This window comes from Streptomyces sp. Ag109_O5-1 (assembly GCF_003814875.1).
Lineage (GTDB): Bacteria > Actinomycetota > Actinomycetes > Streptomycetales > Streptomycetaceae > Streptomyces > Streptomyces sasae.
Window position 1 is genome coordinate 8668934 of sequence record NZ_RKQF01000001.1, and the last position, 57671, is coordinate 8726604.

A 57671-nucleotide genomic window follows, 5' to 3' on the forward strand; every position below is an offset into this window, starting at 1 on the left:
GACATCCTCGACACCGGCGGCGGCAGCGGCAACTTCGCCGTCCCCCTCGCCCGCCTCGGCCACCGCGTCACCGTCGTCGACCCCAGCCCCAACGCGCTGTTCGCACTGGAACGCCGTGCCGCCGAGGCCGGCGTCGCCGACCGGGTCAAGGGCGTCCAGGGCGACGTCCACGGCCTGTTCGACGTGGTCGAGCGCGGCGGCCACGACGTGGTGCTGTGCCACGGCGTCCTGGAGTACGTCGACGACCCGGCCGAGGGCGTGGCCAACGCGGTGGCCGCACTGCGCGCCGAAGGCGTCCTCAGCCTGCTCGCCGCCGGGCTCGGCGGGGCCGTGGTCGCGCGCGCCCTCGCCGGGCACTTCAAGGAGGCCAAGCAGGCCCTCGACGACCCCGACGGCCGCTGGGGCAGCGGCGACCCCGTGCCGCGCCGCTTCACCGCCGAGCAGCTCACCGGCCTGGTCGAGGGCGCGGGCCTCGCCGTCGCCGCCGTCCACGGCGTGCGGGTCTTCGCCGACCTGGTCCCCGGTGTCCTGGTGGACACCGAGCCAGGGGCCCTCGACGCCCTGCTCAAGCTGGAGGCCGCCGCGGCCGAGCTCCCGGCCTTCCGCGCCCTCGCCACCCAGCTCCATGTGCTCGGCGAGACACCGGGGGCGGCCGGAGTCTGAGAGGCTCCTGAGACGAGCCCGCTGATCAGCGGCTCGACAGCGGATGGAGTACGCCACAGGCCCCCCGATCGAGGGGTTTGCGCCGTATGATCGAGGGAGACCACCCGGCATGACGGGTCGGCCACTGGGGAATGGAAGCCTCAGCGAGCCGGCACTGCCATGGCGGGTTCCGGTTGGCCAATTGGCCTAGAGGGGCGGGTTTCACGGGGGCGATTCCCTGCCTATCCTGAAGGGACCCCCCGGGTCGCCCCGGCGACTGCACGATGAGGAGGACGCCGTGCCGCTCTCGGAGCACGAGCAGCGAATGCTTGAGCAGATGGAGCGAGCGCTGTACGCCGAAGACCCCAAGTTCGCGACAGCGCTTGAGGGGAACGGCCTGCGGACGTACACCCGGCGACGGGTCTACCAGGCGGCAGCCGGCTTCCTCGTGGGTATCGCGCTCCTCATCGCCGGAGTGGCCGCGCAGCAGATCTGGGTCAGCGTGGTGGGCTTCCTCGTCATGCTGGGCTGTGCGGTACTCGCCGTCACCGGCTGGCGCAAGGCTCCCAAGCCCGGCGAGCAGCCCGCCGCGGGCTCACAGGCCCGCCGTCAGAGCCGGCCGAAGCGCTCCATGATGGACCGCATCGAAGAGCGCTGGCAGCGCCGCCGCGACGAGCAGGGCCACTGACGGCTCCGCCGAACTGAGCGTGACTGAGGGGTGACCGCCACCGGCGGTCACCCCTCAGTCGTTGTCCGGCAGTCGACGTCCAGCCGGAGCCGTCGCCGAAGGCCGGTCGGTCATCGCGGGACGCCGTCGAGGCCGGCTGCCGCCGGGCCGGCCGGCCCGGCGGCAGCCCTGCCCGTCAGCCTCTCTGTCCCGACGGCCTGCTCAGGGCCGGCCGGGCCGCCGCCGCGCGTTCACGCAGCCGCGCCCACCGGGCCGACGCCGCCCACACCACGCGCACACTCGACCGGGGAGCGAACAGCGCCCTGAGCCGTGCGGGGACGCCGGCCGTGCCGTTCAGCGCGGCCCTCACCCGGCGGACATCGTCCGCGAGCCCCGCCGTCGGCCGCGGCCGCGGCGCGTACAGCACCTGTTCGACCGCGTCCGCCACCCGGTGCACCGAGGCCCCGGTGACCGGGTCGAGACGGCCGAGCCGGACGAGCCGGTCGGCCGTGCCACGCGGGGTCTGCGAGTCGTCCGGCAGGATGCCGAAGTCCCAGGCGGTGTCGATCAGTTCCTGCCAGATCGCCAGCGTGTGCGCCGCCACGCCTTCGGGGCTGCGGTCGTAGGCCCCGAGGCGCCTGGCCCGCGCCTGCTGCCGGTACAGCATCGGCGACAGCGGCACCGCCAGCACGGCGAGTCCGGCGAGCGCCCACAGGGCCAGCTGCCACCACGGCGGCCCGCCGTCGCCCTGCTGCACCGCGCTCGCCGCGGACGGGCTCGCGCAGGCGTCCAGCTTGCGCAGCTGGGCCGTGCAGCTCTGGCTCTCGGAGGCCGAGGCCGACGGCGCCGCCGAGGCGCCCTTGGAGGGCAGCACCTCGTCCGGCACGGACGAGCCCGGGGTGTCCGACACGGTGTACGACGGCGTCGTGCCCCGGGTCGGCGTCGGCTCGAAACGGGTCCAGCCCACGCCCTCGAAGTACAGCTCCGGCCAGGCGTGCGCGTCCTTCAGACCCACCGACACCGTGCCGTCCGCCTGCGGGGTGCCGGGGGCGAAGCCCACCGCGACCCGGGCCGGGATACCCAGCGTGCGGGCCATCGCCGCCATCGCGAAGGAGAAGTGCACACAGAAACCGCGCTTCTGCTTCAGGAAGTTCGCGATCGCGCCCTCGCCCCGGCCGACCTCCACCTGGGTGTCGTACTGGAAGCCGCCGGACACGGCGAAGTAGTCCTGGAGCTTGACCGCCTGCTCGTAGTGGCTGGCCGAGCCCGCGGTGATCGCCCTGGCCGTCTTCGCCACCACCGACGGCAGCGACGAGGGGACCTTGGTGTACTCCTTCTTCAGCGCCGCCGACGGCTCCGGCGCCGAGGCCAGCTGCTCCGGCGTGGGCTGCACGTCCAGGCTGGTGACCTGGTAGGTCTCACCGCGGGTGTTCTGACCGTGGTCGCCGACCAGAGTCATCCCGACCGGTTCGTAGCGCCAGGTGCCGGCGATCTTCACCCCGCTCGGCGGATACGGCATCGGCAGCCAGTCCTGGGCGTACCAGTCGGCGGCCGAGATCGTCGTTCTGATCGTCGTCCGCCTGACGTCACCGCCGAGGCCCGCCGGGGTCGGGAACGTGCCCGGCACATTGGTGATGTGCCGCTGGGCCGGCTTCCAGGTGGTGCCGTCGAAGTCGTCCAGGGAGACGATCCGCAGGTACATGTCGGAGACGTCGTCGGTGCTGGTCCGCAGCGACAGCACCTGGCGGTCCTCGTCCACGTTGAGGCTGTCCCGCAGCGACACCAGCGGATTGACCGCGGAGATCGTGCCGCCGCTCCCGTCGCCCACCCCCACACCGGTCCCGGTGGCGTCCAGCAGGCCACCCTGGATCGACGGCATGGCCAGCGGCACGAACAGGGCGACACCGAGCACGGCGGCACCGATCCGGCGCCCCGTGCGCACCGGGGCCACCGCACCGCTCTCCGGGCCGCCCGGGGTCCGCGAGACCCCGCCGAACACCCGGCCCCACTGCGAGAGCCGGTCCCGCCCCTCGGCGAGCAGCAGCATCAGATAGCCGGCCGCCGCCACCAGGAACCACAGCCAGTCGGCCGCCCCGTCGGACAGGCCCGCCGCCACCGAGTACAGCGCGAGCAGCGGCAGCCCGGCCGGGGCCGCGCTGCGGAAGGTCACCGCGAGGGTGTCCACGATCAGCCCGATGACCAGCACCCCGCCGATCACCATCAGCCGGATGCCGTCCGTCAGAGGCGCGGGTATCGCATACCGGCTGACGTCCTGTGAGCCCTGCTGGAGCAGGTCGGCGAGGTACCGGAAGGTGTCCGGGCCGGGGATCAGCCCGGCGATCGCGTGGCTCCGGGCGAAGACCAGGGTCAGCATCAGCAGCGTGGCCAGGGCCTGCGCGGCCACGGTCAGCGGCCGGGCCAGCGGCACCCGCCGGGTGGCCATCCCCACACCCGTCTGGATCGCCACCAGGAACACCGCCTGGAACAGCCAGGTCATCGGGGAGACCAGGGGCAGCAGGGCGCAGGACGCCATCAGCGTCGCCGCGGCCGCGGTGAGCGCCAGCCGCGCCCGTCCGCTCATCACCGTGCCTCCCCGCCCGCCGCGGCCACCGAGGTGCGCTCCCGGTCGGCCTGTCGCCACAGCTCCGTCATCGAGGCGCCGCGCGGCACGCCGACGGCCGTCCAGCCGGACTCGCGCAGCATCCGCAGCCGCTCCTCGTGCGCGTTGCCGGGCGCGGGCACGTCGGTGGGCTCCCGCACCCAGGTGTCCGGGTCCAGCACGAACGCGACGGCACCGCCGCTGCGCTGGCGCATCTTCGCGGCCACCGCCGCCTGTTCCTCGTCGAGGTCGCCCAGGAAGGCCACCAGCAGCCCCTCGTTGCCGCCGCGCAGCAGGTCGTACGCCCGGGACAGGCCGGTGCCGTCCGAGTGGTCGATCACGGCCAGGGTGTCCATCATCAGCCCGGCCGCGTCCGCCGACTCCTGGCCAGAGCCCGCGAAACCGTCCGAGCCCTCGCCGGGCACCGAGCTGCCGGTGTCCGTCAACAGCCGCACCGAGAAGCCGCGTTCGAGCATATGGACCAGGACCGAGGCGGTGCCGGAGACCGCCCATTCGAACGCCGAGTCCGGGCCCGCGCCCTCGTAGGCGAGGCCCCGGGTGTCAAGCAGCACCGTGCAGCGGGCGCGCTGCGGCTGTTCCTCACGGCGCACCATCAGCTCGCCGTAGCGGGCGGTGGAGCGCCAGTGCACCCGGCGCAGGTCGTCGCCGTAGCGGTAGCCGCGCGGGATCACGTCGTCCTCGCCGGCCAGGGCCAGCGAGCGCTGCCGCCCGTCGCCGTACCCCTTGGCCTCGCCGCTGAGCCGGATCGGCGGCAGCGGCTCCACCTTCGGGATGACGGTCAGGGTGTCGAACGTCGAGAAGGAGCGGGTCAGTTCGCACATCCCGAACGGGTCGGTCAGGCGCAGCTGCAGCGGGCCCAGCGGATAGCGGCCGCGCAGGTCCGAGCGGACCCGGTAGGACACCTCGCGGCGGCCGCCCGGCTCCACCCGGTCCAGGACGAACCGGGGACGCGGACCGAGGACGTACGGCACCCGGTCCTGGAGCATCAGCAGGCCGGTGGGCAGCCGCGAGACGTTGTCCATCCGCAGATGGACCCGGGCCTCGCTGCCGGCCGGCACCCGCGACGGGGAGAGCCGGCGGCTGCCTGCCACCCGGTAGCGGGTGCGGTAGAGGACGGTCGCGCAGATCAGCGGCAGCACGGCGAGCAGCAGCCCGACCCGGCGCAGATCCGCCTGGCCGAGGATGTACGCGCAGATCACCGCCGCGATCCCGGCCGCCAGGAAGGAGCGGCCCCGGGTGGTCAGCCCGGCGAGCGCGGTGCGGACGCCTCCCGACTCCTCGCGGTCGGCCTCCGCCGGGGCGCCCATCACAGACCCCGCGGGGGCTGCTGGGGATAGGACGGCACACCCCGGCCCAGGCCGCCGTAGCCCGCCTGCTGCTGGGGGGCCGCGGGCACCGGGACGCGCTGCAGGATCTCCTGGACGACCTGCTCCGAGGTGCGCCGGTTGAGCTGGGCCTGGGCGGTGGGCAGCAGCCGGTGTGCCAGGACCGCGACGGCGAGTGCCTGCACGTCGTCCGGCAGTGCGTACTCCCGGCCGCTCAGAGCGGCGGACGCCTTCGCCGCGCGCAGCAGATGCAGCGTCGCGCGCGGGGAGGCGCCGAGTCTGAGGTCGGGGTGGGTGCGGGTGGCGGCGACCAGGTCCACCGCGTACCGGCGGACCGGTTCGGCGACATGGACACCCCGCACGGCCTCCACCAGCTTCACGATGTCGTGCGCGTGCGCCACCGGCTGGAGGTCGTCCAGGGGGTTGACCGCGCCGTGGATGTCGAGCATCTGCAACTCGGCCTCCACACTGGGGTAGCCGACCGAGACCCGGGCCATGAAGCGGTCGCGCTGGGCCTCGGGCAGCGGGTAGGTGCCCTCCATCTCGACCGGGTTCTGGGTGGCCACCACCATGAACGGGCTGGGCAGTTCATAGGTCTGCCCGTCGATCGTGACCTGTCGCTCCTCCATCGACTCCAGCAGCGCGGACTGGGTCTTGGGCGAGGCGCGGTTGATCTCGTCGCCGATCACGATCTGGGCGAAGATGGCGCCCGGTTTGAACTCGAAGTCCCGGCGCTGCTGGTCCCAGATGGACACACCCGTGATGTCCGACGGCAGCAGGTCGGGTGTGAACTGGATGCGTCGCACAGTGCAGTCGATAGACTTCGCCAGCGCCTTCGCCAGCATCGTCTTGCCCACGCCAGGGACGTCCTCGATCAGAAGATGTCCCTCGGCGAGCAGTACGGTCAGCGAAAGCCGTACGACCTCGGGCTTGCCCTCGATCACACCCTCCACCGAACTGCGGACCCGCTCCACAGTGGCGGTCAGATCAGTAAGGCTCGCTCGATCGTCATAGGTCGTCACCCGGCCCTCCTCGGCCCGTTATTGCCCGGGCCGGCGCTTCGTCTCGCATAACCGGCCCACCCCGAAACACGGACACCGCGCGTGAATAGTTCCGCGCGACGTCCCACACCGCATTCTTGCTGCCGTTACCGTTTCGTGTCACTCGCCTGTGGACAACTGCCCGCACTATGTCGGTCTTACGGGCTTTCGACCGTCTATTCGACAGCGTCCCGACAGGGCACGGCGGCGGTTTTCGGGGTGAGCGGCTCGCCGGGGAGCGTGCTCAGGCCGGGTCGACCTCGCGCAGCAGACCGCTGCGGACGTCGAAGACGAAGCCCCGTACGTCGTCCGTGTGGAGCAGGAACGGCGAGGTGCGCACCCGCTGCATCGACTGCCGTACGTCCTGGTCGACGTCCCGGAACGACTCCACTGCCCAGGCGGGGCGCTGGCCGACCTCCATCTCCAGCTCGGTGCGGAAGTCCTCGGTGAGGGCCTCCAGGCCGCAGCCGGTGTGGTGGATCAGGACGATGCTGCGGGTGCCGAGCTTGCGCTGGCTGATGGTGAGGGAGCGGATCACGTCGTCGGTGACCACACCGCCGGCGTTGCGGATGGTGTGGCAGTCGCCGAGCTGCAGGCCGAGCGCCTTGTGCAGGTCGAGGCGGGCGTCCATACAGGCGACCACGGCCACGTGCAACACGGGCCGGGCGTCCATGCCGGGGTCGGTGAAGGCGTCGGCGTAGGTCCGGTTGGCGTCGACCAGGCGGTCCGTCACGGTGTCGCCGGTGATTATGGCGCCTTCGGATCCAGTGGGAGCTGCTGCGGAAGTCGTCATACTCACGACGTTACTGGTCACGGGTGTTCATGGCCTCCTGTGAGAGGGGACAAAGAACGTCATCGTGGCTTGTTGTGAGCTAACCCACACGGAGGGCAAACCAGGGCTGTACGGGTGATTCCTTTCCAATTACGTCCCCCGTCGCGATGCCGTACGCGACGCGCAGGCCGGTTGATTGACCGGGCGACACGGTGGACTAAAGTGACGCGAAGCGGGAGGCGAGGCTCTCCCCGCTGGTGAAATCCCCTGGAGACCCCGGCATCGCGCCCGGTCCGTCTTCCCACGTGCGCGGTGCGCGTACCGAGCGGGCGGGGACCCGGCGGTGCGTCCCCGTGCCGGAACTGAGAGGCCCCCTTGAGCCAGAGTCGACACGTCCCGGTGATGCTCCAGCGGTGCCTGGATCTGCTGGCGCCCGCCCTGGAGACGCCGGGGAGCGTGGTCGTCGACTGCACCCTCGGTCTCGGCGGCCACAGCGAGGCGCTGCTGACCCGCTTCCCCGAGGCCCGCCTGGTCGCCCTGGACCGCGACAAGGAGGCCCTGCGCCTGTCCGGCGAACGGCTCGCCCGCTTCGGCGACCGCGCCACCCTGGTGCACGCCGTCTACGACGAACTTCCCGACGTGCTCGAACGCCTCGGCATCGCGCGCGTGCAGGGCGTGTTGTTCGACCTCGGGGTCTCCTCCATGCAGCTCGACGAGGCCGGCCGCGGCTTCGCCTACGCCCAGGACGCGCCCCTGGACATGCGCATGGACCAGACGACCGGCATCAGCGCCGCCGAGGTCCTCAACACCTACCCGGCCGGAGAACTCGTCCGCATCCTGTACGCGTACGGCGAGGAGAAGCAGGCCAAGCGGATCGTCTCGGCGATCGTGCGGGAGCGCGACAAGGAGCCGTTCAGCAACAGCGCCCGGCTCGTCGAGCTGATCCGGGACTCGCTGCCGCAGGCCGCCAAGCGCACCGGCGGCAACCCGGCCAAGCGCACCTTCCAGGCCCTGCGTATCGAGGTCAACGGCGAACTCTCCGTCCTGGAAAGGGCGATCCCGGCCGCCGTGCAGGCCCTCGCCGTCGGCGGACGCATCGCCGTACTGTCGTACCACTCGCTCGAAGACCGTCTGGTCAAGCAGGTGTTCGCGGCCGGTGCCGCCACCACCGCGCCGCCCGGGCTGCCGGTCGTGCCCGAGCAGTACCAGCCCCGGCTCAAGCTGCTCACGCGCGGTGCCGAACTTCCCACCGAGGAAGAGGTCGCCGAGAACCGCCGGGCGGCGCCCGCGCGTCTTCGCGGAGCCCAGCGGATCAGGGAGTCCATTGAATGAGCCGTGTGAGCGAGGGGACGCAGGGGACCCACCGGAGGACACGTGAGTAGGAAACCCGAGCTGAAGGGACGGGCCGCCCGGCTCGCGCGGCTCATCCCGGCCGGCCGTGGCAGCCAGGCCGCCCGTACCCCGTTCGTCCTGCTCGTCGTCCTGCTCCTCGGCGGCGGCCTGATCGGCCTGCTGGTGCTGAACTCCGCGCTCAGCGAGGGCTCGTTCAGACTCGACGACCTGCAGAAGCAGACCAAGAACCTCACCGACGAGGAGCAGGCGCTGCAGCGGGACATCGACGCCTACTCCGCCCCCGACGCCCTCCAGCGCCGGGCCCGCGAGCTCGGCATGGTCCCCGGCGGCGACCCGGCCTTCCTCGGCCCCGACGGCACGGTGAAGGGCGTCCCAGGCCCGGCCGCCCTCCGGCTGACCTCGGCGCCGCTCGCTCCCGAGGTCCTCGGCGCGTCCTCGGCCGCCGTACCGGTGCCGACCCCGACAGCCGCCACCCCTGCGCCGGTGCCGACCCCCGCACCCACCAGCCCCGCGCCGGTGACGACCCCGACCCCGACCCCGGCTCCGCCCCTGGCCTCGACGCCGGCTCCCACGCCCGTGAGGACCCCGACCACGACCCCCGGCAGGTGACGGAAGTGCCAGACGCCTCTGGACAAAGGCAGCCGCCGCGCCGCCGCGTGCCCGGTCCCGCCAGGCCGCCCCGCCCCCGGGACCCCAGGGGCGCCGTCCGGCGCGGTCCCGGCCCCGGTGCACGTCCGGTCCGCCGCCCGAGCACCGTGCGCCCCCCGGCCGGTGCCCCGCTGCGGCTCGGCAGCCCCCGTCCCCGGCTGCGCATGGTCGGTCTCGCCCTGACCGTGGTGATGCTCGTCTTCGTCGGCCGGCTGCTCCAGGTCCAGGCCGTCGACGCCAGCGCGTACGCCGCGAAGGCCGAGCTGAACCGGTACGTCGTGCACACCCTGGCCGCCGAGCGCGGCGGGATCACGGACCGCAACGGCGTGGCGCTGGCCATCAGCGAGGACGCGTACGACATCACCGCCGACCCCACCATGTTCACCAGCAAGCAGCTCAAGGTGGGCGACGGCCCCGAGCAGGCCGCCGCGCTGCTCGCCCCGATCCTCGGCAAGGACCAGGCCACCCTCGTCAAGCTGCTGCGGCCGAAGAACAAGGACCTGCGCTACGTCCGGCTGGCCACCCGGCAGACCCCGCAGGTCTGGAAGCAGATCAAGGACCTGAAGGCCGCGCTGATCAACAAGGCCGCGGCCGACGGCACCACCGTCAATGTGCTCGCCGGTGTCTTCGCCGACCCCAGCAGCCAGCGCGTGTACCCGAACGGCGACCTGGCCGCCGGGATACTGGGCTGGGTGAACGCCGAAGGCAAGGGCGGCGGCGGGATCGAGCAGATGCTCGACAAGCAGCTGACGGGCAAGGACGGCAAGATCCGCTACGCCCAGTCCGGCGGCCGTGAGGTGCCCACCGCGGGCTCCACCGAGACCCCGGCCGTGCCCGGGTCCGACGTCGAGCTCACCATCGACCGCGACATCCAGTGGGCCGCGCAGAACGCCATCACCGAGCAGGTCAAGAAGTCCAAGGCCGACCGCGGTTACGTGGTGGTCCAGGACACCAGGACCGGGCAGATCCTGGCGATGGCCAACTCGCCGGGCTTCGACCCGAACGACCTGTCGACGGCCGACTCCGCCGACATGGGCAACGCGGCCCTCCAGGACGCCTACGAGCCCGGATCCACCGCCAAGGTCATGTCGATGGCGGCCGTGCTGCAGGAGAACGTCGCCACTCCGCTCACACGCGTGGTGGTGCCCAACCGGCTGCACCGCGGCGACCGGTCCTTCAAGGACGACGTCGACCACGACACCTGGTACCTCACGCTCAACGGCGTGCTCGCCAAGTCCAGCAACATCGGCACCATCCTCGCCGCCGGCCAGCTCGGCAAGACCCAGGAACAGACCAACCAGATCCTCTACTCGTATCTGCGCAAGTTCGGCATCGGCAGCTACACCGGGCTCGGCTTCCCCGGCGAGACCCGGGGCATCCTGGCCGCCCCGGGCAAGTGGTCGACGTCGCAGCAGTACACGATCCCTTTCGGCCAGGGCTTCTCCATCAACGCCATGCAGGCGGCCTCCGTCTACTCGACGATCGCCAACGGCGGAGTCCGCGTCGATCCCACCCTGGTACGCGGCACCAAGGGCGCCGACGGCCGTTTCACCCCGGCCGCGCAGCCCAGGAAAACCCGTGTGGTCAGCGAGAAGACGGCCAAGACCCTCGCGGAGATGCTGGAGTCCGTCGTGGACGACGAGCAGGGCACCGGCGCCAAGGCGGCCATCCCCGGCTACAACGTGGCCGGCAAGACGGGTACCGCCAACCGAGTGGATCCGGCCACCGGCAGGTACCGCGGCTACACCTCGTCGTTCGCCGGGTTCGCGCCCGCGGACAACCCCCGCATCACCGTCTACTGCGCCATCCAGAACGCCACCTCCGGAAGCTACTTCGGCGGCCAGATCTGCGGCCCCATCTACAAGCAGGTGATGGAGTTCGCCCTCAAGACCCTCCAGATCCCCCCGACCGGCGCCAAGGCGGCGAACCTGCCCGTCGACTACAAGCCCTGATCGGCGCCGCAGCGCTTCGCACAGACCACCAGGAACGAGCTCGTGACAACGATCACCCCCGATCCCGGGAACCATGGGACGCCGCGCCCCTCGCTTCGCTCCGGAGCGGGTGCGCCCGGTACGCTCACCGCCGTGCCACACGCTGATCAGTCCCAAACCACTCAGAAGGGCGCTTCCGTGACATATCCGGGGCCGCCCAGGCCGGTTCAGATCTCCGCAACACCCCTCGCGGAGCTCGCCGATCAGCTGGGTGCCGCCGAGCCGGATACCGCGCAGAACGCAGCCGAGGTCACGGGCATCACCCATGACTCACGCGCGGTCCGCCCCGGCGACCTGTACGCCGCTCTGCCGGGTGCCCGGCTGCACGGCGCCGACTTCGTCACGCAGGCCGCCGGCCTTGGCGCGGTCGCCGTGCTGACCGACCCGACGGGCGCCGAGCGCGCCGCCGCGACCGGCCTGCCGGTCCTGGTCGTCGACGACCCGCGCGCGCGGATGGGCGAACTCGCGGCCACCATCTACGGCCGCCCGGGCAGCGACCTGCTCCAGATCGGCATCACCGGCACCTCGGGCAAGACCACCACGGCCTACCTGGTCGAGGGCGGTCTGAAGTCGACCCGCAACACCGGACTGATCGGCACCGTGGAGATGCGCATCGGCGACGAGCGCATCAAGTCCGAGCGCACCACCCCCGAGGCCACCGACCTCCAGGCCCTGTTCGCCGTCATGCGCGAGCGCGGCGTCGAGGCGGTCGCCATGGAGGTCTCCAGCCACGCCCTGGTCCTCGGCCGGGTCGACGGCTGTGTCTTCGACATCGCCGTCTTCACCAACCTGAGCCCGGAACACATGGAGTTCCACTCCGACATGGAGGACTACTACCGGGCCAAGGCACAGCTGTTCACCCCGGAACGCAGCAGACGGGGTGTGGTCAACGTCGACGACGAGTACGGCCGCAGGCTCGCCCAGGAGGCCTCCGTCCCGGTCGTCACCTACTCCGCCGAGGGCCACCCGGACGCCGACTGGCGCGCCGCGGACGTCCATATCGGCCCCATGGACTCGACGTTCACCGTCGTCGGGCCCGAGGGCGTCCGGATCGTCGCAAAGTCGCCGCTGCCGGGCCCCTTCAACGTGGCGAACACCCTCGCCGCGATCGTCGCCCTCGCCGCCGCCGGCCTCGACCCGCAGACCGCCGCCGACGGTGTCGCCGCCGTCCCGGGCGTCCCGGGCCGGCTGGAGCGCGTGGACGCCGGGCAGCCCTACCTCGCGGTCGTCGACTACGCCCACAAGACGGACGCCGTCGAGTCGGTCCTCAAGGCCCTGCGCAAGGTCACCAAGGGCCGGCTGCTCATCGTCCTCGGCTGCGGCGGCGACCGCGACCGGACCAAGCGGGCCCCGATGGGCGCCGCCGCGGCCCGGCTCGCCGACACGGCCGTACTCACCTCCGACAACCCCCGCTCCGAGGACCCCCTCGCCATCCTCGCGACCATGCTCGAAGGCGCGGCCTCGGTGCCCGCCCACGAGCGCGGCGAGGTGCTCCTCTTCGAGGACCGGGCCGCCGCGATCGCCGCCGCCGTCGCCCGCGCGCACCCCGGCGACACCGTGCTGGTCGCGGGCAAGGGACACGAACAGGGCCAGGACATCGCCGGCGTGGTCCGTCCCTTCGACGACCGCCAGGTGCTTCGCGAAGCTATCCAGAAGACCCAGGGATGAACTTGTGATCGCCCTCTCTCTCGCCGAGATCGCAGAAGTCGTCGGCGGGCAGACACACGACATACCGGATCCGTCCGTCCAGGTCACCGGCGAAGTCGTCCGGGACTCCCGCGAGGCGGGGCCGGGCAGCCTGTTCGCCGCCTTCGTGGGCGAACGCGTGGACGGCCACGACTACGCCGCCCAGGTCGTCGAGCAGGGCGCGGTCGCCGTACTGGCGTCGCGCCCCGTCGGCGTGCCCGCGATCGTCGTGGACGACGTCCAGCGGGCCCTCGGCGCGCTCGCCCGCCATGTCGTACGACGGCTCGGCGCGACCCTGGTGGCCCTCACCGGCTCGGCCGGCAAGACCAGCACCAAGGACCTCATCGCGCAGGTGCTGCGGACCAAGGCGCCGACCGTGTTCACGCCCGGCTCGCTCAACAACGAGATCGGGCTGCCGCTGACCGCCCTGTCCGCCACCGAGGAGACGAAGTTCCTGGTGCTGGAGATGGGCGCGCGCGGCATCGGCCACATCCGCTACCTCACGGATCTGACGCCCCCGAGGATCGGCCTGGTCCTCAACGTCGGCACCGCCCACATCGGCGAGTTCGGCGGCCGTGAGCAGATCGCCCAGGCGAAGGGCGAGTTGGTGGAGGCGCTGCCCGCCGCCGAGGACGGCGGTACCGCGATCCTCAACGCCGACGACCCGTTGGTCCGGGCCATGGCCACCCGTACCAAGGCGAAGGTGATCCTTTTCGGAGAGTCGGCCGAAGCGGACGTACGGGCCGAGAACGTACGACTCACGGACACGGGACAGCCCGCGTTCAGCCTTCACACACCCTCCGGTGCAAGCGATGTGACCATGCGCCTGTACGGTGAGCACCACGTGTCGAACGCGCTCGCCGCGGCCGCCGTCGCCCATGAGCTGGGCATGTCCGCGGAAGAGATCGCCACCGCGCTCTCCGAGGCGGGCTCCCTCTCCCGCTGGCGTATGGAGGTCACCGAGCGCCCGGACGGCGTGACCATCGTCAACGACGCCTACAACGCCAACCCCGAGTCCATGCGGGCCGCACTGCGCGCGCTCGCGGCCATGGGCACAGCCTCACAGGCAAAGGGGGGACGCACGTGGGCGGTGCTCGGCAAGATGGCCGAGCTCGGGGACGAGGCGCTCGCCGAGCACGACGCGGTCGGACGGCTCGCCGTCCGGCTCAATGTCGGCAAGCTCGTCGCCGTCGGGGGAGTGGAAGCCTCCTGGCTGCAACTGGGCGCATATAACGAGGGTTCGTGGGGTGAGGAGTCGGTGCACGTGTCCGACGCACAGGCGGCGGTCGACCTGTTGCGCAGCGAGTTGCGCCCGGGGGATGTCGTCCTCGTGAAGGCGTCACGTTCGGTGGGGCTGGAGAGCGTTGCGCAGGCGCTCCTGGAGTCCGGCTCCGAGGGTGGTGATGCCCGATGATGAAGCAGATCCTCTTCTCGGGTGTCATCGGTCTCTTCCTGACGCTGATCGGCACCCCGCTGCTGATCAAGCTCCTCGCACGCAAGGGCTACGGCCAGTACATCCGTGACGACGGCCCGCGTGAGCACGCCAGCAAGCGCGGTACGCCGACGATGGGCGGTATCGCCTTCATCCTGTCGACGGTCGCCGCCTACTTCCTCTCCAAGGTGATCACCGGTTACACCCCGACCTACTCGGGTGTGCTGGTGCTCGGCCTGATGTGCGGGATGGGTCTGGTCGGCTTCCTGGACGACTACATCAAGATCGTCAAGCGGCGTTCGCTGGGTCTGCGGGCCAAGGCGAAGATGGCCGGCCAGCTGATCGTCGGTATCGCCTTCGCGGTGCTGTCGCTGATGTTCGCCGACGCCCGCGGCAACACCCCGGCCTCCACCAAGCTGTCCTTCATCACGGACTTCGGCTGGTCGATCGGCCCGGTGCTGTTCGTGGTCTGGGCGCTGTTCATGATTCTCGCGATGTCCAACGGCGTGAACCTGACGGACGGTCTGGACGGCCTCGCCACCGGCGCCTCCGTGCTCGTCTTCGGCGCCTACACGTTCATCGGCGTCTGGCAGTTCCAGGAGTCCTGCGCCAACGCGGTCACCCTGACCAACCCCAACGCCTGCTACGAGGTGCGCGATCCGCTGGACCTCGCGGTCATCGCCTCCGCGCTGATGGGTTCCTGCCTCGGCTTCCTGTGGTGGAACACCTCGCCGGCCAAGATCTTCATGGGTGACACCGGTTCGCTCGCGCTCGGCGGTGTCCTCACGGGCCTGGCGATCCTCTCCCGCACCGAACTGCTCGTCGCCATCATGGGCGGTCTGTTCGTCCTCATCACCATGTCGGTCGTCATCCAGGTCGGCTCCTTCCGGCTCACCGGCAAGCGTGTCTTCCGGATGGCACCGCTCCAGCACCACTTCGAACTCAAGGGCTGGTCCGAGGTACTTGTGGTGGTCCGCTTCTGGATCATCCAGGGCATCTGTGTGATTGTCGGACTTGGGCTCTTCTATGCAGGATGGGCAGCGGACAAGTGACCGACTGGCAGGGCAAGCACGTCACCGTCGCCGGGCTCGGCGTCTCGGGTGTCCCGGCGGCCAAGGTGCTGCACGCGCGGGGCGCGGTCGTCACGGTCGTCAACGACGGCGACGACGCACGCGCGCGTGAGCAGGCCGCCGAGCTGGAGGCGCTGGGCGTCACGGTACGGCTCGGTGACGGTGCGACCCTGCCGGAGGGCACCGAGCTGATCGTCACCGCGCCCGGCTGGAAGCCGGACAAGCCGCTGTTCGCGGCGGCCCGCGCGGCCGGCATCGAGATCTGGGGCGATGTCGAGCTGGCCTGGCGGCTGCGGGGACCCGACGCGGCTCCCTGGCTGGCCGTCACCGGCACCAACGGCAAGACCACCACCGTCCAGATGCTGGCATCGATCCTGAAGGCGGCGGGCCTGCGTACGGCCGCCGTCGGCAACATCGGCGTCTCCCTGCTCGACGCGGTCCTCGGGGACGAGGAGTACGACGTCCTGGCCGTGGAGCTGTCGAGCTACCAGCTGCACTGGGCGCCCTCGCTGCGCGCCCACTCGGCGGCCGTGCTGAACCTCGCCCCGGACCACCTCGACTGGCACGGCTCCATGGAGGCGTACGCCAAGGACAAGGGCCGTATCTACGAGGGCAACCGGGTCGCCTGCGTCTACAACGTCGCCGACAAGCTCACCGAGGACCTGGTCCGTGAGGCCGACGTCGAGGAGGGCTGCCGGGCGATCGGCTTCACCCTGGGCACCCCGGGCCCGTCCCAACTCGGCGTCGTGGACGGCATCCTGGTCGACCGCGCCTTCGTCGAGAACCGGCACAAGAACGCCCAGGAGCTGGCCGAGGTCTCCGACGTCAACCCGCCGGCCCCGCACAACATCGCCAACGCCCTCGCCGCGGCGGCCCTCGCGCGCGCCTTCGGGGTGCCGCCCACGGCCGTACGGGACGGGCTGCGGAACTTCCGCCCGGACGCCCACCGCATCGCGCATGTCGCCGATGTGGACGGCGTGGCCTACGTCGACGACTCCAAGGCCACCAACACCCACGCGGCGGAAGCCTCGTTGGCGTCATATGAGTCGATTGTATGGATTGCGGGCGGTCTGGCTAAGGGGGCGACCTTCGACGAGCTGGTCGCCAGGTCGGCAAGGCGACTTCGGGGTGTGGTGCTGATCGGTGCCGATCGCGCTCTCATCCGGGACGCCCTCGCGCGACACGCGCCGGAAGTACCCGTCGTCGACCTCGACCGGACCGACACTGGGGCGATGCTCGCGGCGGTCCAGGAGGCGCGACGGCTCGCCGTCGCCGGAGACACGGTGCTGTTGGCACCCGCCTGTGCCTCCATGGACATGTTCGCCAACTACAACAAGCGCGGTGACGCGTTCGCCCAGGCTGTTCGCGAACTCGGAGCCTGACCCGGCCGCCTGCCGGGCGACCTTGGGAGGGACGCGTGGGACGGTCGACGTTCAGCGGAGGCGTTGATGCCCGGTAGCCGTACCGGCCGGCCGCCCGTACAGCGGGCGGTCCGCAGGCCCGCCGCTTCCCGCACGCCCCGCGAGAATCCGCTGCGGCGGCTGCACGCCCGTGCCCACCGGGCCTGGGACCGGCCGCTGACCGCGTACTACCTGATCCTCGGCGGCAGTCTGCTGATCATCGTGCTGGGTCTGGTGATGGTCTACTCGGCCTCCCAGGTCACCGCCCTGCAGATGTCGCTGCCCGGCTCGTTCTTCTTCCGCAAACAGTTCCTTGCCGCCTCCATCGGCGGCGTGCTGATGCTCGTCGCGTCCCGTATGCCGGTGAAACTGCACCGGGCGCTCGCCTATCCGATCCTGGCCGGCGCCGTCTTCATGATGGCGTTGGTGCAGGTGCCGGGGATAGGCATGTCGGTCAACGGCAACCAGAACTGGATCTCCCTGGGCGGCTCGTTCCAGATCCAGCCCAGCGAGTTCGGCAAACTCGCCCTGGTGCTGTGGAGCGCCGACCTGCTGGCCCGCAAACAGGAGAAGCGGCTGCTGACCCAGTGGAAGCACATGCTGGTGCCGCTCGTCCCGGTCACCTTCCTGCTGCTCGGCCTGATCATGCTCGGCGGCGACATGGGCACCGCCATCATCCTGACCGCGATCCTCTTCGGCCTGCTCTGGCTGGCCGGGGCGCCCACCCGGCTGTTCGCCGGCGTGCTGTCGATCGCCGGTGTGCTCGGTGTGATCCTCATCAAGACCAGCCCCAACCGGATGGCCCGGCTCGCCTGCATCGGCGCCACGGAGCCCAAGACCGGCGTCGCCGACTGCTGGCAGGCGGTCCACGGCATCTACGCGCTGGCCAGCGGCGGACTCTTCGGTTCAGGACTCGGTGCGAGTGTGGAAAAATGGGGCCAACTGCCAGAAGCCCACACTGACTTCATCTTCGCCGTCACCGGTGAGGAACTGGGCCTGGCGGGGACGCTGTCGGTGCTGGCCCTCTTCGCGGCTCTAGGCTATGCGGGTATCCGCGTGGCCGGACGCACGGAGGACCCCTTCGTGAGGTACGCCGCGGGAGGTGTGATCACCTGGATCGTCGCCCAGGCGGTGATCAACATCGGTGCGGTGCTCGGCCTGCTGCCGATCGCCGGTGTCCCCCTCCCGCTGTTCTCCTACGGGGGCTCCGCCCTGCTGCCGACCATGTTCGCGATCGGGCTGCTGATCGCCTTCGCGCGCGACGATCCCGCTGCACGGGCGGCGCTTGCGATGCGGCAACCTCGCTTTGGTAGAAAGCGGGGAGCCGGGGGTCCTCGGGGACCTCGGAGATGGAACACGATGCGACGGCGCGCCCCGGTGGCGCGCCCGTCCGGAGAGCGGTGAATTTCGGTGCATGTCGTACTCGCTGGTGGGGGGACCGCCGGCCACATCGAGCCCGCGCTCGCCCTCGCGGACGCCCTGCGCAGGCAGGACCCCACCGTGGGGATCACGGCCCTGGGCACGGAACGCGGCCTGGAGACCACGCTCGTCCCGCAGCGGGGCTATGAGCTGGCACTGATCCCGGCGGTGCCGCTGCCCCGCAGGCCCACCCCCGAGCTGATCACCGTCCCCGGCCGGCTGCGCGGCACCATCAAGGCCGCCGAGCAGATCCTGGAGCGCACCAAGGCGGACTGCGTCGCCGGCTTCGGCGGCTATGTCGCCCTGCCCGCCTACCTGGCCGCCAAGCGCCTCGGTGTGCCGATCGTGATCCACGAGGCCAACGCCCGCCCCGGCCTCGCCAACAAGATCGGCTCCCGGTACGCGGCCAGGGTCGCGGTCTCCACGCCCGACAGCAAGCTCCGCGACGCCCGCTACATCGGCATCCCGCTGCGCCGCTCCATCGCCACCCTGGACCGCGCCGCGGCCCGCCCCGAGGCCCGCCACCGCTTCGGCCTCGACCCCAACCTGCCCACGCTGCTCGTCTCCGGCGGCTCCCAGGGCGCCCGCCGCCTCAACGAGGTCATCCAGCAGGTCGCCCCCTGGATGCAGCAGGCCGGTATCCAGATCCTGCACGCGGTCGGCCCGAAGAACGAACTGCCGCAGGTGCACCAGATGCCGGGAATGCCCCCCTATATCCCGGTAAGTTACCTGGACCGGATGGACCTCGCGTACGCCGCGGCCGACATGATGCTCTGCCGCGCGGGTGCGATGACCGTCGCCGAACTCTCCGCCGTCGGACTCCCGGCCGCCTATGTCCCGCTGCCCATCGGCAACGGCGAACAGCGGCTGAACGCCCAGCCGGTGGTCAAGGCCGGCGGCGGCCTCCTGGTCGACGACGCGGAACTCACTCCGGAGTGGCTGCAGCAGAACGTCCTGCCCGTGCTCGCCGACCCCCACCGGCTGTACGAGATGTCCCGCGCGGCGAGCGAGTTCGGCCGTCGGGACGCCGACGACCTGCTCGTCGGCATGGTGTACGAGGCGATCGCCTCGAGCCGTTAGGACCGTATGACGAAAGGCAAGTGAGCAGCGTGGCCGGATCGACCACCGCCGAGCGCGGTGAACGCCAGCAGGAGTCGTCCGGCCCGCCGCTTCTGAGGCGGTGGAGGGACCGCCGCTTTCGCAGGTTCGTCGTTCTGGGCCTGGGGGTTGTCCTCCTGGGTTCCGGTTCCGTGTGGCTGCTGTACGGCTCCTCATGGCTGCGCGTGCGGCAGGTCTCCGTCTCCGGTACGGCCGTTCTGACGCCCGAACAGGTCCGTGAGGCCGCCGACGTACCGGTCGGCGCGCCGATGGTCTCCGTCGACACCGGCGGCATCGAGGCCCGACTGCGCCGGAAATTGCCCCGAATTGACGTGGTTGACGTCGCTCGTTCCTGGCCGCACGGAATCAGGCTGAAAGTGGTCGAGCGCACTCCGGTTCTACTCATCGCAAAGGGTGGAAACTTCACCGAAGTGGACAAGAAAGGCGTCCGGTTCGCCACGGTTTCGCAGGCGCCGAAAGGTGCTCCGCTGCTGGAATTGTCGCTCGCGCGGTCCGGTTCGGCGACGGCGAGCCTGCGCCGTTTCGGCACCGACGGGCTGGTGCGGGAAGCGGTCGACATCGCGGGTGACATTCCGGCCGCCGTCCGCCGGGAGACCCAGAGCCTCAAGGTCCGTTCCTATGACGACATCTCGCTGGTGCTGAGCGGCGGCCGTACCGTCGAGTGGGGCAGTTCCGAGAACGGTGCGGCCAAGGCCCGTACGCTCGGCGCTCTCATGAAAGCCGCTTCCGGCGCCCGGCACTTCGACGTGAGTGTTCCCACCGCCCCTGCGTCATCGGCGAGTTGACGCACATCAGCGCAGGCCAGCACCCTGGTTGGGCACTGCTACGGCTGATCACATAGGGTGAAAAGAAAAACGGGAGGTTCGGCGTGTTCGTTGAACGGGCGCCACTTGTCGACTTAGTGTCCTGTTCAGAAGACTCCAGGGAACAGACACACTGGTAACCCTAAACTTCAGGGTTAGGGTTCGGGTCGGCGCTACGGACCGTCCCATTCGGCATCCGCCGTCCCCGCGCGGGGCACCGCACGTGGACGGCAACGTAATTCGAGGCGAGAGGCCTTCGACGTGGCAGCACCGCAGAACTACCTCGCAGTCATCAAGGTCATCGGTGTCGGCGGCGGTGGTGTCAATGCCATCAACCGGATGATCGAGGTCGGCCTCAAGGGCGTCGAGTTCATCGCCATCAACACCGACGCACAGGCGCTGTTGATGAGCGACGCCGACGTCAAGCTCGACGTCGGCCGTGAACTCACCCGCGGACTCGGCGCCGGCGCCAACCCGGCCGTCGGCCGCAAGGCCGCCGAGGACCACCGCGAGGAGATCGAGGAGGTCCTCAAGGGGGCCGACATGGTCTTCGTGACGGCCGGCGAGGGCGGCGGCACCGGCACCGGCGGCGCGCCCGTCGTCGCCAACATCGCGCGCTCCCTCGGCGCCCTCACCATCGGCGTGGTCACCCGCCCCTTCACCTTCGAGGGCCGGCGCCGCGCCAACCAGGCCGAGGACGGCATCGCCGAACTCCGCGAAGAGGTCGACACCCTCATCGTCATCCCGAACGACCGGCTGCTGTCCATCTCGGACCGCCAGGTCTCGGTGCTCGACGCCTTCAAGTCGGCCGACCAGGTCCTGCTCTCCGGTGTCCAGGGCATCACCGACCTCATCACCACGCCCGGCCTCATCAACCTCGACTTCGCCGACGTCAAGTCGGTCATGTCCGAGGCCGGTTCGGCCCTCATGGGCATCGGCTCGGCCCGCGGCGACGACCGCGCGGTGGCCGCCGCCGAGATGGCGATCTCCTCGCCGCTCCTGGAGGCCTCCATCGACGGCGCCCGGGGCGTGCTGCTCTCCATCTCCGGCGGCTCCGACCTCGGCCTGTTCGAGATCAACGAGGCCGCCCAGCTGGTCAGCGAGGCCGCCCACCCCGAGGCCAACATCATCTTCGGCGCGGTCATCGACGACGCCCTCGGCGACGAGGTCCGCGTCACGGTCATCGCGGCCGGCTTCGACGGGGGCCAGCCCCCGGCCCGCCGGGACAACGTCCTCGGCTCCTCCTCGTCGTCCTCCTCCCGCCGCGACGAGCCCGCTCCGGTGCGGCAGCAGCCCGAGCGTCCCTCCTTCGGCTCGCTCGGCAGCGTGACCCCCAAGGAGGACCCGGAGCCGGCCCCCGAGCCGGTCGCCGACATCCCGGTCGCCCCGCCGGTCCCGCCGTCGCGCACCTACACGGACAGCGCGGCCGAGGAACTGGACGTACCGGACTTCCTCAAGTGATCCTTCAGACGTGATAGGACAGCACGAAACCGTGAGCGGCGCGCACTTCGCCTTCACCGACAGGTGGGGCGGGGTGAGCGCCGCTCCGTACGAGCAGCTCAACCTGGGCGGGGCGGTCGGCGACGACCCCGACGTGGTACGGACCAACCGGGAGATCGCCGCCAAGTCGCTCGGCCTGGACCCCGGCCGGGTGGTCTGGATGAACCAGGTCCACTCCGCCGACGTGGCCGTCGTGGACGAGCCGTGGGGAGACCGGCCGGTTCCCGAGGTCGACGCGGTCGTCACCGCGCGCCGGGGGCTCGCCCTCGCCGTCCTCACCGCCGACTGCACGCCGGTCCTGCTCGCCGACCCGGTCGCCGGGGTCGTGGCCGCCGCCCACGCGGGCCGGCCCGGCATGATCGCCGGGGTCGTTCCCGCCGCCGTACGCGCCATGACGGAACTCGGCGCCGACCCGGCCAGGATCGTCGCCCGTACCGGACCGGCCGTCTGCGGGCGGTGCTACGAGGTGCCGGAGGCGATGCGCACCGAGGTGGCCGCCGTCGAGCCGGCGGCGCACGCCGAGACCAGCTGGGGCACTCCGGCGGTCGACGTCGGCGCCGGAGTGCACGCACAGCTGGCGCGCGCCGGGGTGCACGACCGGGCACAGTCGCCGGTGTGCACGCTGGAGTCGAATGATCACTTCTCATACCGTCGCGACCGCACCACCGGGCGGCTCGCGGGCTATGTGTGGCTGGACTGATAGGGCATGACGGACCGTAGGGCCGAAATCGCTGCAAATCTGGCGAAAGTGGAGGAGCGCATCGCCGCCGCGTGTGCGGCGGCCGGGCGCAAGCGGGAGGAGGTGACCCTGATCGTGGTCACCAAGACCTACCCGGCGAGCGATGTGCGGATCCTTTCGGGGCTCGGTGTGCGCCATGTCGCCGAGAACCGGGACCAGGACGCGGCCCCCAAGGCTGTCGAATGTGCGGATCTGCCCCTCAGTTGGCATTTTGTCGGTCAATTGCAGACCAACAAAGTCCGATCCGTGGTGGGTTATGCGGATCTCGTGCAGTCCGTCGACCGTTCCAAGCTCGTCGAGGCGCTGTCGAAGGAAGCGGTGCGGGCCGGGCGCGAGGTGGGGTGTCTCCTTCAGGTGGCGCTCGACGCGGGTGCGAGCGGAAGAGGGGAGCGCGGCGGTGTGGCACCGGGCGGAATCGAAGAGTTGGCCGACCTCGTCGCCGGATCGCCGGGGCTCCGGCTCGACGGACTGATGACCGTCGCCCCGCTCACCGGGGAGTACGCGGGGCGCCAACGTGCGGCGTTCGGGCGGTTGATGGATTTGTCGACCGGCCTGCGCCGAGCCCATCCGGCTGCGAACATGGTCTCCGCAGGGATGAGTGCGGACCTCGAGGAGGCAGTGGCGGCCGGGGCGACACATGTACGCGTCGGCACTGCGGTACTCGGAGTCCGCCCCAGGCTCGGGTAACGTCGCCAGGAAGTCGGACCACAGCAGAAAATATGGTCAATGCGGCCCAGGGTGGGCGCAACGGCCACGTGGATCGCGGGACTTGGCAGTCGTCACGGATCCACCACAGAGCGGAGGACTCAGAGCATGGCCGGCGCGATGCGCAAGATGGCGGTCTACCTCGGCCTCGTGGAGGACGATGGGTACGACGGCCGCGGATTCGATCCCGACGACGACTTCGAGCCCGAACTGGACCCGGAGCCCGAACGGGACCACCGACGGCATGAGCCGTCACACCAGTCCCACGGTGCACACCAGTCCCAAAGGGACGATTCGGTACGAGTGGTGCAGCCGTCTACACCTCGCGAACCGGTGTCGCATTCCGCGGCGCTACCGGCGGAATCGGGACGCCCGGCGCGCATCGCTCCCGTGGCGTCCATCACACAAGAACGCGCAAGCCTGGAGAAGAACGCACCGGTGATCATGCCCAAGGTCGTGTCGGAACGAGAGCCTTACCGGATCACCACGCTTCACCCCCGGACCTACAACGAGGCCCGTACCATCGGGGAACACTTCCGTGAGGGCACGCCGGTGATCATGAATCTGACTGAGATGGATGACACAGACGCGAAGCGACTTGTCGACTTTGCGGCCGGTTTGGTGTTTGGTCTTCACGGCAGCATCGAGCGGGTGACGCAGAAGGTGTTCCTGTTGTCGCCTGCTAACGTCGATGTCACGGCGGAGGACAAGGCCCGCATCGCAGAGGGCGGGTTCTTCAACCAGAGCTGAGACGCAACACCGGTACCAGGCACGGAACAGGGGAGAGGGAAGCACGGATCATGAGCGTGTTCCTGGATGTGATCTACATCGCGCTGATGTGCTTCCTCATCGTGCTCATCTTCCGGTTGGTCATGGACTACGTGTTCCAGTTCGCCCGCTCATGGCAACCCGGCAAGGCGATGGTGGTCGTACTTGAGGCCACCTACACTGTCACCGATCCACCGCTCAAGCTTCTGCGGCGGTTCATCCCGCCGCTGCGTCTCGGGGGCGTGGCGCTCGACCTGTCCTTCTTCGTACTGATGATCATCGTCTACATCCTGATCGCGATCGTTGGTCGGCTGTGATGAGCGATGTGACCTACCGTCTTGCCGAACGCCGACGACTACGTTGAGGTGAAGAGATGCCGTTGACCCCCGAGGACGTGCGGAACAAGCAGTTCACGACCGTCCGCCTCCGAGAAGGCTATGACGAGGACGAGGTCGATGCCTTCCTCGATGAGGTCGAAGCCGAGCTGACCCGCCTGCTCCGCGAGAACGAGGACCTGCGCGCCAAGCTGGCCGCGGCCACGCGTGCTGCTGCCCAGAACCAGCAGAACATGCGCAAGCCTCCGGAGCCACAGGACCAGCAGGGCGGCATGCCTCAGCAAGGGGGAATGCCGCAGCAGGGTGGTATGCCGCAGCAAGGCGGTATGCCGCAGCAGGGCATGCGAGGTCCCGGCGCTCCGGTGCCCGCCGGAATATCGGGCCCGCCGCAGCAGCAGATGGGTGGCCCCATGGGTGGCCCCCCGCAGCTGCCGAGCGGCGCCCCGCAGCTGCCGGCCGGTCCCAGTGGCCAGGGCGGTCCGCAGGGTCCCGGTCCGATGGGCCAGGGTCCGATGGGTCCCGGTCCGATGGGCCAGGGTCCGATGGGCCAGGGTCCGATGGGTCAGGGCATGGGCCAGGGGCCCGGTCCGATGGGCCAGGGCATGGGTCCGGGCACCATGGGCGGTCAGCCCCCCATGCAGCAGCAGATGGGTGGTCCGATGGGCGGCCCCATGGGTGGTCCGATGGGCGGTCCCATGGGCGGCCCCGGTCAGGGTCCCGGTGGCGACAGCGCCGCGCGTGTCCTCTCGCTGGCCCAGCAGACCGCCGACCAGGCGATCGCCGAGGCCCGCTCCGAGGCCAACAAGATCGTCGGTGAGGCCCGCAGCCGCGCCGAGGGTCTGGAGCGTGACGCCCGTGCCAAGGCCGACGCGCTGGAGCGGGACGCGCAGGAGAAGCACCGCGTCGCCATGGGCTCCCTGGAGTCCGCGCGCGCCACGCTGGAGCGCAAGGTCGAGGACCTGCGCGGCTTCGAGCGCGAGTACCGCACGCGTCTGAAGTCGTACCTCGAGTCCCAGCTGCGTCAGCTGGAGACTCAGTCCGACGACTCCCTGGCGCCGCCGCGCACCCCGGCCGCTGCGTCCCTCCCGCCGTCCCCGGCGCCCTCCATGGCACCGGCCGGCGCGAGCGCCCCGTCCTACGGCGGCAACCCGTCGATGGGTGGTCCGTCCATGGGCGGGCCGTCCCCCGCTGCCCCGTCCTACGGCGGCCAGCAGCAGATGACGCCGGCGATGACCCAGCCGATGGCACCGGTACGCCCGCAGGGCCCCTCTCCGATGGGCCAGGCGCCGTCCCCGATGCGCGGCTTCCTCATCGACGAGGACGACAACTGACGGCCGCGCAGGGTAGTACGCCGTAGTCGTCGGCAGCGTTCAACAGGGCGGGGCCCCGGATTTCGATCCGGGGCCCCGCCCTGTTTATGCGTGTTGACGGCTTTGGCGGTCTTGACGGTGCCGGCGCGGGCCGCTGTAGCGTGCGCGGCATGGGCGGAGCAGGGGGACGCGGGGCGCCGGGTGGCCGACCTGGAGACTGGAGATACAGCTGTTCCGTGACGAGCCGGCCGTCGAGATCCGTACCCAGCTGACGGCGGCCGGACTGCCGGTGCAGGCCGAGTACCTGCCCGTCGAGGTCGGCACGGGTGTCCGCGTGGACGTCGACTACGGGGGACGACCCGGAGGGCGGTGTCTACGTGGGGTGGAATCCCGGGCCGGTGATCCGGATCGGATTCCACCGGGGCGACGTCGACGCCGAGCAGCACACCCGGATCCTGCATCACATGATCGCCGTCCACGAGGCGATGCGGTGAAGGGCCCGCGCAGGCCACTGCTGGAGGCGCTGGGCCTGGACACCGCGCGGGCGGCCTGGACACTGCCGCCGACCGACTGGAGCGACAACGAGGGCCCGGCCCCTCCGGAACGGGGTGACCGGGCCCTCGGACGCCGCGCCTACGCCTTCCGGAGACGGAAGGTGAGGGACAGGCCCTCGTCGGTGAACGGCTCGCCGTAGGAGCCGTCCGCCTCACCCTGTGCGAAGTCGGTCGCCAGCACCTCGTCGGCGATCAGCTCCGTGTGCTCCGCGAGCGCCGCGATCACCGCCGGGTCCGTCGACACCCACCGCAGCGCGATCCGGTCGGCCACGTCCAGCCCGCTGTTCTTGCGCGCCTCCTGGATCAGCCGGATCGCGTCCCGCGCGAGGCCCGCCTGCCGCAGCTCCTCGGTGATCTCCAGGTCGAGCGCGACGGTCGCACCGGAGTCCGACGCCACCGACCAGCCCTCGCGAGGCGTCTCCGTGATGATCACCTCGTCCGGCGCGAGCGTCACGGTCTCGCCGTCGACCTCCACCGTCGCCGTGCCCTCACGCAGCGCCAGCGACAGCGCGGCCGCGTCCGCCGCGGCGACCGCCTTCGCCACGTCCTGCACCCGCTTGCCGAACCGCTTGCCCAGCGTCCGGAAGTTCGCCTTGGCCGTGGTGTCCACCAGCGAACCGCCCACCTCGGACAGCGACGCCAGCGAGGAGACGTTCAGCTCGTCGGTGATCTGCGCGTGCAGCTCCCGGTCGAGCGCGTCGAAGCCGACCGCCGCGACCAGCGCCCGGGACAGCGGCTGCCGCGTCTTGACACCCGACTCCGCGCGCGTGGCACGGCCGAGCTCCACGAGCCGCCGTACCAGCACCATCTGCTTGGACAGCTCCGGGTCGATCGCGGACAGGTCCGCCTCCGGCCAGGACGACAGGTGCACCGACTCCGGCGCGCCCGGGGTCACCGGCACCACCAGGTCCTGCCAAACCCGCTCGGTGATGAACGGGGTCAGCGGGGCCATCAGCCGGGTGACGGTCTCCACGACCTCGTGCAGCGTGCGCAGCGCGGCCTTGTCACCCTGCCAGAAGCGACGGCGCGAACGGCGGACGTACCAGTTGGACAGGTCGTCGACGAACGCGGACAGCAGCTTGCCGGCCCGTTGGGTGTCGTATGCCTCCAGGGACTGCGTCACCTGGTCGGTGAGCGCGTGCAGCTCCGAGAGCAGCCAGCGGTCCAGGACCGGGCGGTCGGCCGGGGCCGGGTCCGCCTCGCTCGGCGCCCAGTCCGAGGTACGGGCGTACAGCGCCTGGAAGGCGACCGTGTTCCAGTACGTCAGCAGCGTCTTGCGGACGACCTCCTGGATCGTGCCGTGGCCCACCCGGCGGGCCGCCCACGGCGAGCCGCCGGCCGCCATGAACCAGCGCACCGCGTCCGCGCCGTGCCGGTCCATCAGCGGGATCGGCTCCAGGGTGTTGCCCAGGTGCTTGGACATCTTGCGGCCGTCCTCGGCGAGGATGTGGCCGAGGCAGACCACGTTCTCGTACGAGGACTTGTCGAAGACCAGCGTGCCGACCGCCATCAGCGTGTAGAACCAGCCGCGGGTCTGGTCGATGGCCTCGGAGATGAACTGCGCCGGGTAACGGCTCTCGAACAGCTCCTTGTTCTTGTGCGGGTAGCCCCACTGCGCGAACGGCATCGAACCCGAGTCGTACCAGGCGTCGATGACCTCCGGCACACGCGTGGCGGTCTTCTCGCACTGGGGGCACGCGAAGGTGACGGCGTCGATGAACGGGCGGTGCGGGTCCAGGCCCGACTGGTCGGCGCCCGTCAGCTCGGTCAGCTCCGCGCGGGAGCCGACCACGGTGAGGTGGTCGTCCTCGCAGCGCCAGATCGGCAGCGGGGTGCCCCAGTAGCGGTTGCGGGACAGCGCCCAGTCGATGTTGTTGTTCAGCCAGTCCCCGTACCGGCCGTGCTTGACCGTGTCCGGGAACCAGTTCGTCTTCTCGTTCTCTTCGAGGAGGCGGTCCTTGATCGCCGTCGTACGGATGTACCAGGACGGCTGCGCGTAGTAGAGCAGCGCGGTGTGGCAGCGCCAGCAGTGCGGGTAGCTGTGCTCGTACGGCAGGTGCTTGAAGAGGAGGCCGCGCTGGTTCAGGTCCTCGGTGAGCCTTTCGTCGGCCTTCTTGAAGAAGACGCCCCCTACAAGCGGGACGTTCTCCTCGAAGGTGCCGTCCGGGCGGACCGGGTTGACCACCGGCAGGCCGTAGGCGCGGCAGACCTTCAGGTCGTCCTCACCGAAGGCGGGGGACTGGTGGACCAGGCCCGTACCGTCCTCGGTCGTGACGTATTCGGCGTTGACGACGTAATGCGCCGGTTCCGGGAACTCAACCAGCTCGAACGGACGTTGATAGGTCCAGCGCTCCATCTCGGCGCCGGTGAAGGTCTGGCCCGTGGTCTCCCAGCCCTCGCCGAGCGCCTTGGCGACCAGCGGCTCGGCGACGACCAGCCGCTCCTCGCCGTTGGTGGCGACGACGTAGGTGACCTCCGGGTGCGCGGCGACCGCCGTGTTGGACACCAGGGTCCAGGGGGTCGTCGTCCACACCAGGAGCGCGGCCTGGCCGGCGAGCGGACCGGAGGTGAGCGGGAAACGGACGTACACGGAGGGGTCGACGACCGTCTCGTAGCCCTGCGCCAGCTCGTGGTCGGACAGGCCGGTGCCGCAGCGCGGACACCAGGGGGCGACGCGGTGGTCCTGGACCAGCAGCCCCTTGTTGAAGATCTCCTTCAGCGACCACCAGACCGACTCGATGTACGCGGGGTCCATGGTCACGTAGGCGTCGTCCAGGTCGACCCAGTAGCCCATGCGGGTCGTCAGCGCGGAGAACGCGTCGGTGTGGCGCAGCACGGACTCGCGGCACTTGGCGTTGAACTCGGCGATGCCGTACGCCTCGATCTCCGGCTTGCCGCTGAAGCCCAGCTCCTTCTCGACCGCGAGCTCCACGGGCAGGCCGTGGCAGTCCCAGCCGGCCTTGCGGCCGACGTGGTAGCCGCGCATGGTGCGGAAGCGCGGGAAGACGTCCTTGAAGACGCGCGCCTCGATGTGGTGGGCGCCGGGCATGCCGTTGGCGGTGGGCGGGCCCTCGTAGAACACCCATTCCGGGCGGCCCTCGGACTGCTCCAGGGTCTTGGCGAAGATCTTCTGCTCGCGCCAGAAGTCGAGCACGGCGTGCTCGAGGGCGGGCAGGTCGACCTGTGCGGGCACCTGGCGGTACGTCGGCGCTGTCATCTGCGAGCTTCCTCCAACGGACTTGCTGCCTTCCGTCGGAGGGACGAGAGCCTTGCCCTGCTTACGCCGTGTGCGGCGCGCTCCCGCGGTACCACCCTCCTTGGCCCCCCGGACGCCGTACGCGCCGGTGAGCCCCCTCATTGGGGTCGCGAAGCCGGCTCTACTCGCCGCCGCCTTTCGGCTGCGGCTTTCTTCCGGCGGCTCCGGGGTGATCTTCACATCGCGCTCGCCCCCGGGCTTCCACCGTCCCCGGGTCGCTCTGGGCTGCGTACGCCGCTACTCGTCCCCATCCACGCTTCTCGCTCCGCCCAGTGTACGGCTCCGCACGGACAGCGGCCGACCCGTTTTCCGGGCGCCGCCGGGGCCGGGCCGTCCACCTGCCGAGATGACCCGAATGGCGCGGTACGCGTGTTCGCATCCTTGGATGTCCGGCTCGGCGGATTACCGCGCGGGGAGCTGGGCACAACGCATGCATACCTGCTGCGTGGGGGGTGCGGGGCAGGCGGATCGGGCGGCGTGCCCCGTTGCCGCGGGACTCAAGTCGATTTATCGTCCCAGCACGATTCGCGTGCAAGATCACAATATGTGAAGGGGCCGCGGCCATGGTGGCGAAGAAGACCGCCGTACAGCAGTCGGCGTCCGGCCGGTCCAGGGGCGCGGCTGCCTCCGGCGGCGACACCAAGGGGGGCGGCGGAAAGAGGAACGCGCACGCGAGAGCGGCGGCCACTGCCGAGAAAACACCAGGTGAGAAGGGTGCCGCCAAGAAGGCGGCGGCAAACAGGACGCCGGTGAAGAAGGCGGCCGAGACGAAGACGGCGCAGCCGAGGGCGAGCGCGGCGTTGGGGGACGCCGTGGAGAAGTCGGGGAAGTCGGGGAAGAACGCGTCCAGGGCCACGGCGACGAAGACCGCGGCGGCGAAGAGCACGGCCAAGAAGAGCACGGCCAAGAAAGCGGGCGCGGCGCGGGCCGCGAAGCAGACGGGAGCCACGACAGTGGTTGCGAAGAAGACTCCTGGCACGGCCACGGCGGCGGAGAGCGCCGTCCCCAAGGCACGGGTCGCCACGGCGGCTCCGGGCGAGCTCGCGGTGCGTCCCGGCGAGGACCCGTGGACGCCCGAGGAGGTCGAGGAGGCGCGCACGGAGCTGATGGCCGAGGCGATGCGGCTGCGCACCGAGATCGAGGCGTCCGAGAACTCGCTCGCCGGCCTGATGCGGGACTCCGGGGACGGGGCGGGCGACGACCAGGCCGACACCGGCACCAAGAACATCACCCGCGAGCACGAACTGGCGCTGGCCGCCAACGCGCGCGAGATGCTCGAACAGACCGAACGCGCCCTGGGGAAGCTGGACGCGGGCACCTACGGCCTCTGCGAGAACTGCGGCAACCCCATCGGCAAGGCCCGGATGCAGGCCTTCCCGAGGGCGACGCTGTGCGTCGAGTGCAAGCAGAAGCAGGAACGCCGCTACTGAGCGCCGGGGTCACGCGAGGCGTGCCGTAGTCTCGTCCTCAGTCAGGCACCTAAGGTTGAGGGACTCACGTGGCAGAGGCGGAGCGCATCATCGGTACGCCGGGCACCCCGGACGACGGCGGCGAGCGGACGGCGACGCCCGGCGCGTCCGGTGCGGATCAGCAGCCGGCCCCGGACCAGCGGCGGCCCGGGCGCGGCCGCCGGATCGCCGTGCTGTTCGCGGTGGCCGCCTTCGCGTACGCCCTCGACCTGGTCAGCAAGATGATCGTGGTCGCGAAACTGGAGCACCACGCGCCGATCCAGGTCATCGGCGACTGGCTGGAGTTCCACGCGATCCGCAACCCGGGTGCGGCCTTCGGCTTCGGCGGCGCCTTCACGATCATCTTCACGCTGATCGCGGCCGCCGTCATCGTCGTGATCTTCCGCCTGGCCCGCAAGCTCTACAGCTTCCCCTGGGCGGTCGCCCTCGGCCTGCTGCTCGGTGGCGCGCTCGGCAACCTCACCGACCGGATCTTCCGCTCGCCGGGGATCTTCGAGGGCCAGGTCGTCGACTTCATCGCGCCCAAGGGCTTCGCGGTGTTCAACCTGGCCGACTCGGCGATCGTCTGCGGCGGCATCCTGATCGTGCTGCTCTCCTTCCGCGGCCTGGACCCGGACGGGACCGTCCACAAGGACTGAGAGAGCCGATGGGGCCGCGGGGCTCTGGGGCTTGCGTACGGGACTGTCGGTGGTGTCCGGCATACTCGACGGGTGAGTACGCTTCCCGAGATCCGAACCCTGCCCGTGCCCGACGGCCTGGAGGGCGAGCGCGTCGACGCCGCCATCTCCCGCATGTTCGGCTTCTCCCGCACCAAGGCGGCCGAGCTGGCCGCGGCGGGAAAGGTGCAGGTCGACGGCTCGGTGGTCGGCAAGTCCGAGCGGGTGCACGGCGGGGCCTGGCTGGAGGTCGAGATGCCGGGGGCGCCCGCGCCCGTGCAGATCGTCGCGGAGCCCGTCGAGGGCATGGAGATCGTGCACGACGACGATGACGTGGTCGTGATCGTCAAGCCGGTCGGCGTGGCCGCGCACCCCAGCCCCGGCTGGACCGGCCCGACCGTGATCGGCGGCCTGGCGGCCGCCGGCTACCGCATCTCCACCTCCGGCGCCGCCGAGCGCCAGGGCATCGTGCACCGCCTCGACGTCGGCACCTCCGGCCTGATGGTGGTCGCCAAGTCGGAGCGGGCCTACACGTCGCTCAAGCGCCAGTTCAAGGAGCGCACGGTCGACAAGCGCTACCACACGCTCGTGCAGGGCCACCCCGACCCGACCAGCGGCACCATCGACGCCCCGATCGGCCGCCACCCGCAGCACGACTACAAGTGGGCGGTCACGGCCGACGGCAAGCCCTCCGTGACCCACTACGACCTCATCGAGGCGTTCCGCGCGGCCTCCCTGCTCGACGTGAAGCTGGAGACCGGCCGCACCCACCAGATCCGCGTCCACATGGCCGCCCACCGCCACCCCTGCGTCGGCGACCTCACCTACGGCGCCGACCCGACGCTCGCCAAGCGGCTGCGCCTGACCCGCCAGTGGCTGCACGCGGTCCGACTCGGCTTCGAGCACCCCGGGGACGGCGAGTGGGTCGAGTTCGCCAGCGACTACCCGGCCGACCTGCAGAAGGCTCTCGACCAGGTCCGCGAGGAGACCTACGGATGAGCACGCGCGCGTACGGCGTACGGGTCGCCGAGGACCCCGCCGACCTGGCGGCGTGCTTCGCGGTCCGCAAGCAGGTCTTCGTCGTCGAACAAGGCGTCCCCGAGGACCTGGAGTACGACGCGTACGACGCCACGGCCCTGCATGTGCTGGCGGTCCGCGAGGACGGCGAACCGCTCGGCACCGGCCGGCTGCTGTACGGCGAGACGGCCGCGGAGAAGACCGGCGGCGACCTCTCCCTCGGCTCCCTGGGCCGGCTCGCGGTCTCCCATCAGGCCCGCGGTCTGGGCGTCGGCGTCGCCCTGGTCCGGGCGATCGAGGACGCCGCACGCGTGCGTGGCCTGACCGCCGTGGACCTGCACGCGCAGACCCACGCCCTGGGCTTCTACGAGCGGCTGGGCTACGAGCCGTACGGCCCGGAGTACGAGGAGGCGGGCATCCCGCACCGGGCGATGCGGCGCGCACTCTGACGGGTGTCGCATGGCAGGCTTGAGACCTGCTGTGTGATCGTCGACTCCCGGAGCGCTGGCCGTGGATCAGTTGGCCCTGTTGTTCGTGCTGCTGCTCGGGGCCCTGGTGAGCGTCCCGATCGGGGACCGGTTCGGACTGCCCGCGCCCGTGCTGATGACACTGTTCGGGATCGCCCTCGCGGTGGCCGACTTCGTACCCGACGTGAACATCCCGCCCGAGCTGATCCTGCCCGGCCTGCTGCCGCCGTTGCTCTACGCCGCCGTACGGCGGACCTCCTGGCGCCAGTTCGCGGCCAACAAACGGCCGATCTTCCTGCTCGCCGTCGCCCTGGTGTTCGTCACCACCGTGTGTGTGGCCGTCGTCGCCAACGCGATCGTGCCCGGGCTGTCGATCGCGGCGGCCGTTGCGCTGGGCGCGCTGGTCGCCCCGCCCGACCCGGTCGCCGCGACCGCCGTCGCCGGCCAGCTCGGGCTGCCCCGCCGGCTGGTGTCCATCCTGGAGGGCGAGGGTCTCTTCAACGACGTCACGGCCATCGTGCTGTACCACGTGGCGATCGCCGCTGTGGTCAGCGGTACGTTCTCGCCGTGGCGGGCCGGGCTGGACTTCCTGCTGTCCGCCGTGGTCGCGGTCGTCGTGGGACTGGTGCTCGGCTGGGGCGCCAACAAGCTGATGGACGTGCTCGGCGACGCGACCCTCCAGATCGGCCTGACCCTGCTCGTCCCGTACGTCTCCTACGTCGTCGCCGAGGAACTGCACGGCTCCGGGGTGCTCGCGGTGCTCACCACCGCGCTGTTCATCGCCGAGTACGCCACCGACGCCGACGACGTGATGACCCGGCTGGCCGGCTACACCTTCTGGGACATCGTCGACACGCTCGTCACCGGCGTCGCGTTCGGGCTGATCGGCCTGGAGCTGCACAACGCGATCCGTACGGCGTCCGGCCGCTGGGGCGAGCTGCTCGGCTGGGCGGCCGCGGTCGTGGGCGTGGTCGTGGTGGTACGGCTGCTCTGGCTGCTGCCGGCGACCTGGCTGACCAAACGCCTGCACGCGATGCGGGACTACGACGAGGAGATCCCGACCAGCTGGCGGGAGACCGTGGTGATGTGGTGGTCGGGGATGCGCGGGGTGGCGTCGGTGGCGCTGGCCCTGGCGATTCCCCTGCGGACCGACGCCGGGTCGGCCTTCCCGGACCGTGACGAGATCATCTTCATCGCCTTCGGCGTGATCATGGCGACGCTGGTGCTCCAGGGGCTGACCCTGCCGTGGCTGGTGAAGCGGCTGGGGGTGCGGGCCGACACCGAGCGGGAGGCGGAGTTCGAGAAGGAGCTGGCGGTGCGGGCGGCGAAGGCGGCACGGCGGCGGCTGAAGGAGATCGAGCAGGTCGAGGATCTGCCGGAGGACCTGACAGAGCAGATGCTGCGACGGGCCTTCGAGATCGGGTTCCGGATCAGTCCCGACGTGGCGGAGGACGAACGGCGGGAGGGACACGAGAAGCGGATGCGGCGGCTGAAGAGGGTGCGGCGGATCCAGTCGGAGATGCTGAGCGCGGCGCGCCACGAGGTGCTGGCGGCACGCAGCGAGCCGGGGGCGGACCCGGAGATCGTGGACCGCGTGCTGCGGCATCTGGACGTACGCAGCCTGCGCTGAGCGCTCCGCTGGAAGTGCCGTGACATGCCGTCGGCCGACCGCGGCACCGTCGTGGCCGGTCGCGCAGTTCCTCCCCCGGCCTTCGGCCGGGGGCACCCCCAGCGCCCCTTCGGGGGTGCTGTACAGCGGCAGTAATACAAGTACATGGCGGCTGTGGACAGTCACAGGCGCCGACGGCTTCTCGATCGTAGTCTCGGATCATGGCTCGGAACATTGTGATCAGTGGTGGAGGAACAGGGATCGGGCTCGCCGCGGCGCGGGTGTTCGCCGCCGACGGGGACCAGGTGGTGCTGCTCGGGCGGCGGAGAGAGGTGCTGGAGAAGGCCGGGGTCCCCGGAGCGGTCGTGCATGCCGCCGATCTGGCGGAGCCGGCCGGTGTGCGGGGTGTGGCCCGGTTCGTGGCCGAGGAGATCGGGACCGTGGATGTGCTGATCCACAGCGCCGGAGGGAACGCGGCCCTCGCGCCCGACGCGGACGCCGGTGACCCGCTCGACGCCGTCGCGCGCACCTGGACCGGGAACTTCCGGCAGAACACGCTGACCGCCGTCCTGCTCACGGAGGCGCTGAAGGATCGGCTCGCCGACCCCGGCGGACGGGTGCTGTTCCTCAGTTCGATCGCGGCGTTCAGAGGTTCCGGGACCGGGTCCTACGCGGCCGCCAAGGCCGCCCTGCATCCGTACGCCCATGACCTGGCCCGGGAGCTGGGGCCGCGCGGGGTCACCGTGAACGTCGTCGCGCCGGGGTATGTCGAGGACACCGAGTTCTTCGGCGGGCCGGTGGCGGAGTCACGGCGGGAGCGGCTCGTCGCCGAGACGTCGACCGGGCGGGCCGGGACACCCGGTGACGTCGCCGCCACCCTGCACTGGCTGGCGTCCCCGGCCGCCGGACACATCACCTCGCAGATCGTCCAGGTCAACGGCGGCGCCGAGCGCGGCCACTGAGGTGAGTCGTCAGATCCGGCCGGGGCGGGGCGGCTCGTGCAGACGTCGGGTGGCCGTCCCGTCGGCGGGGGCGGGGACGATGACGTCCGGCGGGAGGACCGCGTCGGCCGTGTTGACCCGGGGCAGGGCGTAGGGGTGCTCCGAGGACAGCCAGGTGATCATCTGCTCGCGGACCGTCACCCGGACCTTCCAGACGTCGTCCGAGTCCTTCGCGGTCATCAGTGCCCGGACCTGGATGGTGTTCGGCGTGGCGTCGGTGACCACCAGGCTGTAGTCCCGCCCGTCCCAGGCGGCGCACTCCCGCAGGATGTCCCGGAGCTTCTCGCGCATCGGCTCGATCGGAGCCGAGTGGTCGAGATGCCAGAAGACGATCCCGGTCATCTGCGGGGTGCCCCGCGACCAGTTCTCGAAAGGTTTGGAGGTGAAGTACGACACCGGCATGGTGATCCGGCGCTCGTCCCAGGTCCGTACCGTCAGAAAGGTCAGGGTGATCTCCTCGACCGTGCCCCACTCACCGTCGACCACGACCGTGTCGCCGAGGCGCACCATGTCGCCGAAGGCGATCTGCAGCCCCGCGAACATGTTGCTGAGCGTGGACTGGGCGGCCACACCGGCGACGATGCCGAGGACACCGGCGGAGGCCAGCAGCGAGGCGCCGGCCGCGCGCATCGCCGGGAAGGTCAGCAGCATCGCCGCCGCGGCGACCACTCCGACGATCGCCGTGACCACCCGCATGATCAGCGACACCTGGGTGCGCACCCGGCGGACCCGGGCGGCGTCGGTGTGGCCGCGGGCGTAGCGGGCGTACGACGACTCGACGATCGCCGCCGCTATCCGCACCACCAGCCAGGCCGCCGACCCGATCAGCACCAGGGTCAGCAGCCGGCCCACGGCGACCCGGTGCTCCAGGATCAGCTCCGCCTGGTCGTAGGAGCCTCTGAGCAGGGCCGCGCACAGCACCAGCTGGTAGGGGATGCGGCCGCGGCGCAGCAGGCCCCACAGGGGTGTCTCGCTGTGCCGTGCGTCGGCCTTGCGCAGCAGTAGATCGGTCGCCCAGCCGATCAGCAGGGTGAGGACGACGGCGCCGCCGAGCACGATCAGCGGGCGGAGTACGTTCTCCATCTCCATGGGTCGGAACGTAACCGGATCTGCGGGGTTCTGAACATGCCGCTCGGTGAGAAGAGCGTCACGGCCGTCGGCGGAGGCGGCCGGCACGACCGGGGTGCGACCGGGGTGCCGGAGCGGGCTGGCACCATGGGCGCATGAACATCATGCTTTTTCACTCGACCTATGGCCTCAGGCCCGCGGTGCGCGAGGCCGCGGACCGGCTGCGTGCCGCGGGGCACGAGGTGTGGACGCCGGACCTCTTCGAAGGGCGCACCTTCGACACGGTCGAGGAGGGCATGGAGTTCAACGAGTCGATCGGCAAGGACGAGCTGCTGAAGCGGGCCGTGCTGGCGGCGGCGCCGTACTCGGACCGCGGGCTGGTGTACGCGGGGTTCTCGCTGGGTGCCTCGATCGCTCAGACGCTGGCCCTGGGCGACGAGCGGGCGCGGGGGCTGCTGCTTCTGCACGGCACGTCGGACATCGCGCCGAACGCCGCGGTGGACGATCTTCCGGTGCAGCTGCACGTGGCCGAGCCGGACGCCTTCGAGACGGACGACTGGCTGAGCGCCTGGTATCTGCAGATGGGCCGGGCCGGCGCCGATGTGGAGATCTACCGGTACACGGGCGCCGGCCACCTCTACACCGACCCCGGGCTGCCGGACTACGACGAGGAGGCGGCCGAGGCCACCTGGCGGGTGGCGCTCGGCTTCCTCGAATCGCTGTAGGCGAGGGCTACGACACGGGGTGGGTGACGGCTACACCGGGTCGTAGGTGCGCTCCACCTTCTGGGTGCCGCTGCGGGTGCGGTACGAGCGCTCCCAGGACGAGGTGGCATCGGCCTTCGTCTTGTCGGAGAGGACGTAGTAGTCCATCTGCGCGCGGTCGGCGGTGATGTCCAGGACGCCGTAGCCGTGCCGGTCGGTGTCGACCCAGTGGACGTGCCGGTTGGCCAGCTGGATGAGCGGCGCGGCGACGGTGGAGACGACGCCCGGGGACACCTTGAGGATGTCGTCCAGGTTGTCGGAGGTCACCGAGGTGATCACGAACTCGGTGGCGGCGGAGGCGGAGAGCGGGTAGGTCCCGGCGTCCACCGGCACGTCGTTGGCCCAGGACATGTGGATGTCGCCGGTCAGGAACACCGTGTTGGTGATGGCGTTCGAGCGCAGGTGGGCCAGCAGCTCGCGGCGGTCGGCGGTGTAGCCGTCCCAGTCGTCGGTGTCGACGGCGAGGCCCTCCTGGGGCAGCCCGAGCAGCTTGGCGAGCGGCTTGAGCAGGTCGGCAGAGAGCGAGCCGATGGCGAACGGCGAGATCATCACCGAGTTGCCGACCAGCCGCCAGGTGGTGTCGGAGGCCTTGAGTCCGGCCTTCAGCCAGTCGAGCTGGGCGCGGCCGGTGATGGTGCGGTCCGGGTCGTCGACCGAGCCGCTGCCCGTGGAGACCTGCTGCGAGCGGAAGGAGCGCAGGTCGAGCAGGGAGAGGTCGGCGAGCTTGCCGAAGCGCAGCCGGCGGTAGGTGGTCCCGGCGATGGCGGGGCGGACCGGCATCCACTCGAAGTAGGCTTGCTTGGCGGCGGCCTGACGGGCCGTCCAGGTGCCCTCGGCGCCCTCGGTGTGGTTCTCGGCACCGCCGGACCAGGAGTCGTTGGCGAACTCGTGGTCGTCCCAGATCGCGACGACCGGCGCCTTGGCGTGCAGGGCCTGCAGATCGGTGTCGGTCTTGTACTTGCCGTGCCGTATGCGGTAGTCGGCGAGGGTGATGATCTCGTGGGTGGGCGCGTGCTCCCGTACGACGGTGTCGCGGGTGCCGTACTCGCCGGTGCCGTACTCGTAGATGTAGTCGCCCAGGTGCAGCCAGGCGTCGAGGTCGTTACGGGCGGCCAGGTGGCGGTAGGACGCGAAGTAGCCGGCCTCCCAGTTGGCGCAGGTGACGACGCCGAAGCGGAGGCCGGAGACGGTGGCGTCCGCTGCCGGGGCGGTGCGGGTGCGCGCCACCGGGGAGTCGGTGCCGCCGGCCGAGAAGCGGAACCAGTAGTCGGTGGCCGGGGCCAGACCGCGGATGTCGGCCTTGACGGTGTGGTCGGAGGCGGCGGTCGCGGTGACGGTGCCCTGCGAGACGATGTTCGTCAGCGCCTTGTCGGTGGCGACGACCCAGCTGACCTCGGTGTCCGGGCCGAGCCCGGAGCCGGGTACGGCGTCGGCGGTCGGCGTCACCCGGGTCCACAGCAGGACGCCGTCGGGCAGCGGGTCGCCGGAGGCCGTGCCGTGCAGGAAGGCGGGGGCGTCCGAGGCGGCCCGGGCCGGCAGCGCGGCGGCGAGCGGGGCGGTCAGGACGGCGGCCGCCGCCGCGGCCTTGACGACCGTACGGCGGCGGGGGGAGAGGGAGTTGGCACCCTCGGAGGCCTGTATGGATCTGTTTCGACTGGTCACGTCCGAAGAGGTTACTGACCAGTACGACCAAGAGCAGGCGAACCCGCAAAAGTTCGCCTGCTCTTCACCCGGAGCGGGAAACTCCGCCCGGTGGCTAGGCCTTGAGGGCCGCGTCGACCACGCGGTCGAAGTCCGCGACGGTCATCGGGGGGTTCCCGTTGGCGTCGGCCGTGAGCATCTTCCCGTTCATGACGAAGCTCGGGGTGCCGGTCACGCCGTCCTTGTTGGTGTTGAAGAGGTTCGACATGGCCATCGCCCAGGCGTCGTAGGTGCCCTTCTTGACGGCGTCGTCGAACTTCGCGTTGTTCTTCAGTGCGGGGACCGTGTTCGCGACCTTGATGAGGTACGAGTCGTCCTTGAACGTGTCGGTGGTCTCGTCCGGGTGCCACTTGGTCGAGTACAGCGCGGTCTTGTACTCGAGGAACGCCTCGGGGCTGATGTTCAGCGCGGCGCCCAGGGCGCTCAGCGCGTTCTTGGAGCCCTGGCCGTTGTCCTTGTTGTCGATGAACGTGCCACCGATGTACTCGATCTTGAACTTGCCGTCGTCGATGTCCTTCTGCACGGTCGAGCCGACGGTCTGCTCGAACTGGGCGCAGACCGGGCAGCGCGGGTCCTCGTAGACCTTGAGGGTCTTCTTGGCGCTGTCCTTGCCGATGACGACCGTGGTGCCCTTGGTGCCCGTGGTGTTGGCCGGGGCGACGACCTTGGCGTCCTTCAGGCCCTCCCAGTAGCTCGGCTTGTTGGCCTGGACGACGGCGTAGCCTATGCCGCCCGCCGCGGCCAGCACGCCCACGACCGAGCAGGCCACGATGACCTGCCGCCTGGCCTTGGCACGCTTGGCCTGCTTCTCGCGCTCGGCGCGCAGCCGCTCCCGGGCCGCGCCCTTGGCGGCCGCGCTGTTCCGCTTGCTCATGTTGGTGATCTCCATAGAGGACGCGCACATGTCGTACGCGGGATACGTGTGGGGGACTCGTCGTGCTCGGACGAGGGGCGTGCTCGGGAGGCGGGCGCTCAGGCGAAGGACGGTGCGAGCGCCCGGGAGCACGGCGGTCCACGCCGTCCCAGGGAGTGCGCGAGGACCAGGTCACGGGCGGCGGTCGTACGCGGCGCCGGGCGCGGCAGCCGTCGTACCGGAGCCGGCCGGACCGCGGCCGCGGCGACCGCGAGGAGCAGCGGGCGGAAGGTGGTGGCGGCGACGGCGCGCAGCAGCTGGGTCAGGGCGCGCTCGCCGCGGCGCAGCCAGGCGGCGGCGAGCAGGCCGACACCGATGTGCGCGGCGAGCAGCAGCCAGGCCGCCGCCGGGTCGGCGTGCGCGAGCATCGCGGAGGCACGGGAGCCGTCGGCCATCCGGGCCAGCGGGGTGCCTACGGCGCCGCCATGGCACAGGACGTCGAAGCCGACCGCGCGCAGCGGGCCGGCGATGGGACCGCCGGCCCGGCCGTAGCAGGCGTGCTGGCCGGTGGTGAAGACCGTGTCGGCGGCCAGTTCCAGCGGGATCAGCAGGGCCGCGATCCGGCCGAAGCCGCGCTCGCGGCCCGCCAGCGCGTACGCCGTGACGAACACACCGGCGGCGACCGCGGCCACCGTCGTGAACGGCAGCGGGGTCCGGGACAGCAGCACGTGCGACGCGGTGCTGAGCGTCACGACGAAGGCCGTGAACAGCACCGCGCGCACGGCTCTGAGCTGGGTCCCGGATATGTCCATGGTGGTGGAGAGTCTGTCACGTCCTTATGTAGGGGACCCCTAAAAGACCCCTGTGAATCCGCGAAGGTTACAGGCCTGGAATGCGGCCGTTGCGGAACAGGTCGACGAAGATCTGGTGGTCGGCACGCGCGCGTGCGCCGTAGCTGTGCGCGAAGTCGGTCAGCAGGGGAGCGAAGCCGTCCTCGTCGGCCGCGATCGCCGCGTCGATGGCCCGCTCGGTGGAGAACGGCACCAGGGACTCGCCGGACTGGTCGTCGGCCGCCGAGTGCATCGACGCCGTGGCCCGGCCGAGGTCCGCGACGACCGCCGCGATCTCCTCCGGGTCGTCGAGGTCGCTCCAGTCCAGGTCCACCGCGTACGGCGACACCTCGGCGACCAGCTGCCCGGCGCCGTCCAGCTCGGTCCAGCCCAGCCACGGGTCCGCATGGGCCTGCAGGGCGCGCTGCGAGATCACCGTGCGGTGGCCCTCGTGCTGGAAGTAGTCCCGGATCGCCGGGTCCGTGATGTGCCGGGAGACGGCCGGGGTCTGGGCCTGCTTGATGTAGATCACGACGTCGTTCTCCAGGGCGTCCGTGGAGCCCTCCAGGAGGATGTTGTACGAGGGCAGGCCGGCCGAGCCGATGCCGATGCCACGGCGGCCGACGACGTCCTTCACGCGGTAGGAGTCCGGGTGGGACAGGGACGACTCGGGCAGCGTCTCCAGGTAGCCGTCGAAGGCCGCCAGGACCTTGTAGCGGGTCGCCGCGTCCAGCTCGATGGAGCCGCCGCCGGAGGCGAAGCGGCGCTCGAAGTCACGGATCTCCGTCATCGAGTCCAGCAGCTCGAAACGGGTCAGCGAGCGGGCCGCACGCAGCGCGCCGAGCAGCGGGCCCTCGGCGGTGTCCAGGGTGAACGGCGGCACCTCGTCGCTCTTGGCCCCGGTCGCCAGCGCGTGGATCCGCTCCCGGTACGCGCCCGCGTACACCTCCACCAGCTCGGTGATCTGCTCGTCGCTGAGCGCCTTCGCGTACCCGACCAGGGCGATGGAGGCGGAGAAGCGCTTCAGGTCCCAGGTGAAGGGGCCCACGTAGGCCTCGTCGAAGTCGTTGACGTTGAAGACCAGGCGGCCGTTGGAGTCCATGTAGGTGCCGAAGTTCTCCGCGTGCAGGTCGCCGTGGATCCACACGCGCGAGGTGCGCTCGTCCAGGTACGGGCCGCCGTGCTTCTCGGCGTCGATGTCGTGGCAGAACAGCGCCGCCGTGCCCCGGTAGAAGGCGAAGGCCGAGGCCGCCATCTTCCGGAACTTCACGCGGAACGCGGCCGGGTCGGCGGCCAGGAGCTCGCCGAAGGCGGTGTCGAAGACGGCGAGGATCTCCTCGCCGCGCTGCTCGTCGTTGAGCTGGGGGACCGACATCGCTGGGTGCCTCCTGGTACGGGTGGTGCTCGACATGTGGGGCGGGTCTCTTGCCGTTCTCTTACCTGATCTTGCGGGATCCCTCACCGCGATCTCTCGCCCGGACCAACGTGCGAAGGTCCCGGGGAGTGCCCGGAGGGGTGCCCAGGGAATGCCCGCTTTCCCCGCATGAAGGTACGCGGGGCAGCCCGTCGGCTGTCAGTGTCAGGGCATAGGATTCGACGCTGTCCCCCAGACTGTCCGCAGTCGGTCCGCAGTCGGTCGGAAGATCGTCGACGCCTGTTTCCTTTGGAGGCCGAAACCGTGTCAAAGCCGCCCTTCACGCACCTGCACGTCCACACCCAGTACTCGCTGCTGGACGGTGCCGCGCGGCTCAAGGACATGTTCAACGCCTGCAACGAGATGGGCATGACGCACATCGCCATGTCCGACCACGGCAACCTCCACGGGGCGTACGACTTCTTCCATTCGGCAAAGAAGGCCGGAGTCACCCCGATCATCGGGATCGAGGCGTATGTCGCCCCCGAGTCCCGGCGCAACAAGCGCAAGATCCAGTGGGGCCAGCCGCACCAGAAGCGGGACGACGTCTCCGGTTCCGGCGGTTACACCCACAAGACGATGTGGGCCGTGAACAGCACGGGGCTGCACAACCTCTTCCGGCTCTCCTCCGACGCGTACGCCGAGGGCTGGCTGCAGAAGTGGCCCCGGATGGACAAGGAGACGATCTCCCAGTGGTCCGAGGGGATCGTGGCCTCCACCGGCTGCCCCTCCGGCGAGCTCCAGACCCGGCTGCGCCTCGGGCAGTACGACGAGGCACTGAAGGCGGCCGCCGACTACCAGGACATCTTCGGCAAGGACCGCTACTTCCTGGAGCTGATGGACCACGGCATCGAGATCGAGCACCGGGTCCGCGACGGCCTCCTGGAGATCGGCAAGAAGCTCGGCATCCCGCCGTTGGTGACGAACGACTCGCACTACACGTACGCGCACGAGGCGACCGCCCACGACGCCCTGCTGTGCATCCAGACCGGCAAGAACCTCTCCGACCCGGACCGCTTCAAGTTCGACGGTACCGGCTACTACCTGAAGTCCACGGACGAGATGTACGCCGTCGACTCCTCGGACGCCTGGCAGGAGGGCTGCGCCAACACCCTCCTGGTCGCCGAGATGGTCGACACCACCGGCATGTTCGAGGCCAAGAACCTCATGCCGAAGTTCGACATCCCCGACGGCTACACCGAGGTCACCTGGTTCAAGGAGGAGGTCCGCCGGGGCATGGACCGCCGCTTCCCCGGCGGTGTCCCGGACGACCGGCAGAAGCAGGTCGAGTACGAGATGGACGTCATCATCCAGATGGGGTTCCCGGGCTACTTCCTCGTCGTCGCCGACTTCATCATGTGGGCCAAGAAGAACGGCATCGCGGTCGGCCCCGGCCGAGGCTCCGCGGCCGGCTCGATCGTCGCCTACGCCATGGGCATCACCGACCTCGACCCGATCCCGCACGGCCTGATCTTCGAGCGGTTCCTCAACCCCGAGCGCGTCTCCATGCCCGACGTCGACATCGACTTCGACGAGCGTCGGCGCGTCGAGGTGATCAGGTACGTGACCGAGAAGTACGGCGCCGACAAGGTCGCCATGATCGGCACCTACGGCAAGATCAAGGCCAAGAACGCCATCAAGGACTCCGCGCGCGTGCTGGGCTACCCGTACGCGATGGGCGACCGCCTCACCAAGGCGATGCCCGCCGACGTCCTCGGCAAGGGCATCGACCTCGACGGCATCACCAACCCCTCGCACCCGCGCTACAACGAGGCCGGCGAGATCCGCGGGATGTACGAGAACGAGCCGGACGTCAAGAAGGTCATCGACACCGCGAAGGGCGTCGAGGGCCTGGTCCGGCAGATGGGTGTGCACGCCGCCGGCGTGATCATGTCCAGCGAGCCCATCGTCGACCACGCCCCGATCTGGGTGCGGCACACGGACGGCGTGACCATCACGCAGTGGGACTACCCGCAGTGCGAGTCGCTCGGCCTGCTGAAGATGGACTTCCTCGGCCTGCGCAACCTGACGATCATGGACGACGCCGTCAAGATGGTGAAGTCCAACAAGGGCATCGACCTCGACCTGCTGGCCCTGCCGCTCGACGACCCGAAGACCTTCGAACTCCTCCAGCGCGGCGACACTCTGGGCGTCTTCCAGTTCGACGGCGGACCCATGCGCTCGCTGCTGCGCCTGATGAAGCCCGACAACTTCGAAGACATCTCCGCCGTCTCCGCGCTCTACCGTCCGGGCCCGATGGGCATGGACTCGCACACCAACTACGCGCTGCGCAAGAACAAGCTCCAGGAGATCACCCCGATCCACAAGGAGCTGGAGGAGCCCCTGGAAGAGGTCCTGGCCGTCACCTACGGCCTGATCGTCTACCAGGAGCAGGTCCAGAAGGCCGCCCAGATCATCGCCGGGTACTCGCTCGGCGAGGCCGACATCCTGCGCCGCGTGATGGGCAAGAAGAAGCCCGACGAACTGGCCAAGAACTTCGTCCTCTTCCAGAAGGGCGCCCGCGACAAGGGCTACAGCGACGAGGCGATCCAGGCCCTGTGGGACGTGCTGGTCCCCTTCGCCGGCTACGCCTTCAACAAGGCGCACTCCGCCGCGTACGGCCTGGTCTCTTACTGGACCGCCTACCTGAAGGCGAACCACCCCGCCGAGTACATGGCCGGGCTGCTCACCTCGGTCAAGGACGACAAGGACAAGTCGGCCGTCTACCTCAACGAGTGCCGCCGCATGGGCATCAAGGTGCTCCCGCCGAACGTCAACGAGTCGGTGCACAACTTCGCGGCCCAGGGCGACGACGTGATCCTGTTCGGCCTGGAGGCCGTCCGCAACGTCGGTACCAACGTGGTCGAGTCGATCATCAGGAGCCGCAAGGCCAAGGGCAAGTACGCCTCCTTCCCCGACTACCTCGACAAGGTCGAGGCGGTCGCCTGCAACAAGCGCACCACGGAGTCGCTGATCAAGGCCGGCGCCTTCGACACCATGGGGCACACCCGCAAGGGCCTCACCGCGCAGTACGAGCCGATGATCGACAACGTGGTCGCGGTCAAGCGCAAGGAGGCCGAGGGGCAGTTCGACCTCTTCGGCGGGATGGGCGAGGAGGAGAGCAGCGAGCCCGGCTTCGGACTGGACGTCGAGTTCACCACCGAGGAGTGGGACAAGACCTATCTGCTCGCCCAGGAGCGGGAGATGCTCGGTCTGTACGTCTCCGACCACCCGCTCTTCGGCCTGGAGCACGTGCTCTCCGACAAGGCCGACGCGGGTATCGCCCAGCTCACCGGCGGCGAGCACGCGGACGGCGCGGTGGTCACCATCGGCGGCATCATCTCGGGCCTGCAGCGCAAGATGACCAAGCAGGGCAACGCCTGGGCGATCGCCACCGTCGAGGACCTCGCCGGCTCCATCGAGTGCATGTTCTTCCCGGCGACCTACCAGCTCATCTCGACCCAACTCGTCGAGGACGCGGTGGTGTTCGTCAAGGGCCGCCTCGACAAGCGCGAGGACGTGCCCCGGCTCGTCGCCATGGAGCTGGCGGTACCGGACCTCTCGAACGCCGGCACCAACGCGCCCGTGATCCTCACCATCCCCGCCACCCGGGTCACCCCGCCGATGGTCAGCCGCCTCGGCGAGATCCTCAGCCACCACAAGGGCGACAGCGAGGTCCGGATCAAGCTCCAGGGCCCGACCAAGACCACCGTGCTGCGCCTGGACCGGCACCGGGTGAAGCCCGACCCGGCCCTGTTCGGCGACCTGAAGGTGCTGCTCGGCCCGTCCTGCCTGGCCGGCTGAGCCCGGCCCCGGCCGGCCGGTCCGACCGGACCACACGCGCGCGGAAGGGGCGCACCCGCATCGGGTGCGCCCCTTCTGTGTGCCCGGGCTTCAACAGCCCAGCCGGACCTGGTCAGTCCGCTCAGTTGTGGCCGAAGCGCTTCTGCTGCTTACGAGCAACATCCGCGGGGCTGCCCTGGATGTGCGTCACCGGCGAGTCGTGGGACTCCGTCGACGTACGCTGCGCGTGCTCGTGGGCCTGCTCGGCCTGGGACGCGCGCTTCTCGGAGCCACCCTGCTTACGGTTCTTGTTCTTGGCCATGGTGATCTGCCTCCTGTGGGGGATCTAGGGGCTGAATTCAGATTCACATAGGCTGACAACAGACGCATTTCGGATAATTACCGTGTGTGACAGGGTTTGTCGGAGAGCAGGGCCCCGAAACGCCACGCCGAAGATCGAGTTCGGGCCGTTAACCCCCGCGTGGTCGGGCAGACTCGAAGGAAGCCCCGAAAGCAAACCTCCCGGAAAGAGGGTGAGTCGCGTGGACCGCTGCATCGTCCTGGTGGACGCCGGGTATCTGCTGGGTGCCGCCGCCAGTCTCCTCGCCGGTGAGCCCTCCCGATCGCGGATCACCGTCGACCACGCCGCGCTGATCCAGGCGCTGCGCGACCGTGCGGAGTCCGACACCGAGCGTCCACTGCTGCGCATCTACTGGTTCGACGGCGCCCCCGACCGTGTTCCCCAGCCGGAGCACCGCCGCCTGCGCGTGATGCCCCGGGTGACCGTCCGGCTCGGCGCCCTGACCCGCAGCGACGGACGCTGGGCGCAGAAGGGGGTGGACGCGGCCATGCACGCCGAGCTGACCGAGCTGGCCCGCAACCGCGCCTGCTCCGACATCGTGCTGGTGACCGGCGACGGGGATCTGCTGCCGGGCATGATGGCCGCGAAGGAGCACGGGGTCGCCGTGCACCTGTGGGCCGTGCAGGCGGCCGACGGGGACTACAACCAGTCCGAGGACCTCGTCGCGGAGGCCGATGAGCGGCGGGTCCTGGACCGGGCGTGGATCACCCAGGCGGTCCGGGCGAAGGAGCTGACGGCCGTCTGCGCGCCGCCGCCCGCGCCGCGGCCGGAGATCGCTGCGATCCTGTCGGCGCCGCTGCCCGAGTCCGCGCTGGCCGCTGCCGCGGAGGCCGGGGTCGCGGAGGGGGAGCGGGCGCCGGCGGGCGTGGCCGAGAACGGCGCGCCGGAGCGGGTGCCGGCGCCCAAGGGGGTGCCCACGCCGAAGGACCTCGCGGCGTTGCGGGCGCCCGGGGCGCAGCCGGTCCAGCATGCGCCGACCACGGCGACGCTGCGGTGGTCCTCCGACAAGGGGTGGGTGGACCGGCCGGGTGTCGTGGCGGAGCCGGCGGAGGCCCTCTCCATGCCGACGCTGGCGCAGCTGACGACCGCGGAGCAGCGGTGGGCCGACCGGGAGGAGGACATCACGGCCGTCGGCGGGGATCCGTACGAGGTCGGACAGGTGTTCGCCCGGAGATGGATCTCCCGGCTCGGGGACCAGGGGCATCTGCACCGGCTGTCCGGGATGTACCCGCGGATTCCGCATCGGATCGACGGGGAGCTGCTGCGGTACGCGGCCCGGTTCGGGCTGCTGGCGCACAAGGACGACCAGATCGACGAACATGACCGTTACGCCATTCGGGCGGGGTTCTGGAGAGAGTTCGATGTTCCGGCGGGGGCCGGGGAGCATGCGTCGGCGGAGTGAGCGGCGGACGGGGAGGGGCGGGGCGGTACGTCGGCGGGTGCGGGCCGGTGGGGGCTTGTCGCGCCCACGCGGAGCCGCGTATTTGATGCAGCCCCGCGCCCCAATGGGGCGCGTTGCCCTCACGGTGTTCACAAGCTGAGGCGCCCCAAAGGCGAGTAAACGGGTTCGACCCCGTACTCTCGTGCCTTGTGAGTACGGGCGTGGGTCGGGCACTTCGGCAGCAGAGTGATGTCGTGTGTGCCGTGCGTGGGCTGACCAAGACCTACGCCGCGGTCAAAGGCCGGCGGGGAGCTCCCGGAGTGCCCGAGGTGCGGGCCACCGACGGGGTGGAGCTGGATGTCCGGCGCGGTGAGATCTTCGGGCTGCTCGGGCCGAACGGGGCCGGGAAGTCCACCCTCGTACGGCAGCTCACCGGGCTGCAGCGACCCGATTCCGGCACCGTCGAGATCCTCGGGCACGACATCGTCCGGCATCCGGAGCGGGCCGCGCGCCTGCTCGCCTATCTCGGACAGGAGTCCAGCGCCCTCGACGAGCTGACCGTGTCCCTCGCCGCCGAGACCACCGGGCGGCTGCGCGGGCTGGACGTACGGCAGGCCCGCGCCGAGCGGGACGCCGTGATCGAGGAGCTGGGGCTCGGGCCCATCGCCGGACGGGCGCTGAAGAAGCTCTCCGGGGGACAGCGGCGGCTCGCCTGCTTCGCCGCCGCGCTGGTCGGGGAGCGGCCGCTGCTCGTCCTCGACGAGCCGACGACCGGGATGGACCCCGTGGCCCGGCGGGCGGTGTGGGCCGCCGTCGACCGGCGGCGCGCCGAGCAGGGGACGACCGTCGTCCTGGTCACCCACAACGTGATCGAGGCGGAGACGGTCCTGGACCGGGTCGCCGTGCTGGACCAGGGACGTGTCATCGCGTGCGACACCCCGGCCGGGCTCAAGGAGCAGGTCGCCGGTGAGGTGCGGGTCGAACTGGTGTGGCGGGAGCGGGCGCCGCTGGACGTGCCCGAGGTGGCCGTCCTGCGCGAGCGGGCCGTCGAGACCGGCCGGCGCTGGACGCTGCGGCTCGCCCCCGAGGAGGCCCGTGCCGCCGTCGCCACGGTGACCGGCGGGGCCGCCTTCGCCGCCCTCGACGACTTCACCCTCGCCACGCCCAGCCTGGAGGACGTCTACCTGGCGCTGGGCGGCGCCGCACGGCAGGGGCTGGTGAAGGCGTGAACGCGGGTGCGAACGTGAACGCGGGGGCGACCGGGCCCGTACGGGAAGGCGCGGCGGCCGTACGAGCCGTGGATGCCGTTGGGAAGAGGAGCAGCGCGACGTGAGTGTCGTACCCGCGGAGGTTCTGCCGGGCGGTGACCTGGCCGTGGCGGAGACGGTGCCGCGCGCGGCGGCCGAGCTGGGCCCGCGTGCGCGGCTGTGGCCGTCGCTGGTGGCCGTCTACCGGGCGCAGCTGTCCCGTGCCCGGGTGGCGCGGATCCCGCTGTTGTTCGTCGCGACCTTCCAGTCCGTCGGCATCATGGTCATGATGCGCGGGGTGGTGGACACCCGGGCCGAGGCCCAGTCCGTGGTGGCGGGGTCGTCGGTGGTCGTCGTCGCGTACGTGGCGCTGAACCTGCTCGCGCAGTACTTCGGCCAGCTGCGGGCGAGCGGCGGCCTCGACCACTACGCCACGCTGCCGGTGCCGCCGGCCTCCGTGGTGCTCGGGGCGGCCGCGGCGTACGCCTCCTTCACCGTGCCGGGGACGCTGGTGACGGCCGTCTTCGGGTGCGTGCTGTTCGGGCTGCCGCTGGGGAACCTGTGGATCCTCGCCGCCGTGATCCCGCTGGCGGGGGCGGCCCTGTCCGGGCTCGGCGCCGCCTGCGGGCTGCTCGCGCCGCGGCCCGAACTCGCGACACTGCTCGGACAGCTCGGCATGTCGGCGGCGCTGCTGCTCGGGGTGCTGCCGCCGGACCGGATGCCGGGGATCATCCAGTTCGCGCGCGATCTGCTGCCTTCGACGTACGGCGTGGAGGCCTACGCCCGGACCTTCGGGGCGCAGCCCGACTGGGCCGTCGTCCTCGCTGACCTGGGTGTGTGCGCGGGGGTGGGCGTGGTCTCGCTGGCCGTCGCCGCCTGGGCGTACCGCCGGGCCGCCGTCCGGTGACGCGCCGCACAGGCCGACCTGGCACGATGTCAGGGTGACCGCACCGTTGACGCCGCCGCCTCCGCCGCACGACCAGTCCTCGCATCAGGCCTGGGAGGCGCCGCCGCCTGCCGAGACGGTCTGGAGCGAGTACGGACAGGACGGTCCCGGGATGAAGACCGAACTGCGGGAGGCCGCGGTGATCGTGGTCGCGGTGGCCGTGAGCGGTGTGCTGCTCGGGCTGCTGTGGATGTGGCTGGCGCCGCATGTGCCGCTGGTCGGGGACCAGTCCGGCAAGAGCTGGGTGGTCTACCTCAAGGACACCGAGGGGGAGCAGGCGGCGGGGGTGGACAGTACGTTCACGCTGCTGGCGCTGGCGTTCGGGGCCGTGAGCGCGGTCGCGGTGTTCCTGTGGCGGCGGCGCGGGGGTGTGCCGCTGGTGGTGGCGCTGGGGATCGGAGGGCTGCTCGCCTCGCTGCTCGCGTGGCGGGTGGGGATCTGGCTGGGCCCGCAGCAGGACGTGATCGCGCATGCCAGGGCTGTGGGCAAGGGGGTGACGTTCTCGGCGCCGCTGAAGCTCGGGGCGCGGGGGGCGTTGCTGGCGTGGTCGCTGGCGGCGTTGCTGGTGCACCTGGGGTTGATGGCGCTGTTCGGCCCCCGCGACCCGGAGCCCCCGTACGAGGACGGCCCGTACGCGGCTCCGCAGGCGTAGTCTCCCTGCGCCGGTCCTACGCCGGTCGGCGGCCGTGGTTCGAGCGGCCCTTCTTCACGCGCCACTTTCGTTTCCGCGTTTTCTTCGACATGTCTTCCGTACTTAACCCAGGACGGGAGCCGCGTCGAGAGGTCACGCACGTCCGATGGGCGCCACGGTCGCGTTCGTCAGGGTGGCCAGGGCCGTCGGGGGCAGTTCGATCTCCAGGCCGCGGCGGCCCGCCGAGACGCAGATCGTGGTGTGGGCGGAGGCCGACGCGTCCAGGACCGTCGGGAGTTTCTTGCGCTGGCCCAGGGGGGAGATGCCGCCCCGGACGTAGCCCGTCGTGCGTTCCGCCAGGGTCGGGTCCGCCATCGCCGCGCGCTTGCCGCCCACCGCGGTCGCCAGGGCCTTGAGGTCCAGCGTGCCCGCCACCGGGACGACGGCGACCGTGAGCGTGCCGTCGACGTCCGCGACCAGGGTCTTGAAGACCCGGTCCGGGGACACGCCCATCGCCTCCGCCGCCTCCTCGCCGTAGGACGGGTGGGAGGGGTCGTGGTCGTAGGAGTGGACGGTGAAGTCCACGCCCGCAGTGGTCAGGGCCACCGTCGCCGGGGTGCCGCCCGCGGACTGCTGCTGCTTCTTGTTCGGCTTCTTCGGCATGACAGGGAACTCCGGCTCAGTTCAGACTCGTCGGCGACCGCGTCAGCTCCGCCGCGGGCAGTGACGGCAGGTTACGGATGATCGCCGTCTCGGAGCGAAGGAGTTTCAGCTCGTCGCGGAGGCGGGAGGCGGTGTCGGGGGCCTGGAGCAGGCGCTGCTTGGTGGGGATGTCGTGCATCATCGCGGCCGCGACCAGGTAGGAGACGACCGCCGGCTCGTCGGGGAGGTCGGCCCCGGTGGACAGGGATCGCTCCCGCGCGCCCGCCAGGCGCTTCTGGTACTGGCGGAAGGCCCGCAGGACCCCCTCGGCCAGCGCACCCGCCTCGTCGCCCGGTTCCTCCGGCAGTTCCTCCAGCTCCGCCGTCAGGAACGGGCCCGACGTGTCGACGGACAGCAGCCGCACCCGGCTCGTCCCCGTCGCCAGCACCTCGAACGTACCGTTCGCCCGCTCCCGGATCGTCGCCGCGTCCGCCACACAGCCCACCCGGTGGAAGGACTTGACGGGGTCGGCCCCGAACCCGGCCGCCGGACCCTTGTCCGGCTGGGCGGTGGGGTCCGGCATGCCCGGTGCGCTCGGAGCCACCTCGTGGCCGTCACGGATCGCCACGACGGCGAACCGGCGCGGTTCTTCCTCGGGCGTCTTCAGGAGATCGCGCATCATGGCGCGATAGCGCTCCTCGAAGATGTTCAGCGGTAGCACCAGCCCCGGGAACAGCACCGAGTTAAGGGGGAAGAGTGGGAGACGGACGGTGGTCACGGCGCCACAGCCTAGTGGTCATCGGCGAGGACATGTCCGCGGTGCCCTGCCAGTGGGCGCTCGGCACCCCTCGGAGAGGGCACCGGACCGCCGTCGGGCAGCGGTTCCGCACCGGCGAGCAGCTGGGCGCGCAGCCGTACGAAATGGCCCAGCGGGTCGTCGGACAGCCGGTCCCAGGGGAAGGACGTGGCGTACGGGCCGACCAGGTGCAGCTGGGTGCGCGCGGCCTCCCAGCGCTCCAGCCGGACCAGGAGGTACATCAGCTTGTTGCGGACCTCGGCCGGCCAGGGATCGGCCGCCGGGAACCGGGCGGAGAGCTCGATCGCCCGGTCGGCCGCCGCGTCCAGACGGGCGCGCGGCACCTCGGGGCCGCAGCCGTCGGTGAGGTACGCGAAGGCCGCGCGGGCCGGCAGGGCCTGGACGAGCGAGTCCGGCGGGGCGTCCTGCGCGGCCAGGTCGGCGAAGTCAAAGCACTCGCGGTGCGAGCCGTGCCAGTGCGTGGCCAGATAGCGCAGGGCCGCCACATGGCAGCCGTAGTGGTGCGGGGCGCGGCGGATCGCCGCCTCCCACAGCTCCTCGAAGTACTTGTGCCCGGCGTTCGAGCCGCGCGCGTGGTCCAGGGCGAGCCGCCACGGCACCGGGTCCCGGTCGTCGCCGCGGGCCGCGGCCGTGATCCGCGCGCTCACCGGGCGCAGCAGCTCGGCCCGGGCCGGGGAGTCCCAGGCCCGGTCCACCGCGAGCTGGGCCTCGACCAGGAGGAGGTCCTGGTCGTGCGGGGCGGCGTCGGACCACTCGTCGAGCCACTCGGCGCGGGAGCGGGCGAAGAGGGCGAGCCGGTGCACATACCGGTCGCGTTCCTCCCACTCGGCCGCCCCGCGGGTGCCGGCCAGCAGTTTCGCGGCGGGCTCGTACTCGCCCCGGCCGGCCGCGACCAGCGCGGGGGCGAGCCGTTGGTCGGGCACGTCGAGGAGTACCTCGTCGTCGGCCGGGAGCGGTCCGGCGGCGAGACGCGAAGCGGTCGTTGTCCTCCGTGCGGAACGGAAGAGCGCGCGCAGCGAAGCCATGGTGTCGACCATTGAAAGTCCGCAGGTCGGGGCAGCGCCAGACGCAAAGGTCAACTCCGTGAAAGTTGTACGGGCGTCGGTCAAGGCCGGGTAAAAGGTGACTATTGCTCATCTGTTCGACAGCTGTCGAAACGACTCCTGAGCCCGGCTCCCCGCGCCCTCGGTGGGCTACCCCCGCCGCAGCAGCCTCGTCGCCCCCGCCGCCACCGTCGTCGCGAGGATCCAGCCCAGCAGGATCATCACCGCCGCCGCCCACTGCCAGCCGCCGCTGAGCCGCCACGCGCCGACCTGGCCCAGGTCGATCACCGGCAGCAGCAGGTCGAGGACGAAGAGGGCGGGGTCCCAGACCGGATGGCCGCCGGGGTTCATCGCCGGGTGCGGGGCGTGCGCGAAGGCGAGCGTGCCCGCCGCCCACAGCACCGCCATCCACACCGCCGCCCGGCCCGGCCGGTAGCCGTAGGCCACCGTCAGGTCCTGCGCGTACCCCCAGAGCTTGGCGGCCAGCGGCAGCGTCTCGCGGCGCCGGCGCTGCTTGGCGAGCAGCACCTCACGGGCGTCCTCGTCCTCACCGGCGGCCCGCAGCACGGCCGCCAGCCGCTCGTAGGGCTCCGGGTTGTACTCGGCGGTCGCCGCCGCCACCCAGCCGAGCCGCCGGGTCAGCGGGAACGGACCCTGCGGCACCAGGTTCTCGTAGGCGAAACCGCCCATGTGCAGCCGCCCGGGGCCCGGCCAGCTGGTCGCCCGGTCGACCAGGTTGACCACCCTGGCGCCGGACAGCAGCACCCCGCCGCGCTGCGGCTCCTCGCCGAGGAACCGCAGCTCCGGCGCCTGCACCCGGCGCAGTGACAGCTGCTGGTCGTCCGTGAAGGTGAACCGGGCCCGCTCCAGGTCGATGGCGTCCCCGAACCGCCCGTCGTCCAGCCGTACCCCGCCCTGGCACTCGAACCGCTGGATCCGCGTCCCGCGTGCCGGAGTCGTCCCGCTCCGCCAGGGGCCGCCCACCCCGGCCGGGGTGAGGTAGAGGGTGCGGCCGACCGTCAGCTGGGGCGCGTTCAGCGCGAACCGCCCGTCGGGGTTGCGCAGCCGCGCGCCACGCAGGCTCAGCGAGACGCCCACCTTGGCGCTGCGCAGGCTCAGCTCCCCCTGCGAGTCCAGGAGCTCCGCCTGGAGGTCCTGGCCGACGGTCATGCCGTCCGCCGCGATCGACCGGCCGCTGCGGTCCCGGTACACCACCGCCTGGTTCAGCAGCAGATCGGTGCCGATGTGCGCGTCGGTCAGCCGGACCCCGCCCAGGAACCGGCAGCGCGGCAGATGCAGATCGCCCTCGGTGCGCACCCGGGCCGCCTCCAGGCGCGGTGCCGCGCAGTCCACGAACCGCACGGTCGTGAAGTGCGCCTCCGGCAGCAGGATCTCGTCGTCGAACCGGCAGCCGCGCAGCTCCACGTACGGGGTGACCGTGCCGCCCGCCAGGTCCAGCGTGCCGGTGATCCGCATGCCGACCAGCTTCAGCGAGGACACCCGGCCCGCGAGCGCCGGCGGCCCGTCCAGCAGCAGCCAGCAGACGATCCGCGCCCGCACGGTCCGCTCCGGACCCCACGGGTGGCCGCCGTGCGGATCGTCGACGCGTACGTCGCCGCTGCTCAGGTCATACACGCTGCCGTTGCGGAACGCCTGCCACATGCCGGCCTCGGCGGCGGTCAGATCGTCCGGCAGTTCACCGTCCCGGACGTCGTCCCCCTCGGTCACGGCTGTTCCTTCTTCCTCGGCTACTCGTGGGTCATGTTTCGGTACAACCGGTGATGCCCGCTGTGTGAGGCCTCGAACACCGTAGGTGAACGCGATCTTCCGGGTTCCGGCCAGGCTATGTACCGGCCGTTGCCCCAGGTTCTGTATCAGCCATTGATACGCGCGGACGGGCCCCGAGTGCCGTCTGAGAGAATTGATTCCGTGATCTCCCGAATCGATCTGCGCGGCGATGCCCTTCCCGAGGGACCCGCCCTGCGCGACCTGCTGCCCCGAGCCGACTTCGACGTCTCGGCCGCCCTGGAGAAGGTGCGTCCGATCTGCGAGGCCGTGCATCATCGGGGCGACGCGGCGCTGATCGACTTCGCCGAGAAGTTCGACGGGGTCACCCTGGAGCAGGTGCGGGTGCCCGCCGAGGCGCTCACGAAGGCGCTCGAAGAACTCGACCCGGCCGTGCGCGCGGCCCTGGAGGAGTCCATCCGGCGCGCCCGTCTCGTCCACCGCGAGCAGCGCCGTACGAACCGCACGACCCAGGTCGTGCCCGGCGGTTCCGTCACCGAGAAGTGGGTGCCGGTCGAGCGGGTCGGGCTCTACGCGCCCGGCGGCCGCTCGGTCTACCCCTCCTCCGTGATCATGAACGCGGTGCCCGCGCAGGAGGCGGGCGTCGAGTCGATCGCGCTCGCCTCCCCGCCGCAGGCCGAGTTCGGCGGTCTGCCGCACCCGACGATCCTCGCCGCCTGCGCCCTGCTCGGCGTCGACGAGGTGTACGCGGCCGGCGGCGCCACCGCGGTCGCGATGTTCGCGCACGGCACCGAGTCCTGCCCGCCCGCCAACATGGTCACCGGCCCCGGCAACATCTGGGTGGCCGCCGCCAAGCGCTACTTCACCGGCAAGATCGGCATCGACGCCGAGGCGGGCCCGACCGAGATCGCCGTCCTCGCGGACGCCACTGCCGACCCGGTGCACGTCGCCGCCGACCTGATCAGCCAGGCCGAGCACGACCCGCTGGCCGCCGCCGTCCTGGTCACCGACTCGGCCGAGCTCGCGGACGCCGTGGAGAAGGAGCTGCAGCCGCAGGTCGCGGCCACCAAGCACATCGACGACCGGATCGTCCCCGCCCTGAAGGGCCGGCAGTCCGCGATCGTCCTGGTCGACGGCATCGACGAGGGTCTGAGGGTCGTCGACGCGTACGGCGCCGAGCACCTGGAGATCCAGACGGCCGACGCCGCCGCGGTGGCCGACCGGGTGAAGAACGCGGGCGCGGTCTTCATCGGCCCCTGGGCGCCGGTCTCCCTCGGCGACTACGCCGCCGGGTCCAACCACGTGCTGCCCACCGGCGGCTGCGCGTGCCACTCCTCCGGCCTGTCCGTGCAGTCGTTCCTGCGCGGCATCCACATCGTCGACTACACGAAGGACGCGCTGGCCGAGGTCGCGCACCACGTGGTCACGCTGGCGGAGGCGGAGGACCTGCCCGCGCACGGCGCGGCGATCAAGGCTCGGTTCGGTTGGAAGGTACCCGAAGGCAAGTGACAGGCATCGACGATCTCCCCGTACGGGACGAGCTGCGCGGCAAGTCCCCCTACGGAGCGCCCCAGTTGGACGTTCCGGTACGCCTGAACACCAACGAGAACCCGTACCCGCTGCCCGAGCCGCTGGTCGAGCGGATCACGGAGCGGGTCCGCGAGGCCGCCCGCGACCTGAACCGCTACCCCGACCGGGACGCGGTCCAGCTCCGCACCGAGCTGGCCAAGTACCTGACGAAGACCGGCCACCACCCGGTCGGCATCGAGAACGTCTGGGCGGCCAACGGCTCCAACGAGGTCATCCAGCAGCTGCTGCAGACCTTCGGCGGCCCCGGCCGCAGCGCGATCGGTTTCGAGCCGTCGTACTCGATGCACGCGCTGATCTCGCGCGGCACCGGCACGGGCTGGATCTCCGGCCCGCGGAATGCCGACTTCACCCTCGATGTCGAGGCGGCCTCGGCGGCCATCGCCGAGCACCGGCCGGACGTCGTCTTCATCACCACCCCCAACAACCCCACGGGCAACGCGGTCCCGCCCGAGACGGTCCTCGCGCTCTACGAGGCCGCCCAGGCCGCCAAGCCCTCCATGGTCGTCGTCGACGAGGCTTACATCGAGTTCAGCCACGGCGCCTCGCTGCTGCCGCTGCTCGAAGGTCGGCCGAATCTCGTCGTCTCCCGCACCATGTCGAAGGCCTTCGGCGCGGCCGGCCTGCGCCTCGGCTACCTCGCCGCGGACCCGGCCGTGGTGGACGCCGTACAGCTCGTCCGGCTGCCGTACCACCTGTCGGCGATCACCCAGGCGACCGCGCTGGCCGCCCTGGAGCACACCGACACGCTGCTGAAGTACGTCGAGCAGCTGAAGGCCGAGCGGGACCGGCTGGTGAGCGAGCTGCGGGCGGCGGGCCTCGAAGTCACCGAGTCCGACGCCAACTTCGTGCAGTTCGGGCGGTTCGAGGACCCGCACCGGGTGTGGCAGCAGATCCTCGACCGGGGGGTCCTGGTCCGGGACAACGGAGTGCCCGGCTTCCTGCGGGTGTCCGCCGGAACCCCCGAGGAGAACGACGCGTTCCTCGACGCGGTACGTGAAGTCAAGAAGGAGCTGGACGCATGACCCGCGTAGGGCGCGTGGAGCGCACCACCAAGGAGACCTCGGTCCTCGTCGAGATCGACCTCGACGGCACCGGCAAGACCGACATCGCCACCGGCGTCGGCTTCTACGACCACATGCTCGACCAGCTCGGCCGGCACGGTCTGTTCGACCTCACCGTGAAGACCGACGGCGACCTGCACATCGACTCGCACCACACCATCGAGGACACCGCCCTCGCCCTTGGCGCCGCCTTCAAGCAGGCGCTCGGCGACAAGGTGGGCATCTACCGGTTCGGCAACTGCACGGTCCCGCTGGACGAGTCCCTCGCCCAGGTCACCGTCGACCTCTCCGGCCGCCCGTACCTCGTGCACACCGAGCCCGAGAAGATGGCGCCGATGATCGGCGAGTACGACACCACCATGACCCGGCACATCCTGGAGTCGTTCGTCGCCCAGGCGCAGATCGCCCTGCACGTGCACG

The 57671-nt window shown here is 70.8% G+C and carries 49 protein-coding genes (2 of these 49 running past the window's edge); 34 read left to right on the top strand and 15 right to left on the bottom strand.

All coding sequences use genetic code 11. From position 1 onward, the window contains the following. Positions 1-663, top strand: the 3' portion of a protein-coding gene (locus EDD90_RS39430; protein ID WP_123977880.1) for a methyltransferase. 108 nt of this gene lie to the left of the window's left edge; only the last 663 of its 771 coding nucleotides appear in the window; the start codon falls outside the window, past its left edge; the stop codon is at positions 661-663. A gap of 277 nt (positions 664-940) precedes the next feature. Continuing rightward, a complete protein-coding gene (locus EDD90_RS39435; RefSeq protein ID WP_123977881.1) occupies positions 941-1330 on the top strand; it encodes a DUF3040 domain-containing protein in 390 nt (129 codons plus the stop codon). 175 nt (positions 1331-1505) lie between these two features. On the opposite strand, the gene EDD90_RS39440 is transcribed toward EDD90_RS39435, so the two are convergent. The 4 genes from EDD90_RS39440 to EDD90_RS39455 all read right to left on the bottom strand — a co-directional run bounded on the left by EDD90_RS39440 (position 1506) and on the right by EDD90_RS39455 (position 7087). Beyond that, the gene (locus EDD90_RS39440; RefSeq protein ID WP_123977882.1) at positions 1506-3890 is read right to left on the bottom strand and encodes a DUF3488 and transglutaminase-like domain-containing protein; all 2385 of its coding nucleotides are present in this window, start codon (positions 3888-3890) and stop codon (positions 1506-1508) included. Beyond that, positions 3890-5236 carry a DUF58 domain-containing protein gene (locus EDD90_RS39445; protein ID WP_123977883.1) on the bottom strand — a complete coding sequence of 449 codons (1347 nt, stop codon included), beginning with the start codon at positions 5234-5236 and terminating at the stop codon, positions 3890-3892. The genes EDD90_RS39440 and EDD90_RS39445 overlap by 1 nt, the downstream gene beginning before the upstream one ends. Continuing rightward, positions 5236-6276 carry a MoxR family ATPase gene (locus EDD90_RS39450; protein ID WP_123977884.1) on the bottom strand — a complete coding sequence of 347 codons (1041 nt, stop codon included), beginning with the start codon at positions 6274-6276 and terminating at the stop codon, positions 5236-5238. The genes EDD90_RS39445 and EDD90_RS39450 overlap by 1 nt, the downstream gene beginning before the upstream one ends. 262 nt (positions 6277-6538) lie before the next feature. After that, positions 6539-7087 (bottom strand): carbonic anhydrase, encoded by a 549-nt coding sequence (locus EDD90_RS39455; protein ID WP_123977885.1) that lies wholly within the window; start codon positions 7085-7087, stop codon positions 6539-6541. A gap of 354 nt (positions 7088-7441) precedes the next feature. Here EDD90_RS39455 and rsmH point away from each other — a divergent pair, with 354 nt between their 5' ends. The 17 genes from rsmH to EDD90_RS55895 all read left to right on the top strand — a co-directional run bounded on the left by rsmH (position 7442) and on the right by EDD90_RS55895 (position 25838). Further along, positions 7442-8398, top strand: coding sequence for a 16S rRNA (cytosine(1402)-N(4))-methyltransferase RsmH (gene rsmH / locus EDD90_RS39460; protein WP_123977886.1), 957 nt, complete (start codon positions 7442-7444; stop codon positions 8396-8398). A gap of 42 nt (positions 8399-8440) precedes the next feature. Next, on the top strand, positions 8441-9028 hold the full coding sequence (locus EDD90_RS39465; RefSeq protein ID WP_123977887.1) for a septum formation initiator family protein: 588 nt from the start codon (positions 8441-8443) through the stop codon (positions 9026-9028). Positions 9029-9174: 146 nt separating this feature from the next. Beyond that, on the top strand, positions 9175-11019 hold the full coding sequence (locus EDD90_RS39470) for a penicillin-binding protein 2 (protein WP_398926921.1): 1845 nt from the start codon (positions 9175-9177) through the stop codon (positions 11017-11019). 42 nt (positions 11020-11061) lie between these two features. Beyond that, the gene (locus tag EDD90_RS39475; protein WP_185149393.1) at positions 11062-12726 is read left to right on the top strand and encodes a UDP-N-acetylmuramoyl-L-alanyl-D-glutamate--2,6-diaminopimelate ligase; all 1665 of its coding nucleotides are present in this window, start codon (positions 11062-11064) and stop codon (positions 12724-12726) included. A 4-nt stretch (positions 12727-12730) separates the two neighbouring features. Then, complete coding sequence (gene murF, locus EDD90_RS39480; protein WP_123977890.1) at positions 12731-14158, top strand: UDP-N-acetylmuramoyl-tripeptide--D-alanyl-D-alanine ligase; 1428 nt, start codon at positions 12731-12733, stop codon at positions 14156-14158. Further along, a complete protein-coding gene (mraY, locus tag EDD90_RS39485) occupies positions 14158-15228 on the top strand; it encodes a phospho-N-acetylmuramoyl-pentapeptide-transferase (protein WP_123982116.1) in 1071 nt (356 codons plus the stop codon). Before murF ends, mraY begins: the two co-directional genes overlap by 1 nt. After that, positions 15210-16628, top strand: a complete 1419-nt coding sequence (murD, locus tag EDD90_RS39490; RefSeq protein WP_123977891.1) for a UDP-N-acetylmuramoyl-L-alanine--D-glutamate ligase — start codon at positions 15210-15212, stop codon at positions 16626-16628. The genes mraY and murD overlap by 19 nt, the downstream gene beginning before the upstream one ends. Positions 16629-16694: 66 nt before the next feature. Then, positions 16695-18050: a putative lipid II flippase FtsW gene (gene ftsW / locus EDD90_RS39495; protein ID WP_123977892.1), complete on the top strand. Its 1356-nt coding sequence runs from the start codon at positions 16695-16697 to the stop codon at positions 18048-18050. A gap of 6 nt (positions 18051-18056) precedes the next feature. Then, entirely contained in the window at positions 18057-19145 is a 1089-nt protein-coding gene (gene murG, locus EDD90_RS39500; RefSeq protein ID WP_123977893.1) for an undecaprenyldiphospho-muramoylpentapeptide beta-N-acetylglucosaminyltransferase, read from the top strand. Between the two features lie 29 nt (positions 19146-19174). Continuing rightward, positions 19175-19969, top strand: a complete 795-nt coding sequence (locus EDD90_RS39505; RefSeq protein ID WP_123982118.1) for a cell division protein FtsQ/DivIB — start codon at positions 19175-19177, stop codon at positions 19967-19969. A gap of 279 nt (positions 19970-20248) precedes the next feature. Continuing rightward, the gene (gene ftsZ / locus EDD90_RS39515; RefSeq protein ID WP_123977894.1) at positions 20249-21448 is read left to right on the top strand and encodes a cell division protein FtsZ; all 1200 of its coding nucleotides are present in this window, start codon (positions 20249-20251) and stop codon (positions 21446-21448) included. A gap of 10 nt (positions 21449-21458) precedes the next feature. Next, entirely contained in the window at positions 21459-22187 is a 729-nt protein-coding gene (gene pgeF / locus EDD90_RS39520; RefSeq protein ID WP_123977895.1) for a peptidoglycan editing factor PgeF, read from the top strand. A 6-nt stretch (positions 22188-22193) separates the two neighbouring features. Then, the gene (locus tag EDD90_RS39525) at positions 22194-22913 is read left to right on the top strand and encodes a YggS family pyridoxal phosphate-dependent enzyme (protein ID WP_123977896.1); all 720 of its coding nucleotides are present in this window, start codon (positions 22194-22196) and stop codon (positions 22911-22913) included. A 126-nt stretch (positions 22914-23039) separates the two neighbouring features. Continuing rightward, positions 23040-23681: a cell division protein SepF gene (locus EDD90_RS39530; protein ID WP_123977897.1), complete on the top strand. Its 642-nt coding sequence runs from the start codon at positions 23040-23042 to the stop codon at positions 23679-23681. 50 nt (positions 23682-23731) lie between these two features. Further along, a complete protein-coding gene (locus EDD90_RS39535; protein WP_046729537.1) occupies positions 23732-24016 on the top strand; it encodes a YggT family protein in 285 nt (94 codons plus the stop codon). A gap of 56 nt (positions 24017-24072) precedes the next feature. Then, on the top strand, positions 24073-25365 hold the full coding sequence (locus tag EDD90_RS39540; RefSeq protein WP_123977898.1) for a DivIVA domain-containing protein: 1293 nt from the start codon (positions 24073-24075) through the stop codon (positions 25363-25365). Positions 25366-25670: 305 nt separating this feature from the next. Further along, positions 25671-25838 (top strand): hypothetical protein, encoded by a 168-nt coding sequence (locus EDD90_RS55895; RefSeq protein ID WP_185149394.1) that lies wholly within the window; start codon positions 25671-25673, stop codon positions 25836-25838. A gap of 139 nt (positions 25839-25977) precedes the next feature. Here EDD90_RS55895 and ileS read toward each other — a convergent pair whose 3' ends face one another. Beyond that, complete coding sequence (ileS, locus tag EDD90_RS39545) at positions 25978-29115, bottom strand: isoleucine--tRNA ligase (RefSeq protein WP_123977899.1); 3138 nt, start codon at positions 29113-29115, stop codon at positions 25978-25980. A gap of 602 nt (positions 29116-29717) precedes the next feature. On the opposite strand from ileS, the gene EDD90_RS39555 reads away from it, so the two are divergent. From EDD90_RS39555 to EDD90_RS39580, 6 genes are all read left to right on the top strand, one after another. After that, positions 29718-30584: a TraR/DksA family transcriptional regulator gene (locus EDD90_RS39555; protein ID WP_123977900.1), complete on the top strand. Its 867-nt coding sequence runs from the start codon at positions 29718-29720 to the stop codon at positions 30582-30584. A 68-nt stretch (positions 30585-30652) separates the two neighbouring features. Then, positions 30653-31261: a signal peptidase II gene (gene lspA, locus EDD90_RS39560; protein WP_123977901.1), complete on the top strand. Its 609-nt coding sequence runs from the start codon at positions 30653-30655 to the stop codon at positions 31259-31261. A gap of 72 nt (positions 31262-31333) precedes the next feature. Beyond that, a complete protein-coding gene (locus EDD90_RS39565) occupies positions 31334-32278 on the top strand; it encodes an RluA family pseudouridine synthase (protein WP_123977902.1) in 945 nt (314 codons plus the stop codon). Continuing rightward, positions 32275-32745: a GNAT family N-acetyltransferase gene (locus tag EDD90_RS39570; protein WP_123977903.1), complete on the top strand. Its 471-nt coding sequence runs from the start codon at positions 32275-32277 to the stop codon at positions 32743-32745. Before EDD90_RS39565 ends, EDD90_RS39570 begins: the two co-directional genes overlap by 4 nt. Positions 32746-32806: 61 nt before the next feature. Next, on the top strand, positions 32807-34393 hold the full coding sequence (locus EDD90_RS39575) for a Na+/H+ antiporter (RefSeq protein WP_123977904.1): 1587 nt from the start codon (positions 32807-32809) through the stop codon (positions 34391-34393). Between the two features lie 200 nt (positions 34394-34593). Then, positions 34594-35334: an SDR family NAD(P)-dependent oxidoreductase gene (locus EDD90_RS39580; protein WP_123977905.1), complete on the top strand. Its 741-nt coding sequence runs from the start codon at positions 34594-34596 to the stop codon at positions 35332-35334. A gap of 9 nt (positions 35335-35343) precedes the next feature. On the opposite strand, the gene EDD90_RS39585 is transcribed toward EDD90_RS39580, so the two are convergent. Continuing rightward, positions 35344-36456, bottom strand: a complete 1113-nt coding sequence (locus EDD90_RS39585) for a mechanosensitive ion channel family protein (protein ID WP_123982122.1) — start codon at positions 36454-36456, stop codon at positions 35344-35346. A gap of 140 nt (positions 36457-36596) precedes the next feature. Here EDD90_RS39585 and EDD90_RS39590 point away from each other — a divergent pair, with 140 nt between their 5' ends. Next, positions 36597-37166 (top strand): dienelactone hydrolase family protein, encoded by a 570-nt coding sequence (locus tag EDD90_RS39590; protein ID WP_123977906.1) that lies wholly within the window; start codon positions 36597-36599, stop codon positions 37164-37166. Between the two features lie 30 nt (positions 37167-37196). Here the strand turns inward: EDD90_RS39590 and EDD90_RS39595 are convergent, their stop codons facing one another. From EDD90_RS39595 to EDD90_RS39610, 4 genes are all read right to left on the bottom strand, one after another. Continuing rightward, positions 37197-38867: an alkaline phosphatase gene (locus EDD90_RS39595; protein ID WP_123977907.1), complete on the bottom strand. Its 1671-nt coding sequence runs from the start codon at positions 38865-38867 to the stop codon at positions 37197-37199. A gap of 94 nt (positions 38868-38961) precedes the next feature. Beyond that, positions 38962-39780: a thioredoxin domain-containing protein gene (locus EDD90_RS39600; protein ID WP_123977908.1), complete on the bottom strand. Its 819-nt coding sequence runs from the start codon at positions 39778-39780 to the stop codon at positions 38962-38964. Between the two features lie 98 nt (positions 39781-39878). Next, a complete protein-coding gene (locus EDD90_RS39605; RefSeq protein WP_123977909.1) occupies positions 39879-40571 on the bottom strand; it encodes a hypothetical protein in 693 nt (230 codons plus the stop codon). Positions 40572-40638: 67 nt separating this feature from the next. Beyond that, positions 40639-41964 (bottom strand): DUF2252 domain-containing protein, encoded by a 1326-nt coding sequence (locus EDD90_RS39610; RefSeq protein ID WP_123977910.1) that lies wholly within the window; start codon positions 41962-41964, stop codon positions 40639-40641. Between the two features lie 303 nt (positions 41965-42267). Here EDD90_RS39610 and dnaE point away from each other — a divergent pair, with 303 nt between their 5' ends. Continuing rightward, complete coding sequence (gene dnaE, locus EDD90_RS39615) at positions 42268-45807, top strand: DNA polymerase III subunit alpha (RefSeq protein WP_123977911.1); 3540 nt, start codon at positions 42268-42270, stop codon at positions 45805-45807. Between the two features lie 121 nt (positions 45808-45928). On the opposite strand, the gene EDD90_RS39620 is transcribed toward dnaE, so the two are convergent. After that, positions 45929-46108, bottom strand: a complete 180-nt coding sequence (locus tag EDD90_RS39620) for a hypothetical protein (RefSeq protein WP_123977912.1) — start codon at positions 46106-46108, stop codon at positions 45929-45931. 220 nt (positions 46109-46328) lie between these two features. Here EDD90_RS39620 and EDD90_RS39625 point away from each other — a divergent pair, with 220 nt between their 5' ends. The 4 genes from EDD90_RS39625 to EDD90_RS39640 all read left to right on the top strand — a co-directional run bounded on the left by EDD90_RS39625 (position 46329) and on the right by EDD90_RS39640 (position 50373). Further along, the gene (locus tag EDD90_RS39625) at positions 46329-47549 is read left to right on the top strand and encodes an NYN domain-containing protein (protein WP_123977913.1); all 1221 of its coding nucleotides are present in this window, start codon (positions 46329-46331) and stop codon (positions 47547-47549) included. A gap of 233 nt (positions 47550-47782) precedes the next feature. Beyond that, positions 47783-48757: an ABC transporter ATP-binding protein gene (locus tag EDD90_RS39630; RefSeq protein WP_123977914.1), complete on the top strand. Its 975-nt coding sequence runs from the start codon at positions 47783-47785 to the stop codon at positions 48755-48757. Between the two features lie 100 nt (positions 48758-48857). Then, positions 48858-49682 carry an ABC transporter permease gene (locus EDD90_RS39635; protein WP_123977915.1) on the top strand — a complete coding sequence of 275 codons (825 nt, stop codon included), beginning with the start codon at positions 48858-48860 and terminating at the stop codon, positions 49680-49682. A 34-nt stretch (positions 49683-49716) separates the two neighbouring features. Further along, the gene (locus EDD90_RS39640; protein ID WP_123977916.1) at positions 49717-50373 is read left to right on the top strand and encodes a DUF2567 domain-containing protein; all 657 of its coding nucleotides are present in this window, start codon (positions 49717-49719) and stop codon (positions 50371-50373) included. A 132-nt stretch (positions 50374-50505) separates the two neighbouring features. Here EDD90_RS39640 and ybaK read toward each other — a convergent pair whose 3' ends face one another. The 4 genes from ybaK to EDD90_RS39660 all read right to left on the bottom strand — a co-directional run bounded on the left by ybaK (position 50506) and on the right by EDD90_RS39660 (position 54582). Beyond that, positions 50506-51015, bottom strand: a complete 510-nt coding sequence (gene ybaK / locus EDD90_RS39645) for a Cys-tRNA(Pro) deacylase (RefSeq protein ID WP_123977917.1) — start codon at positions 51013-51015, stop codon at positions 50506-50508. Positions 51016-51031: 16 nt separating this feature from the next. Next, a complete protein-coding gene (locus tag EDD90_RS39650) occupies positions 51032-51772 on the bottom strand; it encodes an LON peptidase substrate-binding domain-containing protein (protein WP_123977918.1) in 741 nt (246 codons plus the stop codon). Positions 51773-51783: 11 nt separating this feature from the next. After that, complete coding sequence (locus EDD90_RS39655) at positions 51784-52848, bottom strand: hypothetical protein (RefSeq protein WP_260328430.1); 1065 nt, start codon at positions 52846-52848, stop codon at positions 51784-51786. A gap of 156 nt (positions 52849-53004) precedes the next feature. Continuing rightward, the gene (locus tag EDD90_RS39660) at positions 53005-54582 is read right to left on the bottom strand and encodes an oxidoreductase (protein ID WP_123977920.1); all 1578 of its coding nucleotides are present in this window, start codon (positions 54580-54582) and stop codon (positions 53005-53007) included. A 201-nt stretch (positions 54583-54783) separates the two neighbouring features. On the opposite strand from EDD90_RS39660, the gene hisD reads away from it, so the two are divergent. The 3 genes in view from hisD to hisB are tightly spaced (each overlapping or abutting the next) and all read left to right on the top strand, a layout consistent with a single transcriptional unit that may run on beyond the window. Next, positions 54784-56109: a histidinol dehydrogenase gene (gene hisD, locus EDD90_RS39665; protein WP_123977921.1), complete on the top strand. Its 1326-nt coding sequence runs from the start codon at positions 54784-54786 to the stop codon at positions 56107-56109. Further along, complete coding sequence (locus EDD90_RS39670) at positions 56106-57212, top strand: histidinol-phosphate transaminase (RefSeq protein ID WP_123977922.1); 1107 nt, start codon at positions 56106-56108, stop codon at positions 57210-57212. Before hisD ends, EDD90_RS39670 begins: the two co-directional genes overlap by 4 nt. Then, on the top strand, positions 57209-57671 hold the 5' portion of the coding sequence (hisB, locus tag EDD90_RS39675; protein ID WP_123977923.1) for an imidazoleglycerol-phosphate dehydratase HisB. It continues 131 nt past the right edge of the window; the window shows 463 of its 594 coding nt (coding positions 1-463); it begins with the start codon at positions 57209-57211; its stop codon lies beyond the right edge, outside the window. The genes EDD90_RS39670 and hisB overlap by 4 nt, the downstream gene beginning before the upstream one ends.

Coding starts and splice junctions, on each gene's coding strand:
- EDD90_RS39530 (WP_123977897.1), top strand. CDS start 23,040: ATGGCCGGCGCGATGCGCAAGATGGCGGTCTACCTCGGCCTCGTGGAG.
- EDD90_RS39655 (WP_260328430.1), bottom strand. CDS start 52,848: ATGGTCGACACCATGGCTTCGCTGCGCGCGCTCTTCCGTTCCGCACGG.
- EDD90_RS39555 (WP_123977900.1), top strand. CDS start 29,718: ATGGTGGCGAAGAAGACCGCCGTACAGCAGTCGGCGTCCGGCCGGTCC.
- EDD90_RS39610 (WP_123977910.1), bottom strand. CDS start 41,964: ATGTCGGTCCCCCAGCTCAACGACGAGCAGCGCGGCGAGGAGATCCTC.
- EDD90_RS39605 (WP_123977909.1), bottom strand. CDS start 40,571: ATGGACATATCCGGGACCCAGCTCAGAGCCGTGCGCGCGGTGCTGTTC.
- mraY (WP_123982116.1), top strand. CDS start 14,158: ATGAAGCAGATCCTCTTCTCGGGTGTCATCGGTCTCTTCCTGACGCTG.
- EDD90_RS39590 (WP_123977906.1), top strand. CDS start 36,597: ATGAACATCATGCTTTTTCACTCGACCTATGGCCTCAGGCCCGCGGTG.
- EDD90_RS39570 (WP_123977903.1), top strand. CDS start 32,275: ATGAGCACGCGCGCGTACGGCGTACGGGTCGCCGAGGACCCCGCCGAC.
- ileS (WP_123977899.1), bottom strand. CDS start 29,115: ATGACAGCGCCGACGTACCGCCAGGTGCCCGCACAGGTCGACCTGCCC.
- EDD90_RS39455 (WP_123977885.1), bottom strand. CDS start 7,087: ATGACGACTTCCGCAGCAGCTCCCACTGGATCCGAAGGCGCCATAATC.
- EDD90_RS39445 (WP_123977883.1), bottom strand. CDS start 5,236: ATGGGCGCCCCGGCGGAGGCCGACCGCGAGGAGTCGGGAGGCGTCCGC.
- EDD90_RS39620 (WP_123977912.1), bottom strand. CDS start 46,108: ATGGCCAAGAACAAGAACCGTAAGCAGGGTGGCTCCGAGAAGCGCGCG.
- EDD90_RS39525 (WP_123977896.1), top strand. CDS start 22,194: ATGACGGACCGTAGGGCCGAAATCGCTGCAAATCTGGCGAAAGTGGAG.
- EDD90_RS39540 (WP_123977898.1), top strand. CDS start 24,073: ATGCCGTTGACCCCCGAGGACGTGCGGAACAAGCAGTTCACGACCGTC.
- EDD90_RS39580 (WP_123977905.1), top strand. CDS start 34,594: ATGGCTCGGAACATTGTGATCAGTGGTGGAGGAACAGGGATCGGGCTC.
- EDD90_RS39440 (WP_123977882.1), bottom strand. CDS start 3,890: ATGAGCGGACGGGCGCGGCTGGCGCTCACCGCGGCCGCGGCGACGCTG.
- ftsW (WP_123977892.1), top strand. CDS start 16,695: ATGCCCGGTAGCCGTACCGGCCGGCCGCCCGTACAGCGGGCGGTCCGC.
- murD (WP_123977891.1), top strand. CDS start 15,210: ATGGGCAGCGGACAAGTGACCGACTGGCAGGGCAAGCACGTCACCGTC.
- ybaK (WP_123977917.1), bottom strand. CDS start 51,015: ATGCCGAAGAAGCCGAACAAGAAGCAGCAGCAGTCCGCGGGCGGCACC.
- EDD90_RS39535 (WP_046729537.1), top strand. CDS start 23,732: ATGAGCGTGTTCCTGGATGTGATCTACATCGCGCTGATGTGCTTCCTC.
- EDD90_RS39585 (WP_123982122.1), bottom strand. CDS start 36,456: ATGGAGAACGTACTCCGCCCGCTGATCGTGCTCGGCGGCGCCGTCGTC.
- EDD90_RS39600 (WP_123977908.1), bottom strand. CDS start 39,780: ATGAGCAAGCGGAACAGCGCGGCCGCCAAGGGCGCGGCCCGGGAGCGG.